Origin of the sequence: Micromonospora sp. NPDC050200, assembly GCF_040656135.1 — a bacterium.
Classification (GTDB): domain Bacteria; phylum Actinomycetota; class Actinomycetes; order Mycobacteriales; family Micromonosporaceae; genus Micromonospora.
The window spans coordinates 1-47,651 of record NZ_JBFALG010000050.1 but is presented as its reverse complement, the minus strand read 5'-3'; the positions used below and the strand labels follow the sequence as shown (position 1 = coordinate 47,651).

Below are 47,651 nucleotides of genomic sequence, written 5' to 3'. Positions count from 1 at the left end.
AGCCCCCACTCCACCGCCCACGCCCCCGGGGGCGCGCGGCCCCCCCACACAACCCCCCCCGCCGACCCGGCTCCGCCGGTCAGGAGCTGTCCTCGGGAAGGTGCAGCAGCGGGGCGCGACCCGGGGGTTGCTCGGGGGCCGGGCCCGGCGGGTCGGGGGTCGGCACCGGGAGGGTGACCGGCAGCGAACTGGTCACGTTGATCTTCTCGCCGTGGTGGCGCAGCTCCATCACCGCGTCCGGCCCGCCGTTGTGCAGCGAGTACGTGGCCTGGTGCGGCCGGACGTCCACCCGCAGCCGTACGGAGCGCCACTGCAACGAGAACTCCAGCCGGCTGAGTCGGCTGGACAGGCGCGGCGAGAACGAGAGCGTCCCGTCATGGTCGCGCATCCCGCCGAAGCCCGCGACCAGCGCGATCCACGCGCCCGCCAGCGAGGCCATGTGCACGCCGTCGCGGGTGTTCTCGTTGAGGTCGTGCAGGTCCATCAGGGCGGCCTCGCGCAGGTAGCGGTGGGCCAGCTCGGGATGCCCCACCTCGGCCGCCATCACGGCCTGGGTACAGGCCGACAGCGAGGAGTCCCGGACGGTACGCCGCTCGTAGTAGAGGAAGTTGCGCAACTTCTGCGCGGCGGTGAAGGCGTCGCCCCGCCAGTGCATGGCCAGCACCAGGTCGGCCTGCTTGACCACCTGCTTGCGGTACAGGTCGAAGTACGGGTAGTGCAGCAGCAGCGGGTACTTCTCCGGCGGGGTGTGCTCGAAGTCCCACTCCTGCAACCGGGTGAAGCCCTCCACCTGCTGGTGGACGTCGAGCTCCTCGTCGTACGGGACGTGCATGGCGTTCGCCGCGTCCCGCCACTCCGCCGCCTCCTCCTCGGTCACGCCGAGGTGGAGCGCCTCGTCCCGAAAGCGCATCGCGCAGTCCGCGGCGGTGAGCAGGTTCCGCTGCGCCATCAGGTTGGTGTAGATGTTGTCGTTCTTGACCGCGGTGTACTCGTCCGGCCCGGTCACCCCGTCGACGTGGAACTGGCCGTTGCGGTCGTGGTGGCCCAGCGAGCGCCAGAGCCGAGCCGTCTCCACCAGCAGCTCCAGGCCGATCTCCCGTTCGAGCTGGTCGTCGCCGGTGACCAGCAGGTAGCGACGCAGCGCGTCGGCCACGCCGGCGGCGATGTGGAAGGCGGCGGTGCCGGCCGGCCAGTACGCCGAGGACTCCGGGCCCTCGATGGTCCGCCAGGGGAACGCCGCGCCCTTGAGGTTCAACGTCCGGGCCCGCTCGTGCGCCTGTTCCAGCGTCGAGTGCCGCCAGTACAGGGCGTCCCGGACGGCGGACGGCTGGGTGTAGGTGAGCACCGGCAGCACGAACATCTCGGTGTCCCAGAACGCGTGCCCGTCGTACCCGGGACCGGTCAGGCCCTTGGCCGAGATCGGTCGCCGCTCGGCCCGGGCGCCGGCCTGGAGGACGTGGAACAGCCCGAACCGGACCGCCTGCTGCACCTCCGGGTCGCCCTCGACCCGCACGTCGGCGGCGTCCCAGAACTCGTCGAGGTACTGCCGCTGCTCCCGGCGCAGGCTCTCCCAGCCGTCCAGCCGGGCCGCGGCCAGCGCCGCCCCGACCTGGTCGCGCAGCGCCGGCAGCGACCGCCGGCTCGACCAGCCGTACGTGAGGTACTTGACCACCCGCAGCGTCTCGCCGGGCTTGAGCACGCAACCGACGGTGGTGCGGACCCAGTCCTCGTAGCCCTCGGAGTCGACGGTGGCCTTCGCCGGGGCGTGCACGTCGTGGCCCATCTCGGCGGCCACCCGCAGGCCGCTGACCTTGGTGCGGTGGATGAGCAGCCCGCCGTCTTCGGTGGTCAGCTCCTCCTCGGCCTGCAACGGGGACTCCAGCACGGCGGCCACCCGCGGGTCGCGGCTCTGCGCCGGCAGGGTCTCGTTGGCGACCAGCTCGGACTGGAGGATGAGCCGCACCGGCCCGTGCACTGCCTCCACCTCGTAGTGGATCGCGGCGACCGCGCGGTGCGTGAAAGAGACCAGGCGGGTGCTGCGGACCTTGACCTCGCGGCCGGCCGGGGAGCGCCAGTGCAGCTCCCGGTGCAGGGTCCCGGCCCGCAGGTCGAGGATCCGCTCGTGGGCCAGCAGCTCGCCGTACCGGACGTCGAGCGGCTCGTCGTCGACCAGCAGCCGGATCAGCTTGCCGTTGGTGACGTTGACGATCGTCTGGCCCGACTCGGGGAAGCCGAAGCCGGCCTCCGCGTACGGCAGCGGGCGCAGCTCGTAGAAGGAGTTGAGGTAGGTGCCGGGCAGGCCGTGCGGCTCCCCCTCGTCCAGGTTGCCGCGCAGACCCACGTGCCCGTTGGAGAGCGCGAAGACCGACTCGGACTGGGCCAGCACGTCCATGTCGAGCCGGGTCTCCCGGATGTGCCAGGGCTCCACCGGATAGGCGCGTTCGCGGATCACGCCGCCACCCCCTTCAGCAGGTCGGAGAGGTCGGTGACCACGATGTCGGCGCCGTGGTCGCGCAACGCGTCGGCCTGGCCGACCCGGTCGACACCGACCACGTACCCGAAGCCGCCGGCCCGGCCGGCGGCCACTCCGGGGAGGGCGTCCTCGAAGACGGCGGCGTCGGCCGGATCGACCCCGAGCAGCTTCGCGCCGGCCAGGAAGGTGTCCGGGTGCGGCTTGCCACGCAACCCCTCGGCCCGCGCCACCAGGCCGTCGACCCGCGCCTCGAGCAGCGGTTCCAGGCCGGCGGCGGCGACCACGTCGCGACAGTTGGCGCTCGCCGAGACCACCGCGCGGCGCAGCCCGGCCGCGACGGCGGCCCGCAGGTACGCCACCGAGCCCGGGTAGACGTCGACACCGTCCCGGTGGATCCGCTCGAGCAGGACGACGTTCTTGCGGTTGCCGACCCCGTTGACCGTGTCCGCCTCGGGCGGGTCGTCGTGGCTGCCCTCCGGCAGCACCACGCCCCGGGAGGCGAGGAAGGTTCGGACCCCGTCGGCCCGGGGCCTGCCGTCCACGTACCGGTTGTAGTCCGACCCCGGGTCGAACGGCCGGAACGGCTCACCGGTGGCCGTCGCCCGCCGCGCCAGGAACGCGTCGAAGGTCTCCTTCCAGGCGGCATTGTGCACCCTGGCGGTCTGCGTCAGCACACCGTCCAGATCGAAGAGACAGGCGGACACATGAGCAGGTAGGCCCAGCACGGTACGAATCTATCCAGCGCACCGCCCGGACAAACCCGTTTCGGCAGGTGTCGGGGCGTCAGCGATTGGGGCGCAGCGTCCAGACCACGGTCATCGTGCCGGTGACGGTGCCGTCCTCGGTGCCGATCTCGACCTCGACGGGGAACTCCGGCCGCTGCCCGGCGTCGAGCTCGGCTACCACCTCGGCCGGCGTACGACCGAGTCGGGCGGTGGCCAGCACCGGCCCCATCGCCAGCTTCCGGTACGCGATGTCGGCCCGGACGGCGAGCGGCACCGCACGGTCGAGCAGGTGGCCGAAGGCGGCCATCACCACCGTCCCGGACGCGGTCTCGCCGAGGGTGAACATGGCTCCGGCGTGCGGGCCGCCGACGTGGTTGTGGGTGGCCGGCGTGTCGGGCAGCCGGACGACCGCCCGGACCCCGCCCTCGGCCTCCGGAGCGACCTCGACGAACTCGAAGCCGAGGGTACGGGCGAACGGCACGGCCTGGAGCATTCCGGCCGCCACCTGGCGCGAGTCGATGGACATGCCCCGACGTTACTAGTAGGTAACTTGCCCGGCAAGACGCGGACCGGCAGCTCCGGGGCAGCGGCCGCCCCACACCGCCCCTGCCGGCCCGCCAGGTGGCCACCCATGACCACGTCACGTCACGCGGCGTTACCGCGCGGGTGCCGGACAGCCTGGGAAGCGTCATGCCTGGCAGGCATAAATATGCCTGTCAGGCATGACGCTCCTGACGACACCAGCCGGTTGCACCGGGGCCACCCGCCGCCGCCAGGGGTCAGAAGAGGTTGCCGATGGTGCGCAGGATCTCCGCGTAGAAGTTGCCCTCGATGCTGCGGAACAGCGCGAAGTTCTCGCCCGGGCTGCCGACGAACGGGCGCAGGGTCCAGGCGAGCTGGGTGCCGACGAAACCGAAGAGCAGGATCCAGACGTACAGCAGGGTCATGCTCGCCGGCCGCTGCTCCGGCTCGCTGCGTCGCATCGGCGGGGTGGCCCACGGCCGAGCCGCTCCGGGGTGGCCCGGCGGGACCATCCCGGGCGGGAAAGCTGCCGTCACGGTGCCGTTCGCGCTCGCGGGCGCGGCCACGGCCACCGGCTCCGCGACCGCCTGGGCGGGCACCGCACCGACCGGCACCGGCTGGGCGGGGACGGCCGGCGCCGGGACCGCAGCCGGCGCGGCGACGGCGGCGGGCGGGGCGACGACGGCGGGCGGGGCGGTGACCGTCGGGGCGAGCAGGCCGTGCGCGTTGAGCACCTGCATCCCACCGGTGAGGAAGCGCAACCCCACCACCGCCGACAGCGTCAGGATCGCCACGTTCAGCAGCTTGAAGAAGCCGTAGTCCGGCGCGGTGATCAGGAAGAAGAGGCTGATCGGGGCGAACGCCACCGCCAGCATCGAGGTGACCGTGATCGCCACCATCACCAGGGCCAGCGACTGGCGTACCGACAGGCGGGCCCCGAAGACCAGGTTGAACAGGTAGAGCGTGGGCAGGCAGATGGCCAGGGTGATGAGGAAGAGCAGCGGCAGCTTCACCGCCGAGGTCAACGCCATCAGCACGCCGTGGAACGCGCCGAGCACCGCGCCGTAGCAGGCCAGGGCGACGGCGGAGCTGGCCAGCATCCGCCCGGTCAGCGCGTTCAGGTCGTCGTCGGCGACGATCTGCTGCCAGACGCCCTGCCGGTCACGCAGGATCCGCTCGATGACGAGCGGGCTCGGACGGTCACCCGACATTGTGGGCCCCTCTCTGGAGAAAAGTGCTCAGTGGACGAAGTCCGCTGACCGTAGGGCATCGGCCGGCCGCGCCGCAGCCCTGACGCCGCGCGGTTCAGCGCCAGCCGACGTCGATCCGGTCGCCGCGCTCGTCGAAGAAGTGCAGGGCGTCCATCCGTACGGCCACCGACATCGGGTGGCCGGCGGAGATCGCCGGGTACGGGGCGAGGCGTACCGCCAGCTCGGCGGGGCGGCGGTGATGGCGCCCCGGGTCGTTGAGCACACTGGTCCGGTTGCCGCCACCGGTCGGTGCGGAGATCGGCTCGACCTCGCCGGCGCGACCGGTGAGCCGCTGCATGGCCTGCCCGAACCGGCGCATTCCGCGCTGCCCGCCCGGGGTCTCGTCCGGTGCGGCGCCCATCTCGTCCACCACGATCGCGGTGGCGCCGATGTCGAGAAAGGCCAGCGACTCGTGCCCGTGGTGCTCCAGGTAGCGGACCCGGCCCCGGAGCACGTCGCCGGGGGTGTCCGGGGCGACCGGGGTCAGTGCCTCGGCCCGCATCCCGACCACGATCCGCTCGCCGTGGTAGTGCGCCACCGCCCGGCTGCGGATGTCGTCCCAGGGCAGATAGAGCGCCTGTTCGCCGAGGGTGAGGGTGACATACCGGTCGAGGTGGACGTAGACCGAGGCCTCCAGCAGGTTCATCCGGGGGCTACCCAGGAACGCCGCGACGTACAGGGTGGCCGGCCGGCCGTACACCTGGGTCGGCGTGCCCACGTCCTGGAGCACGCCCTTGCGCATGATGGCGACCCGGTCAGCCATGGTCAGCGCCTCGGCCTGGTCGTGCGTGACGTAGATGGTGGTGACGCCCAGCTCGCGGGTCAGCCCGGAGATCTCCGCGCGCAGCTCGGCGCGCAGGCCGGTGTCCAGGTTGGAGAGCGGCTCGTCCATCAGGAAGAGCCCCGGCCTGCGCACGATCGCCCGCCCCATGGCCACCCGCTGCCGCTGGCCGCCGGAGAGCTGGCTCGGCTTACGGCCGAGGACGTCCGCGATGCCGAGCGCGCCGGCAACGTCCTGCACCCGCTCGCCACGCGGGGCCGGCTCCACACCGGCGAGTCGCAGCGGGAAGGCGATGTTGTCGCCGACGGTCATGTGCGGGTAGAGCGCGAAGTCCTGGAAGACCATGGCGATCTTCCGCTCGCGGGGCGGCAGGTCGTTGGCGACCTCGCCGTCGAGCATCACGGCACCGGCGGTCGGGTCCTCCAGGCCCGCGACCATCCGCAGCACGGTGGACTTGCCGCAGCCTGACGGCCCGAGCAACACCATGAACTCGCCGTCGTTGACGTCCAGATTGACGCTGTCGACCGCGAGCGTTCCGTCCTGGAACACCTTGGTGACATCCTTGAGCGCGACGGTGGTCACCGTCTCCTCCCCCAGCTCGGCCAAACCCCGCTTGACTGTGACGAGGATCATGCGATCAGAGCATCGGCTGAACGTGCCATGTTCGGGTCATGACGGTCCTATTACCGGCGGCCGGTTACCGGCGGCCGGGTCGGCGAGACCCTGCGTCACCCCGGGTCGCCGAGGAAGACCCGGCGGACCACCCGCTCCGCGGCGTGCCCGTCGTCCAGCGTGCAGAACCGGTCCCGGAACCGTTGCCGCGCCCGCTCCGCCTCCGCCCCGGTCACCGCGCCGGAGCGGAAGAGCTCCAGCAGGTCGGCGAAGGTGAGGGCGACCGCGCCGGGCGGTGCGGCGGTCACGTCGAAGTAGACACCCCGGGAGAGCGTGTACGCCTCGCGGTCCGGCGCGTACACGACGATCGGGCGATCCAGGACGGCGTAGTCGAACATCGCTGACGAGTAGTCGGTGACCAGCACGTCCGCCGCGAGGTAGAGGTCCTCGACGCAGCCGTGGTCGCTGACGTCGACCACCCGTCCACGGGTACGCCAGCGGGTCCGGCTGTCCCGGTCCTGGAAGTAGTGGCTGCGGATCAGCAGCCGGCCGGACGGCCCCAGCACGTCGAGCAGCCGCTCCGGGTGGAACGGCGGGCGGTAGTGGGGCAGGTGCTCGCGGTGCGTCGGCGCGTAGAGCACCACCCGCTCGCCCGGGCTGACGCCGAGCCGGTCGCGGACCTCGCGGACCTCCTCGGCGGTGGCGGCGACCAGCCGGTCGTTGCGCGGGTAGCCGACCTCCAGGGTGGTGTACGACGCCGGGTAGGCCCGGTCCCACATCTGGGTGGAGAAGCTGTTCGAGGTGACGCTGTAGTCCCAGCGGTCCACCCGGCACAGCAGCCCGGCGAAGTCCATCCCGGCCGCGCCGAGCGGATAACGCTGCTGGTCCAACCCCATCACCTTCACCGGCGTGCCGTGGTGGGTCTGCACGTGCACCGAGCCGGGTCGCTTGCGGACGAAGTCGGGGAAGTTGACGTTGTTGACCAGCCACCGCGCCCGGGCCAGCGCCCGGTAGTACCCGCGGGTGCCGGCGACGACGTACTCGGTGCCGGGTGGCAGGGTGTCCACCCGGTCCCGCCCGACGATCCACACCCCCCGGACCTGCGGGGCCAGCCGGCGGGCGGCGGCGTGGATCGCGGCCGGGTTGCAGGCGTACCCCCGGTACCAGTAGGCGGCGTAGACGGCCAGCGCCGGGTCGATCGGCCGGCGCAGCTCGGCCCGGTAGTACTCGCGCAGCACCACGTCCCGGCTCAGCCGCGCGGTACGCCGGGCCACCGGCAGCGCCCGCCGGGTGGTGCTGCGGGCCGTCGCCCGGGCCTGGTTCACGGCGCGCAACGCGCTGAACGTCCGCCACCGTCCCGCCGCGACCAGCCGGTGCTTGAGTCCCTCCAGCCCGTCCGGGACGGGATGACCCTCGGGCGGCCGGAAGCGGCGGTGGTCGGCGGTCATCTGGGCGAAGAACGCCGGGCGCAGCGCGGGGGCGATCCGCTCGCCGTTGCCGAGCACGGCCAGGTGGTGCCAGACCATCCGCTCGAAGACCGCCGGCCGCAGCTCGGCCACCGCCGGGCCCCAGCGGTCCATCAGCTGGAACACCCGGTGCCACTGCGCGAAGACCTCGAAGTGCCGGTCCCCCCGGGTACGGGTGATCGCCCCGGTCCGCCGTTGCCGGTAGTTGACGCACACCCGGTCGAGCACCCCGATCCGCTCGGCGGCCAGCAGCACCGGGTAGCTGAAGGAGACGTCCTCGTACCAGCCGGGGGCGAAGCGGAGCCCGAGCTCGACCAGGAACTCCCGGCGGACCAGCCGGTTCCAGGCGGTGTGCAGCAGGTGCAAGGTCTCCGGCCGGTCCCGCAACCGGAAGGTGGCCTCGCCGGGCGGCTCCGGGAACACCTCCGGCAAGGCGCTGGGGGTGCCGGTGTCGTCCCAGTGCACCCGGACGTGGTCCACCACCAGCACGTCCGGGCGGGTGGCCCGCAGCCGGTCGGCGACCTCGGGCAGGCAGTCCGGGGCGAGCCAGTCGTCGCCGTCGACGAACCAGACGTACTCCCCGACGGCCCGGTCCAGCCCGGCGTTGCGGGCCGGACCGAGCCCGACGTTGCGGGGCAGCCGGAGCGCCCGGACCCGGGGGTCGCGGGCGGCGTACTCGTCGAGGATGTCGCCGCCGGCGTCCGGCGAGGCGTCGTCGACGCCGATCACCTCGAAGTCGCCGAAGGGCTGGCCGAGGATCGAGTCCAGACACTCGCGCAGGTAGCCCTGCACCCGGAAGGCCGGTACGACGAAGCTGATCAGGGTCATCCCGGCCGCCCCTCCGTCAGCCCGGCGAACCCCCTCGAACCGGGACGGCCCTCACCCGCGCGGCGCGGGCCGGCAGGACGACCCAGGCCAGGACGACACTCGCCACGAATACCACAAGAAGGTACGTACCGAGTGTAGCCAGACCGATACCCGCAATTCCGGCGATCGCCGCCAGTGCCAGCAGCACCGACCGCCCCTCCCAGCCCAGCGTCCAGCGGTGCAGCGGCGGGGCCGCCTGCCGCTTCTCCAGCCGGGCGGTCAGGTCGTAGTGGTGCAGGGTGAGCACGAGGACGTAGCCGAAGACCAGCCAGGCCGGCACGCCGCCGACCACCCCGACGGCGATGGCGAACAGGTACTCCCCGGCCCGCAGCGCGGCCGGCACCAGCCAGTCCAGCGGCCCGTTGTGCGCCGCCCCGGCACCCAGCCCGCCGACCAGCAGCACCACCAGCGCCACCGGCACCCACCAGCGCAGCCCGCCGCCGCCCGCCAGCAGCGCCGCGACCAGCAGCGCCGCCGGGCCCAGCGCCGCCAGCACCGCCAGGGTCAGCGGGCCCATCGGGCGGACCACCGGCAGCCGCGCGGTCAGCGGGCCGTCGTCGCGGTGCAGCGTGGCGTCGACCGTGTCCAGCACCGGCACCCACATCCAGCGCGCCCGCAGCGTGCGCAGCGCCCCGGTGTACGCGAACGCCAGCGTCCCCCAGACCAGCACCGCGACCAGGCTGACCAGCGGGTTGAACAGCGCCACGGTCAGCGCGATCAGCGCCCACCGCTCGCCGATCGGGAAGACCACCGTCCGCTTCAGCCAGTACGACACCGACCCGGTGTCCGCCTGCACGCGGGTCGAGGCGGCGTTCAGCCGGTCGCCGATGCCGCCGCCGCCCGCGCCGACGGACGTCTTCGGCCGGCGGGCCGCCTCGTCGTGCAGCACGCCGTACCAGGTGTCGGTCATGTGCCGAACGGTCTGCAGCGTCATCGCGGCGATCGCCAGGGCCCAGCCGTACCGGAAGCCCGCGTGCGTCGCCCCGTAGCCGAGGCCGGCATACACCAGGTACTCCTTCGCCCGGTCGGCCATGGTGTCCAGCCAGCCGCCCCAGGCACTGAAGTGCCGGGTGTAACGGGCCAGCTGGCCGTCCACGCAGTCGAGCATGAAGCCGAGGTAGAGCAGGACCGCCCCGGTGACCAGCGCGGGCCGGCCCCCGACGCCGAACAGCACCGCCGCGGCGACCGCGAAGAGCACCGACAGCATGGTCACGCCGGTCGGGCCGAGCCCGACCCGGGCCGCGGCCTTCGTCACGTACGGCGACCAGGTGCTGACGAAGTAGGTGGTGAAGAAGTCGTCCCGCTCCTTGACCGAGAGCCGCAGCTCGGCCCGGTCCTCGTCCACCCCCGCCAGCGCCGCCTCGGCGGCGTGCAGCCCGGCGGCGTCGCCGACCCGGTGCGCCACGAGCAGGCGTACCCGGTGGGCGAAGGTCAGCGTGCCGAGCGCGGTGAGCGCGGCGAAGAGGCCGTCCACGGCGGGCCCGGCCACGGGCCGACCGGCGGCGGCCCGGGCGGCGGCCGCGAGGGCCGGCAGGTCCTCGACGCCGACCCGCAGCGCGCCGCCGAAGACGCCGGTGGCGTCCGCCGGCTCCGGACCGGCCTCGACCACCTGGCCGCGCTCCTCGCGCACGGCCGCCCGGCCGGGCACCGGCGGGTCGGTGAGCACCAGGGCCACCGTCGGTCCGACCGGGCTGGTCGCCAGGTGCCGCAGTACGGCGGTGTGCGCGACCAGGTCGGCCCCGCTGACGATCACGGGGCCGGTGGCGGCGCCCACCAGGGCGGCCAGCTCGTCCAGGTCGGCGGCGGCGCGGACCTCGTCCGCCCCGGCCCGGCGCCACTGGGCGGCCAGCCGGTCGGCGAGCGTCTCCCCGGTGCCGGTGGGCAGGCCCGCGGCCGGCGCACCGGCGGCGAGCACGATCGCGAGCGTCACCGCGGGACCGCGGCGTGGTACGCGTCGAGCGCCTCGGCGACCGTGCCGTCCACGGTCAGCCGCCCACCGTCGAGGTAGAGCCCCCGACCGCAGAACCGGGTCAGGTCCTTCTCGTTGTGTGACACCAGCACCAAGGTGCGCCCCTCCGCGAGCAGTCGGTCGATCGTCGAATAGCACTTCTTGCGGAACTCCGCGTCGCCCACCGCGGTGACCTCGTCCATCAGCAGGATCGGGTGCGGCAGGTGGGAGATGATCGCGAACCCGAGCCGGACCTTCATCCCGGACGAGTAGTGCCGGACCGAGGTGTCGATGGCGCGTTCCACCTGCTCGCCGGCGAAGGAGACGATGTCGTCGAAGTGCCGCTTCAGGTACGCCGACGACAGCCCGTGCAGGCCGCCGACGAGGTAGAGGTTCTCCCGGCCGGTGAGGTCGTTGGAGAAGCCGGCGGAGAGTTCCAGCAGCGGCGCGACGTCGCCCCGCACCCGGATCCGCCCCTCGTCGGGGATGAGCACCCCGGCGATCAGCCGCAGCAGGGTGCTCTTGCCGGTGCCGTTGCGCCCGATCACCCCGACCGTCTCGCCGGGCTGGACGGTGAAGGAGACGTCGCGCAGCGGCCAGAACTGCCCGGACGCGGCGGCCCGCCCGCCCCGGTGGATGAACAGCTCGCGCAGCCGCAACTGCCGCCGGCGGTTGCGGACGAACCGGATGCCGAGCCCTTCGGCCTCGATGATCGGCGCCACCTCACAGCTCCTTGAGCACGGCGGGTTCGAGCCGACGGAACGCCCACCAGCCGACGAGCAGCACCAGCAGGCTGCCGGCGACCGTGGTGGCCAGCAGCCGGGCGTCGGGGAACTCGTCCGGATACCAGATCGCGTGCTGGAGCTGGAAGATGCCGACCAGCGGGTTGAGCTCGTAGGCGACCTTCACCCAGCCCGGCATCCGGGACTCCCGGACCAGGCTCAGCGGATAGATGATCGGCGTGGCGTAGAAGAGCACCCGGATGATCAGCCGCATGAAGCGCTCGACGTCGCGCATCAGCACGTTGACCGCCGAGAGCAGCAGCGAGAGCCCGATCAGCAGGGTCGCCTGCACCAGCACGGCGAGCGGCAGGGCGAGCAGGGACCAGCCGGGGTGGATCTTCCCGTGCGCCGCGTACCCGGCGGCGACGGCGAAGAGGATGGGCAGGCCGGCGGCGTACTCGGCGAACCGGCCGGTGACCCGGCCGATCGGGAAGACCTGCCGGGGCACGTTCATCGTGGTGATCAGGCGGGACTGGCCGGTCAGCGCGTTGGTCGCCTCGCTCAGCGCGGAACTGGTCCACATCCAGGCGAAGATGCCGGTGATCAGGAAGAGCGGGTACGACTCGGCGGCCTGCCCGAGATGCCGGTTGGTGTCGCCGGAGTAGAGCACGCCGAAGACGAAGAAGTAGATCGCCCCCATGCCGAGCGGCTCGATCAGCGACCAGAAGTAGCCGAGCACGGACTGCTGGTACTTCACCGCGAGGTCCCGCTTGACCAGGATCCGCAGCGAGTTGCGGTGCGACCACAACGTCGCGACGCCAGCGGTCACCGTCGCCTCCCGCCTCCCCGGACGGACGACAGGTTAGCAGTCGGTGAACGAACGCCCCTCAGCACTCGATCACGTTGACGGCCAGGCCGCCGCGCGCCGTCTCCTTGTACTTGACCTTCATGTCGGCGCCCGTCTCCCGCATGGTCTTGATGACCTTGTCCAGCGAGACGGCGTGCACCCCGTCCCCACGCAGCGCCAACCGGGCGGCGGTGATCGCCTTGATGCTAGCCACCGCGTTCCGCTCGATGCACGGGATCTGCACCAGCCCCCCGACCGGGTCGCAGGTCAGCCCGAGGTTGTGCTCCATGCCGATCTCGGCGGCATTCTCCACCTGCGCCGGCGTGCCGCCGAGCGCCTCGGCCAGCCCGGCGGCGGCCATCGAGCAGGCCGACCCGACCTCGCCCTGGCAGCCGACCTCGGCGCCGGAGATCGAGGCGTTCTCCTTGAACAGCACCCCGATGGCGCCGGCGGCCAGCAGGAAGCGGACCACGCCGTCGGAGTCCGCGCCCGGCACGAACCGGGTGTAGTAGTGCAGCACCGCCGGGATGATGCCGGCCGCGCCGTTGGTGGGGGCGGTCACCACCCGGCCGCCGGCCGCGTTCTCCTCGTTGACCGCGAGGGCGAACAGCGTCACCCAGTCCATCGCGCGCAGCGGGTCGGTGGAGTCGACCTCCGCCGCCAGGCTCCGGTGCAACTCCGCCGCCCGGCGGCGGACCTTCAGCCCGCCCGGGAGGACACCGTCGCGCTCGCAGCCGCGCTCGACGCACTCCCGCATCACCCGCCAGATCTCCAGCAGGCCGGCCCGCACGTCGGCCTCGCTGCGCCAGGACAGCTCGTTGGCCAGCATCACCCCACTGATCGACAGCCCGGTCGCGGCGGTCACGTCGAGCAGTTCGGCCCCGGTGTAGAAGGGGTGCCGCACCCGGGTGGAGTCCGGCTTGATCCGGTCCGCCCCGGCGGCCGCCTCGTCCACCACGAACCCACCACCGACGGAGTAGTAGGTGCGGACCCGGACCTGGATGCCGGCCGAGTCGTAGGCCGCGAAGGTCATCCCGTTCGGGTGGTACGGCAGCGACCGGCGGCGGTGCAGCACCAGGTCACGGTCCGGGTCGAAGTCGATCTCCTGCGCGCCGAGCAGGCTCAGCCGCCGGTCGGCGCGGATCCCGGCGACCCGGGGGCCGACGGTGTCGGTGTCGACCGTCTCCGGCGCCTCACCCTCCAGCCCGAGCAGCACGGCCCGGTCGCTGCCGTGGCCGTGCCCGGTGGCGCCGAGCGACCCGAACAGCTCGGCCCGGACCCGGGTGACGTCGGCGAGCAGCCCGTCGGCCTTCAGCCCGGCGACGAACGTCCGGGCGGCCCGCATGGGGCCCACGGTGTGCGAGCTGGACGGCCCGATGCCGACGCTGAAGAGGTCGAAAACACTGATCATGGCTGCACTTTCCTCGCCGTCGTCCCCGGTGGTGCGGGGCCCGACCGGGGTCACGACCGTCGGGATCTCCGCCGGCCGTCGGGTACCGCCCGGGGTGTGGGCGGCGTCGACCGGCGAGCCTACCCGCCCATCTCACCCCCGTCCCGAGGGCGGCCGACGCCGAGCGGAACACCGCGCGAATTGCGGCATGTCGCCGTATCGGCCGGTCAGGAGGCCGCGACCTGCCGCAATCGGCGCGACGGGCCGAGGGCGTGGTGCGTCGGCCGAGGCCGACGCGGGTAACCACCTACGGGTACCCGCCCGCCGGATCCGTCCTCGGACGGAGGGCGCGGTGGCCACTCCTTCCTACCGTTGACGGCAGAGCGGCGGATCGCCGCAGAGTGGGAGTACGACGATGAGTCGCAAACTGGTCCGGCCCCGCGAGGGGCGCATGCTCGCCGGTGTGTGCGTCGGCCTGGCCCGCCGGTTCAACACCTCGGCGTTCCTGATCCGGCTGCTGTTCCTGCTGTCGCTGCTGCTGCCCGGCACCCAGGTGATCATCTACCTGGTCCTCTGGATCCTGATGCCCAACGAGGACCGCTCCCGCTACTGACCCCCACCCCGGCCGTCCAACCGCGCTCTTTCCGAGAAAGAGTTGCTATTCCGGGCCCGTAGGCCACTCTTTCCGTGAAAGTGCACGCTCAGGCGCCCGTCCGGTTGCCGGACGACACCGCGGACCCGCTGGGACATGACGGCGCCCGCTCCGGGAATCGGGGCGGGCGTCGTCGGGTCGGAGGTCAGGGGGCGGTGTAGGTGATGGTGACCTTCTCGTAGCCGAGGGAACGGAGCAGGCCCTCCAGCATCTTGCGGGTGTTCTCCTCGGCGCGCTGGGTCAGCCCGCTGTCCCGCGCCGCCGCGGTGATCCGCTCCTCGGCGAGCTGGTAGACCTGCTGCTGCCGGTTGGGGTCGCCCTTGACCAGCTCGTTGATCCGGTTGAGCAGGCCGCGCTCCTCGGCGAAGACGTAGCTCTTCTGCAGGTCGAGGTTGGTCCTGCCGAGTTGCGGCGCCGGCAGCTTGATCTCGACCGACTTGCCGTCGGCGGACTCGACCACCGCCCCCTCGGAGATCTTCGTGAAGTCGACGTACGCCTCCACGCTGCCCGCCCCGACGAAGAGGGTCCGCTGGTTGAGCAGGAACTCCGGCACGTTGTTGCGGTCGTTCTGCAGGTCGACCACCACCTGGAAGTTGCCCTCGGCGGCGACGTAGCGGCTGAGGTCCTGGATCGACTTCAGCAGCGGCGGCTGGCTGCGGTCGGTCTGCTCCTTGGCGAAGGGGTTGCGCAGGTCGGGGAAAATGCCCGTGGCCTGGGCACCGAGCAGCACCACCACCGCCAGCGCCGCCGCACCGAGCACCCGGAGCAGACCCCGGGCGGGCCCGCCGGCGGGCTCCGGCTCGCCCGGCCGCGGCGCGGAGGTGTCGCCCGACCGGGCCGGCAGCGTGTCGGCGGTCGGGTAGCCGGGGAACTCCCTGGTGGGCTCGTGGATGTCACCGTCGCGGGCCATGGCCCTCACCGTCCTCGTCAGACACGTCGTCTTCGATTGACGGTACGGGCCGGATGCGACACCCGCGCGTCGAGCGACCCGAACGGGTGAAGACCGCTCAGGCGAAGGCGGAGACGCCGGTCAGCTTCTGCCCGATGACCAGCTGATGGATCTCCGAGGTGCCCTCATAGGTCAGCACGCTCTCCAGGTTGTTGGCGTGCCGCATCACCGGGTACTCGCCGGAGACGCCGTTCGCGCCGAGGATCGTCCGGCACTGGCGGGCGATCGCCAGCGCCTCCCGCACGTTGTTCAGCTTGCCCACGCTGACCTGCTCCGGGCGTAGCTTCCCGGCGTCGGCGAGCCGGCCCAGGTGCAGCGCCAGCAGGTAGCCCTTGTTCCACTCGACGGCCATGTCGGCGAGCTTGGCCTGGGTGAGCTGGAAGCCGGCCAGCGGCCGGCCGAACTGGGTCCGGGTGGTCGCGTAGTCCACAGCCGTCGCCAGGCAGTCGCGGGCCGCGCCGAGCGCACCCCAGACGATGCCGTGCCGAGCCTCGGTCAGGCAGCTCAGCGGGGCTTTGAGCCCGATCGCCCCGGGCAGCTGGGCGTCCGCCGGCAGCCGGACGTCGTCGAGGGCGATCTCGCCGGTGAGTGAGGCACGGAGCGACATCTTCCGGCGAATTTCCTGCGTGCCCACCCCACGGGTGTCCATCGGCACAAGAAAACCTCGCACGCCCTCGTCGGTGCGCGCCCAGATCACCCCGACCTCGGCGATCGGCGCGTTGGTGATCCACATCTTGGCGCCGTTGAGCACCCAGTCGTCGCCGTCGCGGCGCGCCCGGGTGGTCATCGAGGCCGGGTCGGAGCCGTGGTCGGGCTCGGTCAGCCCGAAGCAGCCGATCGCCTCGCCGGCCGCCATCGACGGCAGCCAGCGCTGCTTCTGCTCCTCGCTGCCGTAGCGCCAGACGGCGTACATGGCGAGCGAGCCCTGCACCGAGACCAGCGAGCGGATGCCGGAGTCGCCGGCCTCCAGCTCCAGGCAGGCCAGCCCGTACGCGACCGCCGAGGCGCCGGCGCAGCCGTACCCGGTCAGGTGCATGCCGAGCAGGCCGAGCTTGCCGAACTCGCGGGCCAGCTCGCGGGCCGGCACGTGACCCTCCTCGTACCAGCCGGCGACGTGCGGGCGTACCCGGTCGTCGACGAGCTGGCGCACGACGGCCCGGATCTGCCGCTCCTCCTCGCCGAGCGAGGCGTCGATGTCCAGCAGGTCCAGAGGTGCGGTCATGGGGGCCACCTTAACGAGACTTCAGGCGGGCGTCATCCGTCCTGGCCGCCGAGCACCAGCACCCGGGCGTGGATCTGGTTGCGCTGCTGCAACGCCGCGCGCAGCGCTCGGTGCAGCCCGTCCTCCAGGTAGAGGCCGCCGTTCCACTGCACCACGTGCGGGAAGAGGTCGCCGTAGAAGGTCGAGTCCTCGGCGAGGAGCTTGTCCAGCGCCAACTCCCGCTTGGTGGTGATGAGCTGGTCCAACCGCAGCGGACGCGGCGGGATCTCCGCCCACTGCTTGAGCGTGAGGTTGTGCTCCGGGTAGGGACGCCCGTCCCGGACCGCTCTGAAGATCACGGCACGCTCCCCTCCCCTGGCCGGGCCGACCGACGGCGCGGAGCCGGGTCACGCCGTGGCGCCGCGCGGTGCGGCACCGATGACCGTGCCAGCCTAACCGCCTCCGCCACACCGCGTTTTACTCCCTCATGTCGGTTTCACTAGCGCCGTTACCCACCCGGGACGGCACGAACCTCGCTCAACTCCACCGGCCGCGCCGCACCACCTCGCCCACCGGACGCCGCCCCCGGCGCAGCGACGGTGACCGGTGGTCGGGTGCGGGGTAACCCACCGTCACCGCGCCGATCGGCTGGTACTCCTCCGGGACCCCGAACGCCTCCCGGTAGGCGTCCAGCCGCTGGGGCGGGATGCCGAAGAAGCAGGCGCCCAACCCCTCGTCCACGGCGGTCAGCAGCATGAGCAGTGCGGCGAAGCCGGTGTCGACGTACCAGTAGGGCACCGGCCAGCGCTCCGCCGCGCGGTCGGCCCAGCCCTTGTCCGGCTCGGCGTACCGCTCCAGGTAGGCGGAGCGGTTCGCGTGCGGCACGACGATCAGCGGTGCCCGGCGCATCCCGGCCAGCCAGCGCTCCCGGCCGCCGCCGCCCGGGGTGGCCGCCGTCCAGAACCGCTCCCGGTCCTCCGGGGCCTCCAGCACCAGGAAGCCCCAGCCCTGCGCGAACCCGGCCGACGGCGCCCGCACCGCGTGGTCGAGCAGCCGGTCCACCACGTCCGGCGGGACGGGACGGTCCGGGTCGTAGTTGCGCACCATCCGGCGTCGCCGGACGACCTCGCCGAACTCCATGCCCCCGCCGCTCAGACGCCGGGCCGGACGCCCCAGGCGCCCCGCCAGCTGGCGCCCGGCTCCAACGTGATCACGTCCTTGCCGGAGCGGAACGCGTCCGCCGGGCAGGTCATCGGCTCCACCGCCACCGAGCGCCGGTGCCGCTCGCCGGTCAGCGTGTCCCCGGTGAAGACCTGCCACCAGCCGAACTTTCGGTCCGCCCAGACGTGCAGCGCGGCGGAGCCGTCGGGGGCCGCCAGGGCCACCGTGGAGCCGCCGTCGGCGTCCCGGATCAGGTCGCCGAAGGCCACGTCGAGCACCGCGCCGCCGATCGGGCGGGGCTCGGTGAAGTCGTACTCGGTGCCGGCCACGGCGGTGGCCCCGACGGGCAGCAGCCGGCTGTCCAGCAACACCCGGATCCGGCCCGGGACGCGCAGCGACACCTCGTCCACCGGCACGCCGGGCAGCCGCAGGTAGGGGTGCATCGAGAAGCCGAACGGGGCGGCCTCCGCGCCGAGGTTCGTCGCCTCGTGCGCGACCCGCAGGCCGTCCGCGCCGACGCTGAACCGGGTACGCAGCCGCAGCGCCCACGGGTAGCCCGGGGTGGGCGGCAGGTCGTAGCCGACCGTGACGGCGTCGGCGGACTGCTCGACCAGGTGCCACGACACCCAGTTGACCAGGCCGTGCATCGCGTTGTTCCGGGCCGGTTCGGTCAGCGCGAGCTGCAACGCGTGCTCACCGAAGGCGTACTGCCCGTCGCGGATCCGGTTCGGCCAGGGCGCCAGCACCTGCCCGGCCGAACCGGGACACATCTCGTCCACCCCGTACCCGTCGACGTAGTCCACGCCGTCGTGCCGGTACGACCGCAGCCCACCGCCCACCTCGACGACGACCGCCTCGTGGCCGTCGGCGGCAATGGTCCACTGTGTCCCGGACGGCGGGCGGGTCGTGGCCTTCTCCATGTCAGGGGACCTTAGTCGCCCGCCGCCGCCCCCGCCGGTCCCTCCGGGCCGCTTCCCGCCCAGCGGTCACCGGGCCCGGGCGGCCCACCCGCCCTCGCGGACCAACCGCCCGCCGACCACGCGGGCGGCCGGCGCGGCGGACGGCTCAGTCGCGGTCCGCGGCCGGCGCGGCCCGGTAGCGCAGCAGCGCCGGGAAGACCACCACCAGCGCGACGGCGAGCACGGCGGAGATCAGACCCCCGCCCACCCAGGCCACTCCGGTGCCGAACCCGGCCGCCACCGCGCCGGCTCGCAGGTCGCCCAGGCGCGGCCCACCGGCGATGACCACCGTGTTGACACCCTGCAGCCGGCCGCGCATCCGGTCCGGCGCGTAGACCAGCAGCATCGACTGCCGCAGCACCGCGCTGACCAGGTCGGACGCCCCGGCCAGGGCGAGCAGCAGCACCACCAGCCAGAGCTGGTGGGCCAGCCCGGCCAGCGCCACCGAGACACCCCAGCCGACCACCGCGAGCACCAGCACCAGGCCCTGCCGGCGGAGCCGGCCGATCCAGCCGGAGGTGAGCCCACCCAGCATCGCGCCGAGCGAGATCGCGCCGTACAGCCAGCCGACCGCCGCGCCGCCGCCGAACCGTTCCTGGGCCACCTCGGGGAAGAGCGCCCGGGGCATGGCCAGGATCATCGCGATCAGGTCGATGGCGAACGAGAGCATCAGCACCGGCGTGGTGGCCAGGTAGCGCAGCCCGTCGACGATGCTGGCCAGGCCGGCCTTGCGGGGCGTGCCGTCGCCGTCCGGGTCCGGCTCCGGCGGCAGCGCCGGCATCCGCAGGGTCGCCCAGACGGCGGCGGTGAACAGGACCGTGTCGAGGCTGTACGCGATCGGCAGCGCGACGTCGGCCCGCCAGGTCGCGAAGATCAGCCCGGCCAGCAGCGGCCCGACGACCGAGGCGGCGGTGTACGTGGTGAAGTTCAGTGTGCTGGCCGCCGGCACCAGCTCGGCCGGGACGAGCCGGGGGAGGCTCGCGGTGCGGGCCGCCCCGCTGACCGCGAAGCCGACCGACTGGAGCGCCACCAGGGCCAGCAGCAGCACCGGGCTGCCCACCCGGAGCACCGCCTGGAGCAGCAGCGCCAGCATCGACACCCAGAGCAGCGCCTGGCTGGCGAGCAGTACGCCCCGCCGGTCCCGGGCGTCGGCGACCGCCCCGCCCCAGAGCCCGAAGACCAGCAGCGGCAGGAACGCGGCCACCCCGAGCAGGCCGACCCAGAACGAGTCCCGGGTCAGCGCGTACATCTCCACCGGTACGGCCACCGCCGTGAACTGGAAGCCGAGCATGGCGATGCCGCCGCCGAGCCAGATCCGCCGGAACTCCGGCACCGCCAGCGGACGCAGGTCGATCGCCCAGCGCCGCGCCCCGCCCGGCCGGGTCTGCTTGGTCGTGGTCACGGGGCCAGCCGCTCCACGATCCAGTCGCCGCCGTCGGCGCGGCGGAACCGCAGCCGGTCGTGCAGCCGGCTCGCCCGCCCCTGCCAGAACTCCACCGACTCCGGCCGGACCCGGAACCCGCCCCAGTGCGGCGGCGCCGGGATCTGCGCCACGTCGGCGAAGCGGGCGACCACCGCCTGGTACGCCTCGTCCAGCGCCGCCCGGTCGGGGATGACCCGGGACTGGGCGCTGGCCCAGGCCCCGAGCTGCGACCCGCGCGGCCGGCTGGCGAAGTACGCCCCGGTCTCCGCCCGGCCGACCCGCTCCACCGGGCCGGCGACCACCACCTGCCGCTGCATCGGGAACCAGGGGAAGACCAGGCTGGCGTACGGGTTGGCGGTCGCCTCACCGCCCTTGCGGGAGGTGTAGTTGGTGTAGAAGACGAAGCCCTCCGGGTCGTAGCCCTTGAGCAGCACGGTGCGGCCGCTGGGGCGGCCGGCTGCGTCGGCGGTGCCGACGACCATCGCGTTCGGCTCGGGCAGCCCGGCGGCGATCGCGTCGGCGAACCAGCCGTCGAACTGGGTGTACCAGTCCGCGGCCAGATCGGCCTCGGAAAGGCCCAGGTCGGCGGGGTACTCGTTACGCATGGCCGCCGGAGGCGGTGTGTCGCCCGTCACGTTCCTTCTCTCTCTCGTGGCAGCGCCCGCGTCCCCCGACGCTGGCCAGCCCCCACCGCACAGTCTCACCGAGGACGTGACGGTCTCCATCGGCGGGGATGTCGTGTGCGGCACAGTGGCACTGGGTCGCGCAGTCGGTTACCCAGCAGGCAAGATGTCACGAACACATCCCTGAGGGTCGCCTAAGGTCTGGGCCGGACTGAGCCCGCTCGGGCGCACCGAGCCAGAAGCCAGGAGACGACATGTCTGACTTCAAACCGGGCCTGGAGGGCGTCGTAGCCTTCGAGACCGAGATCGCCGAACCGGACCGCGAGGGTGGCGCGCTGCGCTACCGCGGTGTCGACATCGAGGATCTGATCGGTCAGGTCTCCTTCGGCAACGTCTGGGCGCTGCTGGTCGACGGGCGGTTCGGCCCGGGTCTGCCGCCGGCCGAGCCGTTCCCGGTGCCGGTGCACTCCGGCGACATCCGCGTCGACGTGCAGTCCGCGGTCGCCATGCTGGCCCCGTACTGGGGGCTCGAGCAGCTGCTGGACATCTCCGACGAGCAGGCCCGCGAGGATCTGGCCCGGGTCTCGGTCACCGCGCTCTCCTTCGTCGCCCAGTCGGCCCGCGGCCTCGGCCTGCCCGCCGTGCCGCAGAAGGAGATCGACAAGGCGGAGACGATCGTCGAGCGCTTCATGAAGCGCTGGCGCGGCGAGCCCGACCCGCGACACGTCAAGGCCGTCGACGCGTACTTCATCTCGGCCGCCGAGCACGGCCTGAACGCCTCCACCTTCACCGCCCGGATCGTCGCCTCGACCGGCGCCGACGCCGCGGCGTGCATCTCCTCCGGCATCGGCGCGCTCTCCGGCCCGCTGCACGGCGGCGCCCCGAGCCGGGTGCTCAGCATGCTGGAGGCCGTCGAGCGCAGCGGCGACGCCGAGGGTTACGTCAAGGGCGTCCTCGACCGGGGCGAGCGGCTGATGGGCTTCGGCCACCGCGTCTACCGGGCCGAGGACCCGCGTGCCCGCGTGCTGCGCCGTACCGCCAAGGAGCTGGGGGCGCCGCGCTTCGAGATCGCCGAGGCGCTGGAGAAGGCCGCGCTGGCCGAGCTCCAGGCCCGCCGCCCGGACCGGGTGCTCGCCACCAACGTCGAGTTCTGGTCGGCCGTGGTGCTGGACTTCGCCGAGGTGCCCGCGCACATGTTCACCTCGATGTTCACCTGCGCCCGGATGGGCGGCTGGAGCGCGCACATCCTGGAGCAGAAGAAGCTCCAGCGGCTGGTCCGGCCGTCCGCCCGCTACATGGGGCCGGCCACCCGCAAGCCCCAGGAGGTCGAGGGCTGGGACGCCATCCCGCACGGCGTCTGACCCGCGTACCCGTCGAAGGGCCCCGTCCGCGCGGACGGGGCCCTTCCCGTCCCCGCACCGGGCCTCCACGGCGGCCGGGTTGTGGTGCATCCCTCAGCGCGCGGCGTGGGACCAGCCGCCGGACGACCCGGGCGGAGTGCGAGGATGAAGACTCGGCAGTGCCGCCGGACCGGGCTCGGATCCCGGCTTCCGCGCGCCCGCGCGCGGCCGCCGTCGATCCGCGCCCGCTGCAGGGCCCGTCCTCGCCCACGCGGAAGGATCGAGACAACCGTGGCTGACGCACCGACCATCCGGATTCCCGACGACATCAGGCCCGCCGACGGGCGCTTCGGCTGCGGGCCGTCCAAGGTCCGTCCAGCGGCGGTCTCCGCACTTGCCGACGTCGCCACCAGCTACCTGGGCACCTCGCACCGGCAGAAGACCGTCCGGGACCAGGTGGCCCGGCTGCGCCGGGGCATCGCCGAGTTCTTCTCGCTCCCCGAGGGTTACGAGGTGATCATCGGCAACGGTGGCACCACCGCCTTCTGGGAGGTCGCCACCTTCGGCCTGGTCCGCGACCGCGCCCAGTTCGCCAGCTTCGGGGAGTTCGGCGCGAAGTTCGCCAAGTCGGTGAAGGACGCTCCGTTCCTCGGCGAGCCGACGATCCGCAAGTCCGAGCCGGGCAGCGCGCCGGCCCTGGTCGCCGAGGCGGGCGTGGACGTCTACGCCACCCCGCACAACGAGACGTCCACCGGCGTGGCCGTGCCGATCAGCCGGGTGCAGGGCGCCGACGAGGGCTCGCTGCTGCTGGTCGACGCGACCTCCGGCGCCGGCGGCCTGGAGGTCAACGTCGGCGAGACCGACGTCTACTACTTCGCCCCGCAGAAGTGCTTCGGCTCCGACGGCGGCCTCTGGCTGGCCCTGATGTCGCCGGCCGCGCTGGCGCGGGCCACCGAGATCAAGGAGTCGGGTCGCTACATCCCGGCCTTCCTCGACCTGGTCACCGCGATCGACAACTCGCGGCTGGAGCAGACGTACAACACGCCGGCGCTGGCCACCATCTTCCTGGCCGCCGAGCAGACCGACTGGATGAACGGGCAGGGCGGCCTGGCCTGGGCGGCCAAGCGCACCGCCGAGAGCGCGGGCATCGTGTACGGCTGGGCCGAGCGCTCCGATGTGGCCACGCCGTTCGTCGCCGACCCGGCGCTGCGCTCCAACGTGGTCGCCACGATCGACTTCGCCGACGGGGTGGACGCCTCGGCGATCGCCAAGGCGCTGCGCGCCAACGGCATCGTGGACACCGAGCCGTACCGGAAGCTGGGCCGCAACCAGCTCCGCGTCGCGCTCTTCCCGGCGGTCGAGCCGGCCGACGTGGAGGCGCTGACCGCGTCCATCGACTACGTGGTGGAACGGCTCCGGTAGACGGTGACGGTGGGTGGCCGGCGGGGCCTCGTCGACCACCCACCGTGATCATCGCCGCAGCTCAGTCGCGACATGCCGGGTGTCGCATCCCCCACCTTCGGGTAGATGAGCGTACGGTGGTCCGAGACGCCCGGGTGGCCGGCTCGTGGCGTGACGGCCAGCGAAGCGGGACGGAGGCAACGCCATGCGCCCAGTACGCTTCGTCGCCCTCTCCGAGGACGGCCAGGCTCTGGTGCTCGCCGACGAGGTCGGGCGCCTGCTCGCCCTCCCCATCGACGAACGGATCGCCACGGCGCTGCACGCCGAGCCCGGCGCGGCGCCCCTCTCGGTGGTGCCGACCACCGCCGACCCGACGCCGTCGCTCTCCCCGCGGGACATCCAGGCCCGGATCCGCTCCGGCGAGTCCGCCGAGGACGTCGCCCGCATCGCGGGCGTCCCGGTCGACCGGGTCCTGCGGTACGCCGGCCCGGTGCTCCAGGAGCGGGCGATGCTCGCCCAGCACGCCCGCCGCACCCGGCTCAAGGGCGCGGAGAAGCCGACCCCGCTCGCCGAGGTGGTCAACGGCCGCCTCGCCCAGCACGGGATCGACACCGAGAAGATCTCCTGGGACGCGTACCGGCGCGACGACGGCACCTGGCGGATCATCGCCACCTGGCCGTCCGGCAAGGCCACCGCGCAGGCGGTCTGGGACCTCGACAAGCTCCGGCAGAACGTCACCCCGCACGACGACATGGCGCAGTACCTGTGCGCCGAGCGCCCCACGCCGATCCTCGGCCAGGAGCCGGCGCCGGAGCGGGGCGGGCACGCGCTGCCCGGCCCGTCGCGTGGCGAGCCGAGCCGGGGCGGGCACGGCCTGCCGACGGCCGGCGAGCACAGCCGTCCGGGCCGGGATCCGATCCGGGCCGGGCGGGACGCCCTGCTCGCCTCCCTCGACCGGCCGCTCGGCGGCACCTCCGGCCGTGGGCTCGACCCGCGGTCCCCGGCCGCGCTGGCCGGCGCCGAGGCGCCCCGGCAGCGGGCCGTCGGCGGGGGCGCGGCGGCGCTGCTCGGCGGCGGTCAGGGTTCGGCGTTCGACGACGACTCGGACACGCCGAAGGAGGTCCCTGCCGTACCGTCGCTGGCGGTGCTCCGGCCCCGCCGGACGGGTGCCGCGGCCGCCGGCGGTGAGTCCACCGACGCCAGCGGCAAGCCGCGCAAGCGGCTGCCGAGCTGGGACGACGTCCTCTTCGGCAGCGGCCCGGCGGCCCGCGAGTCCTCCTGACCCATCGGACACCCAGGCATCGCGCGACGGCTCCAGGTCGCAGCGCGGCGTCAGACCGGCCTTCATTCGGTCCGGAGCGCCGCCAAGCGGCGCGGAGGCCGAATTATGGCCGTCAGCCGAACTGGAGTTGTCGTAGGGCGCTCCACGTGCGCGCGTGCCAGGGTGGACCCATGGAGTACACGAATCTGGGACGCACCGGCCTGTCGGTGAGCCGGCTCTGCCTCGGCACCATGAACTTCGGGCCGCAGACCACCGAGCCGGACAGCTTCGCCATCATGGACCGGGCGCTGGAACACGGCATCAACTTCTTCGACACCGCCAATGTGTACGGCTGGAAGCTCGGCGAGGGCGTCACCGAGCAGATCGTCGGCCGCTGGTTCGCGCAGGGCGGCGGGCGGCGTGACAAGGTCGTCCTCGCCACCAAGGTCTACGGCAAGATGGGCGAGTGGCCCAACGAGCAGGGCCTGAGCGCCCGGCACATCATCCGGGCCTGCGAGGACTCGCTGCGCCGGCTTCAGACCGACGTGATCGACCTGTACCAGATGCACCACGTCTCCCGGAGCACGCCGTGGGAGGAGATCTGGCAGGCGATGGAGACCCTGGTCGCCCAGGGCAAGGTGATCTACGTCGGTTCGTCCAACTTCGCCGGCTGGCACATCGCCCAGGCGCAGGCGGCGGCGGGCCGGCGCAACTTCCTCGGTCTGGTCGCCGAGCAGTCCATCTACAACCTGCTCACCCGGCACGTCGAGTTGGAGGTGATCCCCGCCGCGCAGCACTACGGCCTGGGCGTCATCCCCTGGTCGCCGCTGCACGGCGGCCTGCTCAGCGGCGTCATCCGGAAGATGGCCGAGGGCGGCGCCGCGCGGGGTGCCAGCGGACGCTCCGCCGACGCGCTGGCCGAGCACCGGCCGACCGTCGAGGCGTACGAGAAGCTCTGCGCGGACCTGGGCCACGACCCGGCCGACGTGGCGCTCGGCTGGCTGCTCTCCCGGCCCGGGGTGACCGCCCCGATCATCGGCCCGCGCACCGTCGACCAACTCGACCGGAGCCTGGGCACGTTGAGCGTCGACATCGACGAGGCGACGGCCAAGCGACTCGACGAGCTCTTCCCGCCGATCGGCAGCGGCGGTTCCGGCCCGGAGGCCTGGGCCTGGTGACCCGCCCCGCGCCCGCGCCCGCGCCCGCGCCCGCGCCCGCGCCCGCGCCCGCGCCCGCGCCGATCTTGCACTTTGGGCCCTTGCTTCGCGGCTCTTGTTCCTTTTGCCCGGGCATGAAGTGCAAGATCGCGGGCGTGGGGCGTGGCGCACGGAAGCGCGGGGCAGGGAGACGCGAGGCTCGGGGCGTGGAGGTCAGAGCGGCCAGGCAGCGAGCCGGTCGTACGTCGGCCGGGGCCCCTGGTGGCTGCGGACCAGCACCATCTCCGCCGCCGGCCACTCCGGCCCCCGGTAATCGCCGAGCGCGGCCCGGTCGGCCTCCACGTCGGCCCGGTCGACCCGGTCGCCGGGGCGGGCGATGGTCAGGTGTGGGCGGAACGGCCGCTCGTCGTGCGGGAGGCGGTTGCGGCGCAGCCCCATCCGGATCAGCCGGCCCAACACGTGCAGCGCCTCGACGTCGCCGAGCAGGTCCACCCAGAGCACGGTGAAGCGGCCCCGGCCGAACCGCCCGCCCCCGCCGAGCCGGAGCCGGGGCACGGCGTCCCGCCCCGCGCGGGACGTCTCGGCGGCGAGGCCGAGTGTGCTCTCCACGTCGACCAGGCGGTCCGCCTCGACCTCGCCGAGGAAGGCGAGCGTGACGTGCAGGTTCGCCGGGTCGGCGAAGCGTACGTTGACGCCGGCGGCGGAGGCGGCGCCGACCCGCAGCCCGGCGAGCTGGTCGGTCAGGTCGGCGACCGCGGCCGGCGGCGGGTAGACCGCGACGAAGAGTCTCACGCCCGCCGGTGGCCGGGTCGTCGGCCGGCCACGGCGGCCGGCAGCGCCAGCCCCGCCCGGGCCAGCAGCCCCTCGACCCGCACCCGCTCGATCTCCCGGTCCACGCCCGTCAGCTCGGTCAGGTGTTCGGTGATCCCCAGCGACCGGCAGGCGGCCCGGAGTCGGTCGTCGTACCCGTCGATCACCGAGGCGTGCCAGACCACCGAGCGGCCGCGGGCGGCGAGCCGGTGCCCGCCGAGGCGGCGCAGGTCGGCGGCGATGAGTTCGAGGGGTTGCCGGTCGGCCCGGTCGAGCTGGCTCAGGTCGATGTCGCGGGTCAGGGCGTCCACCTCGATCGCCCGGTCCAGCTGGGCGATGGTGCGGCGTTCGCGGCGGCCGTCCCGCCACTCGGCCCAGCCGCAGGCGACCCGGTCGAAGATCTCGTCCAGGCAGAAGAGCAGGGCGAACGCCGCCGGCAGGCATGCCACGGCGAGGAACGCCAGTACCAGCGTCAGTGCGCCACCGCCTGCCACGTACCGACGCTAAGGCCCACGCCGACCGCCCGCCACCGGATTGCCGGATCCGGACGCGAAACCCGGCCCGCCTTCCCGGATGGCCGGGGGCGGGCCGGGAACGCGGCGGTCAGCAGTCGGGCGACGAGACCACGTAGAAGCGGGGCATCGGCAGCACCCGGAAACGCAGCCGGGCGCCGGCCCGGCGCAGCTGCCAGGTGAGCGCGAGCAGGGCGGTGGCCAGCGAGATGAGGCCGCCGATCCAGATGCTCGCCCCGGCGCCGTAGGTCTCGGCGACCCAGCCGATCAGCGGCGCGCCGACCGGGTTGGTGCCGAGGAAGACCAGCACCCAGAGCGCCATGACCCGGCCCCGGAAGGCGGCGTCGACGCCGAGCTGGACCCGCTGGTTGGCGGCCTGGGCGAAGAAGACCATGAAGAAGCCGGTGGGCAGCAGCAGGCCCACCACCAGCCAGTACGCCGGCGCGAGCCCGACCAGGGTGCCGAACACGGCACAGCCGACCGCCGCGCCGAGCACCACCCAGACCGAGGGGCGGCTGCGGCGCCCGGTGCCGGCCAGCGCCCCGGCCAGGGCCCCGACCGCCAGCGCGGTGCTGAACAGGCCGAACGAGGCGGCGCCGGTCTGGAAAACGGTCTTGGCCAGCGCGGCGAGGGTGAGCTGGAAGTTGAACAGGGTCATGCCGATGACCGACATCACCGCCATCGGCAGCAGCAGGTCGGGGCGGCGGAAGACGTAGCGCAGCCCGTCGACCACCTTGGCCGAGTCCCGCTCACCGACCGGTGGCAGGTCCTTGCGGTGCAGTTCGGCCGGGCGCATCTGCACCACGGTGGCCAGCGGGGCGATCGAGCTGACCGCGGTGAAGAGGAACACCGGGCCGACGTCGAAGGCGGCGATGGCCAGGCCGGCGACGGCCGGCCCGACGATCCGCGCCGAGTTGAACACCGCCGCGTTGAGCGAGAGCGCGTTGGGCAGCAGCGACATGCCGACCAGCTCGGAGACGAACGCCTGCCGGACCGGGGTTTCGACGGCGTTGGCGACGCCGAGCAGGGCGGCGAAGGCGAAGACGTGCCAGAGCTGGACCAGGTCGGTGAGGACCAGCACGCTCATCCCGAGTGCGAGCACCGTCCAGAAGGCGTTGGCGACGAAGAGCAGCAGCCGCTTGTCGTACCGGTCGGCGAGCCGGCCGGAGAGCAGGGTGAGCGCCAGCACCGGGGTGAACTGGAGCGCGGTGACCACGCCGAGCGCGGTGGCGGAGTCGTCGGAGAGCTCGAGGACGAGCCAGTCCTGGGCGATGAACATCATCCAGACGCCGATCAGCTTGATCAGCTGCCCGGATGCGAATAGCCGGTAGTTGCGGACCTGTAGGGACTGGAACATCGTGCTCAGCTTCGCCTGCACTCTTGGTGCGCCTCCTCGGGTGGTACGCGTCATCCACAACGGACGGCGCGGACCCGGCGGTACGGGCGCGGTCAGGCTCTGGCGAGCTGCTGGAGGATCTCGGCGGCGCGCCGCAGCGTGTCGCGTTCGTCCTCCGTGAGCGCGGCGAGCCGGCTGGCCAGCCACTCGTTGCGGGCCCGCTCGAACTGGTCGAGCACGGCCCGGCCCCCCTCGGTTGCCGCCAGGATGACCTGGCGACCGTCGGTCGGGTGGGGGGTGCGCTGCACGAGGCCGCGCTCCTCCAACTTCGCGACGATCTTCGTCATCGTCGGTGGCTGCACCCGCTCGACGTCGGCCAGTTCCCGGGGCGTCAGCGCGCCCGCCAGCTTGAGGCTGGTGAGCGCGGAGAGCTGGGTGACCGTCAGGTCGCCGACCGGGCGGGCCTGCCGGACCCGCCGGTTGAGTCGGGTGATCGCATCACGCAGCTGAGGGGCCAGCTGCGCCGGTGGCACGCGTTTCGCCGTCACCGTCCGCTCCGTCACAGTAGTTAGCCTAACTAATGAGCCTGGCTAACGACGTGCGATATGACCAGGCTCACGAGAGGTTTGCGATGCTCCGGGCCGAGTGTCCGGTTCGGGCCCCGGCCCGGAGCGGCGGTGGAGCTACATCGCCGCGGCCTCGATCGGCCCGCGCAGGAAGTAGACCACGAACAGCGCGGCCACCCCGTAGAGCAGCGGGTGGATCTCCCGCGGCTTCCCCTTGGCCAGCTTTATCAGCACGAAGGTGATGATGCCGGCGCCGATGCCGTTGGAGATCGAGTAGGTGAACGGCATCAGGGTGATGGTGAGGAACGCCGGGATGGCGATCTCGTAGTCGGTCCAGTCGATGGTCCGCACCGCGCTCATCATCAGGAAGCCCACCACCACCAGCGCCGTCGAGGCCGCCTCGAACGGCACCACCACCGACAACGGCGCCAGGAACATCGCCAGCAGGAACAGGACGCCGGTGACCAGGTTGGCCACGCCGGTCCGGGCGCCCTCCGCCACACCGGCGGCGCTCTCGATGTACGACGTGTTGCTGGAGACGCTCGCCGCGCCACCCGCCGCCGCGGCGATCGAGTCGACCAACAGGATCTCCTTCGCCCGCGGCGGGGTGCCCCGCTCGTCGAGCATGCTCCCCTCCTGGCCGATCGCGACCATGGTGCCCATGGTGTCGAAGAAGTCGGTGATCAGCAGGGTGAAGACGAACATCAGCGGCACCAGCCAGCCGGCGCGGCTCCACGAGTTGAGCACGTTGAAGTTGCCGAGCAGCGACAGGTCGGGAATGTCGACGATCTGCTTGGGCAACTCCGGCACGTTCAGCGACCAACCCGTGGGGTTGGGCTTGCCGTTGACGAAGGACGGGCCGACGTGGGCGACCGCCTCCACAATGATCGCCAGCACGGTCGAGGCCAGGATGCCGATCAGGATCGCGCCGCGCACCCGGCGTACCACCAGCACCAGGGTCAGCAGCACGCCGACCACGAAGACCAGCATCGGCCAGCTGACCAGCTTGCCGTTGATGCCCAGGTTCACCGGCACGGTGCTGTTGGCGGCGTCCGGTACGCGCCGGACGAAGCCGGCGTCGACCAGGCCGATGATGGTGAGGAAGAGACCGATGCCGACGCCGATCGCCGTCTTCATCTGGGTGGGGACCGAGCGGAAGACCGCGGTGCGCAGGCCGGTGAGGACCAGCACGGCGATGATCACACCCTCGATCACCACCAGACCCATCGCGTCCGCCCAGGTCATTTCCGGGGCGATCTCGTACGCGACCAGCGCGTTCACGCCCAGACCGGCGGCCAGCGCCATCGGGAAGCGCCCGACGACGCCCATCAGCATCGTCATCAGGCCGGCGACCAGGGCGGTCGCGGCGGCCAGTGCGGGGATCGAGAGCTTCTTGCCGTCGCCGTCGACGGCGCCGCCCAGGATCAGCGGGTTCAACACCACGATGTACGCCATCGTGAAGAAAGTCGCCAGGCCACCCCGTACCTCGCGGCTCAGCGTCGAACCACGGGCGGAGATCTCGAAGAACCGGTCGAAACCGGTGCGGGGGCGGGCGGGATCGGGTGGAGTGCCGTTGTCCGGCGGCGCAATGGCCATCAGGTCCTCGCAGGTGATCTTCCGTTGTCGCGCGCATCGTCGCAGATCAAGGACCAGGCAGGAAAGTTGATCGCGTACGCTTTGCCGGTGCCACAGGAGCAAGCGCCGCGGCCCGAGCCGCTCGACCCGCCGATGGTCCCGTTCGCGGTCGCCGGGCTGATCGCCTGGGCGGTCGTCGGCCTCGTCCTGCTGGTCTTCTTCCGGGGCTGGCTCACCGAGCACGGGCACCAGAACTGGCTCTGGACCTGCCTGGCCGGTTTCCTGTGGGGCTTTCCCGGCCTGGCCGTGATGATGCGCCACGACGCCAATCGGCGTCGCCGTCGCGAGTCGGCCCCGCGGGGCTGACCGTCAGGAGTGGCCGTACGGCTCCGCCGGCTCGGCCGACTCCACCGACCCCGGCGCCCGGCTGACCGACATGGCCTCCACCGCGCTGTCGTCGTAGACCGTGGGCATCTCGTCGACCGGGGACTCCGCCGCCTCGACCACCGCCTCGGAGTGCGCGCCGCAGCCGTGGTCGACGCTGACCACCCGGCCGTCGTCCGGTGCGTAGAAGTTGCCGCAGGCACCGAAGGACTGCCGCAGCGCGCCGGCCAGCGGCAGGTAGAAGCCGCAGGTGCCGCAGCGGGCGGCGGCGGGCGCCGCCACCGAGATCGGCGCGGACGGGCCGTGGTCGCCGTCGTACCAGCGTTGGGCGGCCTCGGTACGCCCCTCCCGGGACAGCACCCGGGGTCGACCGAGGCCGAGCTCCCAGGAGACCTCCTCGACCGCCGGGTCGTCGGAGAGCAGGTAGCCGGGGGTGAGCCGCTCGTCGTCCGGCGGGGTGGGCAGCAGGTCGCCGGGGCCGAGGTCGCCCGGCTTGAGCCGCTCCTGCCAGGGCAGCCAGCCCGGGGCGAGCAGCGCGTCCGAGCCGGGCAGCAGCACCGTCTCGCAGACCGTGACGTGCCTGCTGCGCGGCACCCGGGTCACGGTGACCGCCCACCGCCAGCCGCGGTAGCCGGCGAGCAGGCACTCGAAATAGTGCGTGACGACCCGGTCGCCCTCGGCGACGGCGCGCAGGTGGTCGCCGACGTCGGAGGGCTCCACCTCGGTGATGGCGTCGCGGGCCACGTCGACGGCGACGGCGCAGACCTGGTCGAGGCGGGCGGCGCGGGTGGAGGCGGGCCTGGTCACCCGCTCATTGTTCCCCATGCGCGTCGCCGCCTGACAGGGACTCCCCGATGACGTCTTCTCCAGGTGGCCCGACGGGAGTGGATCAGATGGGCGAGGATGGTGCACATGCCGCTGTTCTCCCGCTCCGGGCGGTCCGTACTCGGACGGACCGTCGGCACGGGCATCCGCGCCGCCCGTCTGCTGTTGCGCGGTTCGGTCAGCGGCGGGCGCTGGATGACCCGGCGGGCGGGGTCGGCGCGGGCCAGGGGGGCCGGCGGCGAGGCCGGCATGGTCCGCCTGTTCGACCTGCACGCGGTCTCCTGCGCCGGCGACACGCTGATCGCCATCGGCCTGGCCGGGACGATCTTCTTCGACGTCCCGCTGGGTGAGGCGCGCAGCAAGGTCGCGCTCTACCTGCTGGTCACGATGGTGCCGTTCGCCATGCTCGCGCCGGTGGTCGGCCCGCTGCTCGACCACTTCCGGCACGGCCGCCGGTACGCCCTGGCCACCACCATGCTCGGCCGCGCGTTCCTGGCCTGGCTGATCTCGGACTACATCGGCAGCCTCGGGCTCTACCCGGCGGCGTTCGGCGTGCTCGCGCTCTCCCGGGCGTACGGGGTGGCCCGCTCGGCGGCCGTGCCCCGGTTGCTGCCGGAGGGGCTCGGCCTCTCCCAGGTCGGCGCCCGCGCCAGCGTCTACGGCACGGTGGCCGGCGCGCTGGTGGCGCCGATCGGGCTGGCCGCGTTCTGGTTCGGGCCGCAATGGCCGCTACGGGTCGCCTCGGTGATCTTCCTGGTCGGCATGGTGATCGCGCTGCGGCTGCCACCGAAGGCGGACTCCGAGCCGCCGGAGCGAGTGCCCCAGCCGCTGCGCGCACTGCGCCGAGAGGGGGACCGGCCCCTCGGCCGGGGCCGCCCGGCCGGCCGCCTGGTGATCGCCACCCTGATCGGCGCGGCGGCGCCGCGCGCGCTCTACGGCTTCCTGCTGCTCTTCCTCGCGTTCGCGCTGAAGAAGGGCGACCTGAACACCGACTTCTTCGGTCGGGAGCTCAACGACCAGGCAGCGCTGGGGCTGGTCGGCGGGGCACTGGCGGTGGGTGGTTTCCTGGCCACCGCGCTGGGCACCCGGCTGCGCATCCACCGGCCCGCCGCGATCCAGTCGAGCAGCATGGTCATCGTGGCCGGGGTGGGCGTCCTGGCCACGGTGAAGTTCTCCCTGCCGATGGTGGCGGTGCTCTGCCTGGTCGCCGCCCTCTCCAGCGGGATCGCCAAGCTGGCCGTGGACGCCTCGATCCAGGAGCGGATCCCGGAGCGGCTGCGGGCCAGCTCCTTCGCCCACTCTGAGACGGCACTGATGCTCGCCTTCGTGGCCGGCGGCGGTCTCGGCCTGGTCCCCTTCGAGGGGCGGGTCGGCATCGCGGTCGCCGCCGGGGTCGGCGTGCTCGCCGCCGCCCGGGGCATCGTCGTCGCCGGCCGCCTGCGCGGCGAACGGCTGATCGGCCGCCCGCTCACCGACGAGGAACTGGCCGAGCGGGACCGCGCGGCGGACGAGGAGGCGGCCGCCCGCAGCAGGCGGGGCCCGGACGCACCGGACGGCGGGCGCGGCCCGGCCGGCGAGCGGCACGGCGCCGGTGCGCACGGTCCCGACCAGGCGGAGGACGCCGCCACGCAGGCCGCCGCCGAGGCCGCACCCACCTCGCCGGCACCGACCTGGCACCGCTCCCCCGACGGCGACGGCGACGGCGACGATTCCGGGCTGGTACCGCCCGGGTACCACATCTACCGGCCGTCCTCCGCCGCATCGCGTCCCGGCGGGGCGGACGAACAGCGGCGGGGGTCGCCGGGGCCGGTGTCGTGACGGGCCTGCTGGTGCTGACCGCCGTGCCGGCCGAGGCGGAGGCGATCCGGGCCGGCCTCACCGATCAGACGGTGACCGTACGGCCGGTCGGGGTGGGGCCGGCGGTGGCCGGCGCCGCCGCCGCACGGCTGCTGACGCTGGCCGAGGCGGCGGGTCGCCCGTACCGGGCGGTGGTGAGTGCCGGGATCGGCGGCGGCTTCGCCGGCCGGGTGGCGGTCGGCGGGACGGTGCTCGGCACCCGGAGCGTGGCGGCCGACCTGGGCGCGGAGTCGCCCACGGGGTTCATCCCGATCGACGAGCTGGGCATGCCGCCGGAGCTGCTGGGTGCCGGCCCAGCCGTCGACGCCGACCCGAAGCTGCTGGCCGGCCTGTACGCGGCGCTCCCGCAGGCGGTCGTCGGCGCGGTGCTGACCGTCAGCACGGTGACCGGCACGGCCGCGAGCACCCTCGCCCTCGCCGATCGCCACCCGGACGCCGTGGCCGAGGCGATGGAGGGGTACGGCGTGGCGGTGGCCGCCGCGCACGCCGGTCTCCCCTTCGCCGAGCTGCGCACCATCTCCAACCCGATCGGCCCCCGCGACCGGGGGTCGTGGCGGATGAGGGAGGCGTTCACCGCCCTGACGGCGGCCGCCCGGGTGCTGCACTGACCGGCCGCGCGAGACGCATCGCCAAGGGCCGGTGCGGTTCGACGCGGAAACCGCACGCCGCCAGGAAGTTGGCGCCAGAGCCGTTGGCGATTCCGCTCACGCTGCCGATATCCACCTCGGCCATCAGCCGGAGCAGCGCGTCCATCAGCCCACGCCCGATGCCGAGCCGCCGGTGTTCGACGGCGACGAGCACCCCGTCGAGCACCATCTCGCGCGGCCACACCGACTCGTCCCCGCCGTACGCAAGGTGCGGCGTGCGCTCATGGGCCCGCAACTCGCCGACCAACTCCCCGTCGGGCAGCTCGGCGACGAACCGCCAGGACGTCGCGGGGCGCCCGTCTTCGGTGACCCGGCGTACAGCGAACTCCTGTCGTACCCGTTCCGCCCTGCGTCGCCGGTCCCGGTAGCCCCGGTCCCGCTCGTAGGTCGCCGCCGGCAGCGGCAGTGGCCAGCGTTCGGGCGGCAGGTTGTACCAGTCCGCCCACCAGGCACCGGGCCAGTCCTTCGGCTCGTGGACCGGCCACGCGTCCAGATGCGCCGGGTAGCGCCGCCCGGCCGCGTCGCGCAGCTCGTCATGCGGAACGCACGCCAGCCCACACGTCGCCGCGCCGTCGCCACCCTCCGCGGCTACGCCGTGCCCACCGACCTCGACCGCGCCGTCGCCCTCGATCGCGCTGCCGCCACCGCCGTCGACCGCGCTGCCGCCACCGACCTTGACCGCGCTGTCGCCACCGTCCGAGGCCGCGCGGCCGCCACCGCCCTGGGCCGGGACGTGGCCCCTGTCCGCGATCGGAATACCACCGGCCCCGGGGGCCCCACCGGCGGCAGGCACGGAAACCGTAATCCGACCTCCCACCGCACTGACGAGGGCCTCGATCGTCCGGAACCGCGGGCCGGTCGCGCGTCCCGACTCGATCCGCGCGATGGTGGCCTGCGGCACCCCTGACTTGGCCGCCAGCTCCCGTTGACTGAGATCGGCGCGGCGGCGCAACGCGCGGACCGTGCGGCCCAGGTCGACCGGAAAGAGTGCTTCCGTCACACACCCATGCTGCCCCCGCCCGCTTCGCTCTTTCAACAGCTGCCGCCAGCCTGTGGACAACGCTGTGGAAAACCTCCCCGCCTGGGGACAGCGGTATGGGTGACGGATGCTTTGGAGCTGATGTCGTAGACGATTCACGCTTGGGCCCGGACGCGCGGGCGGAGCCGGGGCGGGGCGGCCAGGACGGGCGAGGTGCTGCCGACAGGCAGGCCGGACGGTCGATGGGCCGGGACACGCGGGCGGAGCCGGGACATGGGCCGGGACACGAGGCCGCGCCGACAGGCAGGCCGGACGGACGGTCCGGTGGGTTGGGACACGCGGAGCCGGGCCGACAGGCACGCCGGACGGACGGTGAGCCGAACCGTCGGTGGGTTGGACGGTCGTTAGCCGGACCGTCGGTGAGCCGAAGGCGGCGAACACCGGGCGGGGAACGGCCGGCCATCCGACCTGAGTCGTTTACGTCATCAGGTCCAAAGCGAATCGTGGAGGCATTGCCACCCCCGGCCCCGGGCCGTGGTGACGGATCAGGATGCGAGCGGCGGACGACCGTGACCGGAGACGCCGGGCAGCTTAAGAGGCTCCCGGCGAAGGCCACCAGCGGCAGGCGGCGGGACAGGCCGGCGGGCGAGATGGCGAGTGGGGGGCGAGCGAGCGGGGCGGCGCGGGGCGGGCGAGCGGACGGGGCGGGCGAGCGGGGCGAGGCGGGCGAGCGGGCGAGTGGGGGCGAGTGGGCGGGCAGGCGGGGTCACAGTGGGGTGGGCGGGGTGGGGAGGGGGCGCGGGAGCGGGGCTACCGTGGGGTCGTGGCGCTCACCCTGGCGATCTCGCCCTGCCCCAACGACACGTTCGTCTTCCACGCCCTGGTGCACGGCCGGGTTCCCGGCGCGCCGCCGGTCGAGGTGACCTACGCGGACGTGGACGTCACCAACACGGCCGCCGAGCGGGGCGCGTTCGACCTGGTGAAGGTGAGCTACGCGGCGCTGCCCTGGCTGCTGGACGACTACCACCTGCTGCCCTGCGGCGGGGCGCTCGGCCGGGGCTGCGGCCCACTGGTGCTCACCCGTAGCGCTGCCGGTGACGGGGCGGGCGCGGCCGGGAGCGGGGCCGGGCGGCCGGACCGGGCCGACCTGAGCGGCGCCACGGTGGCGGTGCCCGGCGACCGGACCACGGCGTACCTGCTCTTCCGGCTCTGGTCGGCCGAGCGGCCGCCGGCGCGGATCGAGGTGGTGCCGTTCCACGAGATCATGCCGGCGGTGGCCGCCGGGAAGTACGACGCGGGGCTGGTCATCCACGAGGCCCGGTTCACCTACCACCGGCACGGGCTGACCGCGCTGGTGGACCTCGGCGAGTGGTGGGAGGGCGACACCGGCCTGCCGATCCCGCTCGGCGCGATCCTGGCCCGCAAGGGCGCCGTCGACCCGGCGGAGGCGGCCGGCTGGATCCGGGAATCCGTCCGCCAGGCCTGGGCCGACCCGGCCGCCAGCCGGGAGTACGTGCTCTCCCACGCCCAGGAGATGGAGCCCGACGTGGTGGACCGGCACATCGACCTCTACGTCAACGAGTTCACCGCGGACCTGGGGGACGCGGGATTCGCCGCCGTGGAGGCGCTGCTGGGCCGGGCCACCGACGCCGGGCTGATCCCTCAGACCTCCAGCTCGCGCGCCACCGCGTGGACCAGCTGAGCGATCTTCTGCGCGGTCTTCTTGTCGGGGAACCGGCCCCGGCGCAGGTCCGGCTGGACCTTCGCCTCCAGCACCTTGATCATGTCTTCGACCAGGCCGTGCAACTCCTCGGCCGGGCGCCGGCGCAGCTCCGCCATCGACGGCGGGGCGTCCAGCAGCTTGACCCCCATCGCCTGGGCGCCCCGGCGGCTGTCCACCACACTGAAATCGACGCGCTGCCCACCCTTGAGGTCGGTGACACCCGCGGGTAGCGCGCCCTTGGGCAGGAACACGTCGCCACCCTCGTCACTGGTGACGAACCCGTATCCCTTGGCCGCGTCATACCACTTCACTCGACCCGTCGGCACCTGAGAACCCCTGCTTCGCTTGAGACGTCTACTGCTCCAAGGCTAGCCCGATGATCCGGTCCAGCGCCGCCGGGAATCCGGTGAGATCATCCAACACCTGGTCCGCCCCGGCGGCCCGCAGCTCGTCGGCGCTGCACGGGCCGGTGGCCACCCCGACCCCCGGCACCCCGGCGGCGCCCGCCGCCACCATGTCCGCCACGTGGTCGCCCACGTAGAGGGTCGCGCCGTGCGCGCGCAGCGCGGTCGCCTTCTCTTCGGCGAAGAGGTCCCCGGCCAGCTCGTCGACCGCCAGCCCGAGGTGCTCCAGGTGCAGCCGGGCCAGCCGGCCGATCTTCGAGGTCACCACCATCACCCGGCCGCCGCGCGCGTGCACCGCCTCGACCGCCTCCCGCGCGCCGGGCAACGGAACCGTCGGGGTGATCGCGTACGCCGGGTACAGCTCGCGGAAGATCGTCACCGCCTCCTCCACCCGCTCGGGCGGGAACCAGTGCCCGATCTCGGTGCGCAACGGCGGACCCAGCCGGGAGACCGCGAGGTCGGCGTCGACGGGCATGCCGGTTTGCGCGGTCAACGCCCGGAAGCAGGCCGCGATGCCGGGGCGGGAGTCGACCAGGGTCATGTCGAGGTCAAAACCGACCATCAGTGGGAGCACCCCGAGAACGTACCCGCCCAACCCGGATCGAGCCGGACGTCCGAGGGGCGGGACGGCCCCGCTCCGGGCTAGCGTGGAACGACGATGACCACCTCACTCGCCGACCACCTGCGCGCCCTGCCCGACGAGTCGCTGGCCGCCCTGCTCCAGCTGCGGCCCGACCTCGTGGTGCCGGTGCCCGCCGACGTCTCCGCCCTCGCCATCCGGGCCGAGTCGCGGGTCTCCGTGGCCCGCGCGCTGGACGGGCTGGACCAGTTCACCCTCCAGATCCTGGACGCCGCCCGGCTCACCCGGCACCCCGAGGAGGGCACCACCTCCACCGAGGACGTCCTCGCGATGGCCACCGCCGGGCCGCATCCGCCCGCCCCGACCACCGTCCGGGGCGCGGTGGACCGGCTACGCGCGCTCTTCCTGCTGTACGGCCCGGAGCACGCCCTGCGCGTCGCCGGCAGCGTCGACGAGGTCTCCGCGTACCCGGCGGGCCTGGGGCGACCGGCGGCGGAGCTGGACCCGCGGACGGCGGCGCTCTGCGCGGACCCGGCGAAGCTGCGGCGGACGCTGCTCGCCGCTCCCCCGTCGGCCCGGGCGATCCTGGACCGGCTCGCCGCCGGGCCGCCGGTGGGCAGCGTGCCGCCGGGGGCCCTCCAGGCGCCCCCGGTCGGCGCCGAGGACGACCTGCCGCCGGACGCCACCAACGGCGGCGCGCCCACCGGTTCGCCGGTCCGCTGGCTGGTCGACGCCCGGCTGCTCGTGCCGGTCTCCGCCGGCACCGTGGAGCTGCCCCGCGAGGTGGGGCTCGTGCTGCGCCGGGACAGCGGCCCGCTCGGCCCGCTGCGAACCAGCCCGCCGTCGGTGACCGCTTCACCGCGCGAGCCGAAGGCCGCCGACTCCGCCGGGGCCGGGCAGACCATGGAGCTGGTACGCCACACCGAGGCGCTGCTGGAGAGCCTGGCCGCCGAGCCGGCCCCGGTGCTGCGCTCGGGCGGTGTCGGGGTACGCGACCTGCGCCGGCTGGCCCGCACCGTCGGGCTGGACGAGTCCACCACCGCGCTGGTCTTCGAGGTGGCGTACGCGGCCGGGCTGGTCGGGGAGCTGGACCTGCCCGGTGCCACCACCACCCGGTACGGCGCCGACCAGCAGGTGCTGCCCACCGGCGGGTACGAGGTGTGGCGGGCGATGTCGCTGGCCCACCGCTGGGAGCAGCTCGCCCGGGCCTGGCTGACCATGAGCCGGCAGGTCGGGCTGGTCGGCCAGCGCGACGACCGGGACCGGCCGATCAGCGTGCTCTCCGCCGAGGCGGAACGGGCCGGCGCACCGGCCGCCCGGCGGGCGGTGCTTGGGGTGCTGGCCGACCTGGAGCCGGCCACCGCACCCACCCCGGAGGAGGTGCTGGAGCTGCTGGACTGGCGGGCCCCGCGGCGCAGCCGGGGCCGGGAGACCGCGCACCGGGAGGTGCTGGCCGAGGCGGCCCAGCTCGGCGTCACCGGGCTCGGCGCGCTCACCTCGTACGGGCGGCTGCTGCTCACCGACGTCACCGAGGCGGACGAGCGCGGCGGCGGCGACCCGCTGGGCCTGCGCTCGGACGCCGAGAGCGGCGATCCGTCGAGCGCGGTGCGGGCGCTGGACGCGCTGCTGCCCGCCCCGGTCGACCACTTCCTGGTGCAGGCCGACCTGAGCGTCGTGGTGCCCGGCCCGCCCGACCCGGCGCTCGCCGCCGAGCTGGACGTGGTGGCCGAGCACGAGTCGGCCGGCGGGGCCAGCGTGCACCGGGTCACCACGGCGAGCGTGCGGCGCGCCCTGGACGCCGGCTACACCGCCGACGACCTGCACGCCCTGTTCCTCCGCCGGTCGCGTACCCCGGTTCCGCAGGGGCTGACGTACCTGGTGGACGACGTGGCGCGCAAGCACGGCGGGCTGCGCCTCGGCTCCGCCGGCGGGTACGTGCGCAGCGACGACGAGGCGCTGCTCGCCGAGGTGCTGGCCGACCGGCGGCTGGAGCCGATGGCGTTCCGCCGGCTGGCACCGACGGTGCTGGTCACCCCGTACCAGGTGGGGCGGATGTTGACCGCGCTGCGCGACGCCGGGTACGCGCCGGTGCCGGAGGACGGCAGCGGCGCGACGGTGTTGTCCCGGCCGAAGACCCGGCGGGCCCCCGCCCGGGCATCGGTGACCACCCGGGCGCTGGACCCGCTGGCCGCTCCGAAGCTGGCGATGCCCCGCCTGCTCGGGGTGGTGGAGCAGATCCGGCGGGGTGACGCGGCGGCGCGGGCGGCCCGGCGGGCCCCGGCGGTGATGCGCGGCGGCGCGGCCCGGGCGGCGACCGGCCCGATGCCGGTGCACGGCCACAGCGACGCCCTGGCGGTGCTGCAACAGGCGGTGCGGGACAAGTCGCTGGTCTGGGTCGGTTACGTCGACGCGCACGGGGCGACGGTGTCCCGGCTGGTCCGGCCGGTCTCGATCGGCGCCGGTTATCTGCGCGCCGAGGACGACCGGACGGAGATGCTGCACACCTTCGCGCTGCACCGGATCACCGCGGCGGTGCTCGAGGACTGACGGTCAGCGCCGGCTGGCTCAGGTGCCGGGGCGACGGCCGACGAGCACCACCCGCGAGCCGACCGAGCCGAGTTCCCACCAGCGGACCGCGTCGGCGTGCAGCAGGTTGACGCAGCCGTGCGAGCCGATCGAGGAGTTGTGCAGGTAGGTGGTGGTCTCATGGAAGCCGATTCCGCCGTTGAAGCGCTGCCAGTAGGGCAGCCAGACGTCGTACGGGTTCGACCACTCCTTCAGGTTGCGGAAATTGATCTTGTAGGTGCCCGCGGGGGTGGCGTAGCCGGCCATGCCGGTGCGGGTGACCGTCGGCCCGGCGACCACCTTGCCGCTGCGCATCACCCAGGTGGTCTGCCGGGTCAGGTCAACGCAGAAGGTGGTGCCCGTGCCGGCCGTGCAGCGGCTGGTGTCCGTGTTGGCCAGCCGCTTCGCCACGTCGTACGTGAGGGGGCCGGCCCGGCCGACGGCCGGGCGGATGTCGTACCGCTGCTGGAACTTCTTGATCGCGGCGCAGTCGGCGCTCGACTGCCGGCCGTCGACGGTGACCGTGCCGAACCCGCCCAGGCGGGCGAGGTATCCCTCCACCTCTCGCTGGTATTCCCCCTGCTCGCAGCGGGTCTTGGTCTGCGGCGTCGGGTTGACGAGCCGACGGCCGCTCTCCGCCTTCGGCGGGGTCGTGTCGCGCAACGCCGCCGACACGGCCTTCGGCTTCGGGGCCGAGGTGGTCGGCAGGGTCCGCTGGTCGGGCAGGGAGACGCCGCTCGCCCCCGTTACCTGTTCCGCCTTGCCGACCGGGGCGAGCCCTCCTCCAGTGCCACCCGGATCGGCCTGCGGATCGAGCGCGCACCCACCGGCGCCGACCAGCGTGACCACCGCCAGGGCGACCACCCGGAATTTGAGACCTGTGTGCTTCATGAGCCCTCCCGAGTCTGCCGTCCCCTTGGTAGACGCGTGGAATACCGGAAACGTTGCGTCGTTTGGGCATTTTCCTGGGACCACCCGACCTCGTGCAACACTGGATGGTCGGCCTGCGGCGGGTCCCGCCGGAATCGGTGGCCGACGATCCCTCCCGAGGAGAGGCGCTGGCGTGAGCGGTGGACCACTGATCGTGCAGTCGGACAAGACCCTGCTGCTGGAGATCGACCACCCCGACGCGCAGGCCTGCCGGATGGCGATCGCCCCGTTCGCCGAGCTGGAGCGCTCACCGGAGCACGTGCACACCTACCGGCTGACGCCGCTGGGGCTGTGGAACGCCCGGGCGGCCGGCCACGACGCCGAGGGCGTGGTGGACTCCCTGATCAAGTATTCCCGCTACCCGGTGCCGCACGGGCTGCTGGTGGACGTGGCCGAGACGATGGACCGGTACGGCCGCCTCCAGCTCGCCAACGACCCCGCGTACGGCCTGGTGCTGCGGGCGCTGGACCGGCTGGTGCTGATCGAGGTCGCGAAGAGCAAGAAGCTCGCCGGCATGCTCGGCAACCGGATCGACGACGACACCATCCAGGTGCACCCCTCCGAGCGGGGGCGGCTCAAGCAGGCGCTGCTGAAGCTCGGCTGGCCGGCGGAGGACCTGGCCGGGTACGTCGACGGCGAGGCGCACCCGATCGAGCTGGCCGAGGCCGGTAAGGACGGCCGCAAGCCGTGGACGCTGCGGTCGTACCAGCGGGAGGCGGTGGAGGCGTTCTGGGCCGGCGGGTCGGGCGTGGTGGTGCTCCCCTGCGGCGCGGGCAAGACGCTGGTCGGCGCGGCGGCGATGGCCGAGGCGAAGGCCACCACGCTGATCCTGGTCACCAACACGGTCGCCGGCCGGCAGTGGAAACGGGAGCTGATCGCCCGCACCTCGCTGACCGAGGACGAGATCGGGGAGTACTCCGGCGAGCGCAAGGAGATCCGCCCGGTCACCATCGCGACGTACCAGGTGCTCACCTCGCGGCGCGGCGGCGCCTTCACCCACCTGGACCTGTTCGGTGCCCGCGACTGGGGCCTGGTCGTCTACGACGAGGTCCACCTGCTGCCCGCGCCGATCTTCCGGTTCACCGCGGACCTCCAGGCCCGCCGCCGGCTGGGGCTGACGGCGACGCTGGTCCGCGAGGACGGCCGGGAGGGCGACGTGTTCAGCCTGATCGGCCCCAAGCGGTACGACGCGCCGTGGAAGGACATCGAGTCGCAGGGCTGGATCGCCCCGGCGGAGTGCACCGAGGTACGGGTGACGCTGACCGACGCCGAGCGGATGTCCTACGCGACGGCGGAGTCCGAGGAGCGGTACCGGATGGCGGCGACCGCCCGGACGAAGCTGCCCGTGGTTCGCGCGCTGGTGGACCGGCACCCGAACGACCAGGTACTGGTCATCGGCGGGTACATCGACCAGCTGCACCAGCTCGGGGAATACCTCGACGCGCCCATCATTCAAGGCTCGACCACCAACAAGGAACGGGAACGGCTCTTCGACGCGTTCCGCTCGGGCGAGGTACGCACCCTGGTCATCTCCAAGGTCGGCAACTTCTCCATCGACCTGCCGGAGGCGGCGGTGGCGATCCAGGTCTCCGGCACCTTCGGGTCGCGGCAGGAGGAGGCGCAGCGCCTCGGCCGGGTGCTGCGACCGAAGGCCGACGGCCGGCAGGCGCACTTCTACACCGTGGTCTCCCGGGACACCATCGACACCGAGTACGCGGCGCACCGGCAGCGGTTCCTCGCCGAACAGGGGTACGCGTACACCATCGTGGACGCCGACGACGTCCTGGGGCCGTCGCTGCCGTCGGTCGACTGACGCGCGGCCCGAGGCAGGTGTCTTTCTCACGCGCTTTCGAGCTGATGTCGTAAACGAATCAGCCGACCGCGCGTCCGCTCCCGACTCAACGGCTCAGGTGGGTCTCCCGCTCCATGTGCGACAGCTTCTCCGGATTTCGCACCGCGTAGAGGCCGGTGATGAGGCCGTCGTCGATGCGCACGGCCAACACGGTGTCGAGCTCTCCGTTGAGCCGGACAATCAGCGCCGGGTAGCCATTGACCTGCGCCGGCCGCAGCGACGAGATGTCGGCGACCCTGCCCCAGCCGGCGGCCAGCAGGCGGGCGACCTTGTCGGCCCCCACTATGGGCCGCGGGACGGCCTGCTTGACTCCACCACCGTCGCCGAGAAGGACGACATCTGGCGCGAGGATGTCGAGCAGGCTCTGCAGGTCGCCGGTGTCGACCGCCCGTTGGAACGCATCGAGCGCGTACCGGGTCTCGGCCGCTGACACGACCCGGCGCGGCCGGCGCGCCGCGACGTGTGCCCGTGCCCGGTGTGCGATCTGACGGACGGCGGCCGGGCTCTTGTCGACGGCTTCGGCGATCTCGTCGTACCCGATGTCGAACACCTCGCGCAGCACGAACACCGCCCGTTCGGTCGGCGCGAGCGTCTCCAGCACCAGCAGCATCGCCATCGAGACGCTGTCGGCCAACGCGACGTCCTCGGCCACGTCGGGCGCGGTGAGCAGCGGCTCGGGCAGCCAGGGGCCGACGTAGGACTCCTTGCGGCGGCCGAGCGTACGCAGCCGGGTGAGTGCCTGGCGGGTGGTGATCCGGACCAGGTAGGCACGCTGATCCCGCACCGTGCCGAGATCGACGCCCGCCCACCGCAACCAGGTCTCCTGCAGGACGTCCTCCGCGTCGGCGGCCGAGCCGAGCATCTCGTACGCGACGGTGAACAGCAGGTTGCGGTGGGCGAGGAACGCCTCGGTGGCCGGGTCCGGACGGTCGTCACGGCCGGCGCCCCTACCACGGTCGTCGGCTGCGGTCTGCGGCGTGCCCACCATGGGTGACTCCTGTTCGCTCTCGACTGCGTCACCCACCAGATGCCGGACCCGGCCGTTCTGTGACACCTCCGGCTGTGGCAGTCGTCACCCGGCCGCGCCGTCACAGGGCGCTGCTCGCCGGCATCTCGTGTTCGTCCAACCGAACACCACGAGTGAAGGACGGAACCATGGACGCCCGATTCAACATGTTCGACAACGAGATCGCCATGAAGTTCTTCAAGCGGTTCGCCAACGCCGGCATGGTGATCCAGCAGTCGCCGCTGCCGAAGTCCACGCAGGAGCTGGTGTCGCTGCGCGCCAGCCAGATCAACGGCTGCGGTTGGTGCATCGACATGCACACCAAGGAGGCCGCCGCCGGGGGTGAAAGCGCGGTGCGGCTCAACCTGGTCGCCGCCTGGCGCGAGTCCACCGTCTTCACCGAGGCCGAGCAGGCCGCGCTGGCGCTCGCCGAAGAGGGCACCCGGCTCGCCGACGCCTGTGAGGGCGTCTCCGACGACACCTGGGCCCAGGTACGCAAGCACTACGACGACGACCAGATCGCCGCGCTGGTCTCCCTGGTCGCCCTGATCAACGCAGCCAACCGGCTCGCCGTGATCGTGCACCAGAAGGGCGGCTCCTACCAGCCCGGCATGTTCGCCGCCGCGTTCGACTGACGCGCAGACGAATCCGGCCCGGCCCAGGATCATCCGATCCTGGGCCGGGCGCTCACCTTGGTGACCTTCAAGAAACCCTTTTCACCGCGGACCTCCAGGGCCGCTGCCGGGCTCGGCCTGGCGGCGCCGTTGGTACGCGTTCTACCTGATCGGCCCCAAGCGGTACGACGCGCCGTGGAAGGACATCGAGTCGCAGGGCTGGATCGCCCCGGCCGAGTACACCGAGGTACGGGTCACGCTGATCGACGCCGAACGGATGACGTACGCGACGGCGGAGGCCGACCGGCAGCGCTTCCTCGCCGAGCAGGGGTACGCCTACACCATCGTCGACGCCGACGACGTCCTCGGCCCGAAGCTCCCGAGCGTGGACTGACCCCGCGTTGCTCGACTCCGCTCCGGGATGTTGCGGTGTCCGGATCGCCCATCGCCGGTTCTGCTCAGCAGGTCCGCCCAGATGCGGCGCTGTCCGGATCAGGAAAGCCGGCGGGAGTGGGCGGAGAGCAACGACCGCAGCGGTGCCAGGATCGCCGCATCGAGCCCCCGCTTCGGCAGTACGAGCACTCCCGCGCCGCGCCGCTCTGATGCAAGCAGGACAAAAGACCGATCCGTCTCGACGTGCAGCGGGTACTGAGCCCAAGTTGTCGTCGATTGTCCGGCGGCGCTGCTGAGACGTACCCCGGTGTCGGTAACCGTGGCCTGCATGGGCTGGGACAGCGCAGGATTGCCGCGCATGATCTGCCGAACGTGAAGCCGATAGATCATGCGGGAGCCGCCGAAGAGCCGACGCAGCAGCAGGTTGAACCCGACGCCGACGAGCACCGCCACGATGAACACGACGCCAATTGCCACAGCGGCGGCCCCCGTCAGATTCTGAGACAGCACAGAGGAAACGAAGACGACACCGAGCATGCCGGTCCCTAGTAGGGTGCTCAGCCACCGCAGATACCAGGGACGCGGGATGCTGCGGTTATGGGCGGCGAAGCCGTCTAGCAGGTCGTCCGACGTAAGGGTGTAGTGCAGCTGCACGGGGTGGGCCGCGACGTTCTCCGAGGGCATGACCGAGAAGCCTAATCACCGCCGTGCATCCCTGTGAGTTGATTACCGGTGACGGCAGCGCTTCCACGCCGACGACGCCGTCGGCCCCAAGCTCCCGAGCGTGGACTGACCCCGCTCTGATCGACTCCGCCCCCGGGATGTTGCGGTGTCCGGATCACCCGACCACCCCCGTTTCCACGGAGACGGTCGCTGTGGGTGCCTCCGGGCGGCCGCGTCGGGACCGGCTGACCCGCATGCTCGCTACAGACCTGATGTCGTACACGAGTCAGCCGTCAGCGCTTCCTCGACTCGGCAACGAACACTCCGCGCCCGGGCGGCTGAGGCCCCCGATCCGGGCGAGGTGAAGACCGCCTCCGAGCGCCCCGGCAGCTATCTGGACGGTACGGTCCACGGCGACGATGCCGCACCAGTCCAGATCCCGGAGTACTGGATCGTTCGCTGCGAGAAGCTGCGGCTCACGGGTCGACCTACTTCCGGCACCTGGACCCGCCCCGCCGGTACAGATGGCAATCCGACGACCGCCGTCCGCTGGGTTGCTGTCAGCGTTGCTGTCGACAGCGTTCCCGCCGGCGCCTCCGCCGGACCTGACCCCCGTCGGGGGGATGCGGTCTCAAGCGGTCACCCGCTGTCAACTGGTGGCGACCCGCGTCAACGAGCAGGTACCGAGCGTCGCCGGTTCATGTTCGGAGTCAACCTGCACCGACGCTCGCGCTGCTTTCTTGCTGCCTCGCCGCCTGACGCCTCGCCTACAGGGCGCGGCAAAGGCCGAGCGTCCCACCGCGTCTGGCCATCGCCGTCGTGACCGTCTCTGGCGGCAGCCGGCTAGCATCCGTCGATGTCGGAACTACTCAGGCTCATAAGCATGACGGCAGGGAGACAGGCGAGGTGGCGACGTGGTGGGAGCTGGCAATCCCTGCCGTGGCAGGCCTGGCGGCTGGCCTGGGTGGCGCAGCAATCGCTGGCCGCTCTAGCTACCGGACAGCTACTGAGGTCTCGCGCCAGGAAGCCGAGGAGCGCCGTCAACGCCAGTTCGTCGAGCAGCGCCGGGCGGCCTACGTAGGATTTCTTGCCGCTCTCAAGGAGTGGCAGCCGCTCCGGGACAGGGACTGGTCACTCAGGGCGGCCGCAGACGAACCGACGCTTACGGCGGAACAACGTGAGACCGCCATGAGCCGCTGGGAGCGGAGCCGGGAGCTCACGGAGCCCTACTTCCGAAGACTTGTTGAAGCAGAGCAGGAGATTCAACTGCTCGCACCGCGGCCGATACGCGACATCACAACCTTGCTCTTCGTTGAATCAGGCCGACGAGGCGCCACAGGCAGGCTGATGGAGGAGTTCATGCAGGCTGCTCGCCTCGACCTCGGAACGGATCCAGATCCCGTGGCGGCGGGATCGCCACTGCTTGAAAACCCCGACGTCTGGCGGCCGGGCATTCCGAGCGTTGCACAACGAGAGGCGTGATCTGCCGTCATCCCGCCGTCGACCATCCTCGGGCCGGAGCCGGCTAGGGCAGGCCGGCAACGGGTCTAGCGCGAGACGTCTCGATTACAAGCTCTGTGCACCGCGTCCGCACACGTCCGGGAACCCCTGGGTGTCAGGGTTGGGTGAGACCAGCGGTTCAGAGCAAGTAGCCCTCCCGGGGCGAGGATGGATTCTCCTTCGATGACGATTTCCAGGAC

41 protein-coding genes and 2 pseudogenes are annotated in these 47,651 nt (G+C 72.8%); 14 read left to right on the top strand and 29 right to left on the bottom strand.

The annotated features are described in order from the left end of the window. Positions 1–79: 79 nt before the first annotated feature. From AB0I41_RS26635 to AB0I41_RS26590, 10 genes are all read right to left on the bottom strand, one after another. Entirely contained in the window at positions 80–2,452 is a 2,373-nt protein-coding gene (locus tag AB0I41_RS26635) for a glycoside hydrolase family 65 protein (RefSeq protein ID WP_357112898.1), read from the bottom strand. Next, complete coding sequence (locus tag AB0I41_RS26630; RefSeq protein WP_357112896.1) at positions 2,449–3,198, bottom strand: beta-phosphoglucomutase family hydrolase; 750 nt, start codon at positions 3,196–3,198, stop codon at positions 2,449–2,451. The genes AB0I41_RS26635 and AB0I41_RS26630 overlap by 4 nt, the downstream gene beginning before the upstream one ends. Positions 3,199–3,256: 58 nt before the next feature. Continuing rightward, a complete protein-coding gene (locus tag AB0I41_RS26625) occupies positions 3,257–3,724 on the bottom strand; it encodes a DUF4442 domain-containing protein (RefSeq protein ID WP_238451264.1) in 468 nt (155 codons plus the stop codon). A gap of 253 nt (positions 3,725–3,977) precedes the next feature. Further along, a complete protein-coding gene (locus AB0I41_RS26620) occupies positions 3,978–4,931 on the bottom strand; it encodes a hypothetical protein (protein WP_357112893.1) in 954 nt (317 codons plus the stop codon). A 94-nt stretch (positions 4,932–5,025) separates the two neighbouring features. Then, complete coding sequence (locus tag AB0I41_RS26615) at positions 5,026–6,384, bottom strand: ABC transporter ATP-binding protein (RefSeq protein WP_357112890.1); 1,359 nt, start codon at positions 6,382–6,384, stop codon at positions 5,026–5,028. 95 nt (positions 6,385–6,479) lie between these two features. Beyond that, a complete protein-coding gene (locus AB0I41_RS26610; RefSeq protein WP_357112888.1) occupies positions 6,480–8,657 on the bottom strand; it encodes a bifunctional glycosyltransferase family 2 protein/CDP-glycerol:glycerophosphate glycerophosphotransferase in 2,178 nt (725 codons plus the stop codon). 16 nt (positions 8,658–8,673) lie between these two features. Continuing rightward, a complete protein-coding gene (locus tag AB0I41_RS26605; protein WP_357112904.1) occupies positions 8,674–10,581 on the bottom strand; it encodes a DUF5941 domain-containing protein in 1,908 nt (635 codons plus the stop codon). Between the two features lie 41 nt (positions 10,582–10,622). After that, positions 10,623–11,366, bottom strand: a complete 744-nt coding sequence (locus AB0I41_RS26600; protein WP_357112885.1) for an ABC transporter ATP-binding protein — start codon at positions 11,364–11,366, stop codon at positions 10,623–10,625. Between the two features lies 1 nt (position 11,367). Continuing rightward, positions 11,368–12,195 carry an ABC transporter permease gene (locus AB0I41_RS26595; RefSeq protein ID WP_357112883.1) on the bottom strand — a complete coding sequence of 276 codons (828 nt, stop codon included), beginning with the start codon at positions 12,193–12,195 and terminating at the stop codon, positions 11,368–11,370. A gap of 58 nt (positions 12,196–12,253) precedes the next feature. Beyond that, positions 12,254–13,624, bottom strand: a complete 1,371-nt coding sequence (locus tag AB0I41_RS26590; protein WP_357112880.1) for an L-serine ammonia-lyase — start codon at positions 13,622–13,624, stop codon at positions 12,254–12,256. Positions 13,625–14,018: 394 nt separating this feature from the next. Between AB0I41_RS26590 and AB0I41_RS26585 the strand changes: the two genes are divergently transcribed. Next, on the top strand, positions 14,019–14,216 hold the full coding sequence (locus AB0I41_RS26585; protein WP_357112877.1) for a PspC domain-containing protein: 198 nt from the start codon (positions 14,019–14,021) through the stop codon (positions 14,214–14,216). A gap of 184 nt (positions 14,217–14,400) precedes the next feature. On the opposite strand, the gene AB0I41_RS26580 is transcribed toward AB0I41_RS26585, so the two are convergent. The 7 genes from AB0I41_RS26580 to pdxH form a co-directional block, all read right to left on the bottom strand. Beyond that, a complete protein-coding gene (locus AB0I41_RS26580) occupies positions 14,401–15,165 on the bottom strand; it encodes a DUF4230 domain-containing protein (RefSeq protein WP_357112874.1) in 765 nt (254 codons plus the stop codon). A 97-nt stretch (positions 15,166–15,262) separates the two neighbouring features. Then, positions 15,263–16,426, bottom strand: coding sequence for an acyl-CoA dehydrogenase family protein (locus AB0I41_RS26575; protein WP_357112872.1), 1,164 nt, complete (start codon positions 16,424–16,426; stop codon positions 15,263–15,265). A 32-nt stretch (positions 16,427–16,458) separates the two neighbouring features. Further along, on the bottom strand, positions 16,459–16,764 hold the full coding sequence (locus AB0I41_RS26570) for a type II toxin-antitoxin system VapB family antitoxin (RefSeq protein WP_357112869.1): 306 nt from the start codon (positions 16,762–16,764) through the stop codon (positions 16,459–16,461). Between the two features lie 178 nt (positions 16,765–16,942). Beyond that, entirely contained in the window at positions 16,943–17,545 is a 603-nt protein-coding gene (locus AB0I41_RS26565; RefSeq protein WP_357112866.1) for a nitroreductase family protein, read from the bottom strand. Between the two features lie 11 nt (positions 17,546–17,556). Next, entirely contained in the window at positions 17,557–18,486 is a 930-nt protein-coding gene (locus AB0I41_RS26560) for an aldose 1-epimerase family protein (protein ID WP_357112863.1), read from the bottom strand. A 145-nt stretch (positions 18,487–18,631) separates the two neighbouring features. Continuing rightward, positions 18,632–19,927, bottom strand: coding sequence for an MFS transporter (locus AB0I41_RS26555; protein ID WP_357112860.1), 1,296 nt, complete (start codon positions 19,925–19,927; stop codon positions 18,632–18,634). Beyond that, a complete protein-coding gene (pdxH, locus tag AB0I41_RS26550; RefSeq protein ID WP_357112857.1) occupies positions 19,924–20,553 on the bottom strand; it encodes a pyridoxamine 5'-phosphate oxidase in 630 nt (209 codons plus the stop codon). Before pdxH ends, AB0I41_RS26555 begins: the two co-directional genes overlap by 4 nt. Before the next feature lie 272 nt (positions 20,554–20,825). Between pdxH and AB0I41_RS26545 the strand changes: the two genes are divergently transcribed. The 4 genes from AB0I41_RS26545 (at position 20,826) to AB0I41_RS26530 (ending at position 25,751) form a co-directional block, all read left to right on the top strand. After that, positions 20,826–21,932, top strand: a complete 1,107-nt coding sequence (locus AB0I41_RS26545) for a citrate synthase 2 (RefSeq protein WP_357112855.1) — start codon at positions 20,826–20,828, stop codon at positions 21,930–21,932. Positions 21,933–22,202: 270 nt separating this feature from the next. Continuing rightward, on the top strand, positions 22,203–23,333 hold the full coding sequence (gene serC, locus AB0I41_RS26540; protein ID WP_357112853.1) for a phosphoserine transaminase: 1,131 nt from the start codon (positions 22,203–22,205) through the stop codon (positions 23,331–23,333). A 184-nt stretch (positions 23,334–23,517) separates the two neighbouring features. Continuing rightward, positions 23,518–24,594, top strand: a complete 1,077-nt coding sequence (gene sepH / locus AB0I41_RS26535; RefSeq protein WP_357112851.1) for a septation protein SepH — start codon at positions 23,518–23,520, stop codon at positions 24,592–24,594. Between the two features lie 170 nt (positions 24,595–24,764). Continuing rightward, on the top strand, positions 24,765–25,751 hold the full coding sequence (locus AB0I41_RS26530; RefSeq protein ID WP_357112849.1) for an aldo/keto reductase: 987 nt from the start codon (positions 24,765–24,767) through the stop codon (positions 25,749–25,751). Positions 25,752–25,943: 192 nt separating this feature from the next. Here AB0I41_RS26530 and thpR read toward each other — a convergent pair whose 3' ends face one another. The 5 genes from thpR to AB0I41_RS26505 form a co-directional block, all read right to left on the bottom strand. Beyond that, positions 25,944–26,522 carry an RNA 2',3'-cyclic phosphodiesterase gene (gene thpR, locus AB0I41_RS26525; protein ID WP_357112847.1) on the bottom strand — a complete coding sequence of 193 codons (579 nt, stop codon included), beginning with the start codon at positions 26,520–26,522 and terminating at the stop codon, positions 25,944–25,946. Further along, on the bottom strand, positions 26,519–27,034 hold the full coding sequence (locus AB0I41_RS26520) for a hypothetical protein (RefSeq protein ID WP_357112845.1): 516 nt from the start codon (positions 27,032–27,034) through the stop codon (positions 26,519–26,521). Before AB0I41_RS26520 ends, thpR begins: the two co-directional genes overlap by 4 nt. Before the next feature lie 109 nt (positions 27,035–27,143). Then, positions 27,144–28,430 (bottom strand): MFS transporter, encoded by a 1,287-nt coding sequence (locus AB0I41_RS26515; RefSeq protein ID WP_357112843.1) that lies wholly within the window; start codon positions 28,428–28,430, stop codon positions 27,144–27,146. 71 nt (positions 28,431–28,501) lie between these two features. Beyond that, a complete protein-coding gene (locus AB0I41_RS26510; protein WP_357112841.1) occupies positions 28,502–28,951 on the bottom strand; it encodes a MarR family transcriptional regulator in 450 nt (149 codons plus the stop codon). A 120-nt stretch (positions 28,952–29,071) separates the two neighbouring features. After that, the gene (locus AB0I41_RS26505; protein WP_357112838.1) at positions 29,072–30,550 is read right to left on the bottom strand and encodes an NCS2 family permease; all 1,479 of its coding nucleotides are present in this window, start codon (positions 30,548–30,550) and stop codon (positions 29,072–29,074) included. Between the two features lie 87 nt (positions 30,551–30,637). Here AB0I41_RS26505 and AB0I41_RS26500 point away from each other — a divergent pair, with 87 nt between their 5' ends. After that, on the top strand, positions 30,638–30,895 hold the full coding sequence (locus tag AB0I41_RS26500; RefSeq protein ID WP_357112836.1) for a DUF2530 domain-containing protein: 258 nt from the start codon (positions 30,638–30,640) through the stop codon (positions 30,893–30,895). A gap of 3 nt (positions 30,896–30,898) precedes the next feature. On the opposite strand, the gene AB0I41_RS26495 is transcribed toward AB0I41_RS26500, so the two are convergent. Beyond that, the gene (locus tag AB0I41_RS26495) at positions 30,899–31,738 is read right to left on the bottom strand and encodes a DUF3027 domain-containing protein (RefSeq protein WP_357112834.1); all 840 of its coding nucleotides are present in this window, start codon (positions 31,736–31,738) and stop codon (positions 30,899–30,901) included. Between the two features lie 87 nt (positions 31,739–31,825). Here AB0I41_RS26495 and AB0I41_RS26490 point away from each other — a divergent pair. Both AB0I41_RS26490 and AB0I41_RS26485 read left to right on the top strand, forming a co-directional pair. Further along, positions 31,826–33,235 (top strand): annotated as a pseudogene (locus tag AB0I41_RS26490) (MFS transporter); the annotation flags it as partial. 317 nt (positions 33,236–33,552) lie between these two features. Next, the gene (locus AB0I41_RS26485) at positions 33,553–34,203 is read left to right on the top strand and encodes a futalosine hydrolase (protein WP_357112831.1); all 651 of its coding nucleotides are present in this window, start codon (positions 33,553–33,555) and stop codon (positions 34,201–34,203) included. Here AB0I41_RS26485 and AB0I41_RS26480 read toward each other — a convergent pair. Next, positions 34,166–35,242, bottom strand: coding sequence for a GNAT family N-acetyltransferase (locus AB0I41_RS26480; RefSeq protein ID WP_357112828.1), 1,077 nt, complete (start codon positions 35,240–35,242; stop codon positions 34,166–34,168). The genes AB0I41_RS26485 and AB0I41_RS26480 overlap by 38 nt on opposite strands. An 802-nt stretch (positions 35,243–36,044) precedes the next feature. Here AB0I41_RS26480 and AB0I41_RS26475 point away from each other — a divergent pair. After that, a complete protein-coding gene (locus AB0I41_RS26475; protein ID WP_357112825.1) occupies positions 36,045–36,923 on the top strand; it encodes a 1,4-dihydroxy-6-naphthoate synthase in 879 nt (292 codons plus the stop codon). On the opposite strand, the gene AB0I41_RS26470 is transcribed toward AB0I41_RS26475, so the two are convergent. Then, a complete protein-coding gene (locus AB0I41_RS26470) occupies positions 36,884–37,270 on the bottom strand; it encodes a cold shock domain-containing protein (protein ID WP_088643517.1) in 387 nt (128 codons plus the stop codon). The two genes, AB0I41_RS26475 and AB0I41_RS26470, sit on opposite strands and share 40 nt — an antisense overlap. Before the next feature lie 28 nt (positions 37,271–37,298). Further along, positions 37,299–37,922, bottom strand: a complete 624-nt coding sequence (locus AB0I41_RS26465; protein ID WP_357112821.1) for an HAD hydrolase-like protein — start codon at positions 37,920–37,922, stop codon at positions 37,299–37,301. A gap of 84 nt (positions 37,923–38,006) precedes the next feature. On the opposite strand from AB0I41_RS26465, the gene AB0I41_RS26460 reads away from it, so the two are divergent. Further along, positions 38,007–40,475, top strand: coding sequence for a helicase-associated domain-containing protein (locus AB0I41_RS26460; RefSeq protein ID WP_357112818.1), 2,469 nt, complete (start codon positions 38,007–38,009; stop codon positions 40,473–40,475). Positions 40,476–40,493: 18 nt separating this feature from the next. Here the strand turns inward: AB0I41_RS26460 and AB0I41_RS26455 are convergent, their stop codons facing one another. Then, positions 40,494–41,384: a L,D-transpeptidase family protein gene (locus tag AB0I41_RS26455; protein WP_357112815.1), complete on the bottom strand. Its 891-nt coding sequence runs from the start codon at positions 41,382–41,384 to the stop codon at positions 40,494–40,496. Between the two features lie 172 nt (positions 41,385–41,556). Here AB0I41_RS26455 and AB0I41_RS26450 point away from each other — a divergent pair, with 172 nt between their 5' ends. Continuing rightward, positions 41,557–43,236 carry a DNA repair helicase XPB gene (locus AB0I41_RS26450; protein WP_357112812.1) on the top strand — a complete coding sequence of 560 codons (1,680 nt, stop codon included), beginning with the start codon at positions 41,557–41,559 and terminating at the stop codon, positions 43,234–43,236. An 85-nt stretch (positions 43,237–43,321) separates the two neighbouring features. Here the strand turns inward: AB0I41_RS26450 and AB0I41_RS26445 are convergent, their stop codons facing one another. Next, positions 43,322–44,137: an RNA polymerase sigma-70 factor gene (locus tag AB0I41_RS26445; protein ID WP_357112901.1), complete on the bottom strand. Its 816-nt coding sequence runs from the start codon at positions 44,135–44,137 to the stop codon at positions 43,322–43,324. Between the two features lie 293 nt (positions 44,138–44,430). Here AB0I41_RS26445 and AB0I41_RS26440 point away from each other — a divergent pair, with 293 nt between their 5' ends. Together AB0I41_RS26440 and AB0I41_RS26435 are read left to right on the top strand one after the other, a co-directional pair. Further along, positions 44,431–44,916: a carboxymuconolactone decarboxylase family protein gene (locus tag AB0I41_RS26440; RefSeq protein ID WP_357112809.1), complete on the top strand. Its 486-nt coding sequence runs from the start codon at positions 44,431–44,433 to the stop codon at positions 44,914–44,916. 139 nt (positions 44,917–45,055) lie between these two features. Continuing rightward, positions 45,056–45,289 (top strand): annotated as a pseudogene (locus tag AB0I41_RS26435) (hypothetical protein); the annotation flags it as partial. 98 nt (positions 45,290–45,387) lie between these two features. Here the strand turns inward: AB0I41_RS26435 and AB0I41_RS26430 are convergent. Further along, positions 45,388–45,972: a YcxB family protein gene (locus AB0I41_RS26430; RefSeq protein ID WP_357112806.1), complete on the bottom strand. Its 585-nt coding sequence runs from the start codon at positions 45,970–45,972 to the stop codon at positions 45,388–45,390. Positions 45,973–46,857: 885 nt separating this feature from the next. Here AB0I41_RS26430 and AB0I41_RS26425 point away from each other — a divergent pair. Beyond that, positions 46,858–47,433 carry a hypothetical protein gene (locus tag AB0I41_RS26425; RefSeq protein WP_357112803.1) on the top strand — a complete coding sequence of 192 codons (576 nt, stop codon included), beginning with the start codon at positions 46,858–46,860 and terminating at the stop codon, positions 47,431–47,433. The last annotated feature ends 218 nt before the right edge of the window (positions 47,434–47,651 follow it).

What these genes read in the sequence shown, in the direction of transcription:
- sepH (WP_357112851.1), top strand. Translation starts at nt 23,518, where the DNA reads ATGCGCCCAGTACGCTTCGTCGCCCTCTCCGAGGACGGCCAGGCTCTG.
- AB0I41_RS26430 (WP_357112806.1), bottom strand. Translation starts at nt 45,972, where the DNA reads ATGCCCTCGGAGAACGTCGCGGCCCACCCCGTGCAGCTGCACTACACC.
- AB0I41_RS26590 (WP_357112880.1), bottom strand. Translation starts at nt 13,624, where the DNA reads ATGATCAGTGTTTTCGACCTCTTCAGCGTCGGCATCGGGCCGTCCAGC.
- AB0I41_RS26610 (WP_357112888.1), bottom strand. Translation starts at nt 8,657, where the DNA reads ATGACCCTGATCAGCTTCGTCGTACCGGCCTTCCGGGTGCAGGGCTAC.
- AB0I41_RS26495 (WP_357112834.1), bottom strand. Translation starts at nt 31,738, where the DNA reads ATGGGGAACAATGAGCGGGTGACCAGGCCCGCCTCCACCCGCGCCGCC.
- AB0I41_RS26615 (WP_357112890.1), bottom strand. Translation starts at nt 6,384, where the DNA reads ATGATCCTCGTCACAGTCAAGCGGGGTTTGGCCGAGCTGGGGGAGGAG.
- AB0I41_RS26560 (WP_357112863.1), bottom strand. Translation starts at nt 18,486, where the DNA reads ATGGAGAAGGCCACGACCCGCCCGCCGTCCGGGACACAGTGGACCATT.
- AB0I41_RS26575 (WP_357112872.1), bottom strand. Translation starts at nt 16,426, where the DNA reads ATGACCGCACCTCTGGACCTGCTGGACATCGACGCCTCGCTCGGCGAG.
- AB0I41_RS26530 (WP_357112849.1), top strand. Translation starts at nt 24,765, where the DNA reads ATGGAGTACACGAATCTGGGACGCACCGGCCTGTCGGTGAGCCGGCTC.
- AB0I41_RS26620 (WP_357112893.1), bottom strand. Translation starts at nt 4,931, where the DNA reads ATGTCGGGTGACCGTCCGAGCCCGCTCGTCATCGAGCGGATCCTGCGT.
- AB0I41_RS26625 (WP_238451264.1), bottom strand. Translation starts at nt 3,724, where the DNA reads ATGTCCATCGACTCGCGCCAGGTGGCGGCCGGAATGCTCCAGGCCGTG.
- AB0I41_RS26565 (WP_357112866.1), bottom strand. Translation starts at nt 17,545, where the DNA reads ATGGAGTTCGGCGAGGTCGTCCGGCGACGCCGGATGGTGCGCAACTAC.
- AB0I41_RS26545 (WP_357112855.1), top strand. Translation starts at nt 20,826, where the DNA reads ATGTCTGACTTCAAACCGGGCCTGGAGGGCGTCGTAGCCTTCGAGACC.
- pdxH (WP_357112857.1), bottom strand. Translation starts at nt 20,553, where the DNA reads ATGCGTAACGAGTACCCCGCCGACCTGGGCCTTTCCGAGGCCGATCTG.
- AB0I41_RS26440 (WP_357112809.1), top strand. Translation starts at nt 44,431, where the DNA reads ATGGACGCCCGATTCAACATGTTCGACAACGAGATCGCCATGAAGTTC.
- AB0I41_RS26460 (WP_357112818.1), top strand. Translation starts at nt 38,007, where the DNA reads ATGACCACCTCACTCGCCGACCACCTGCGCGCCCTGCCCGACGAGTCG.
- AB0I41_RS26455 (WP_357112815.1), bottom strand. Translation starts at nt 41,384, where the DNA reads ATGAAGCACACAGGTCTCAAATTCCGGGTGGTCGCCCTGGCGGTGGTC.
- AB0I41_RS26585 (WP_357112877.1), top strand. Translation starts at nt 14,019, where the DNA reads ATGAGTCGCAAACTGGTCCGGCCCCGCGAGGGGCGCATGCTCGCCGGT.
- AB0I41_RS26505 (WP_357112838.1), bottom strand. Translation starts at nt 30,550, where the DNA reads ATGGCCATTGCGCCGCCGGACAACGGCACTCCACCCGATCCCGCCCGC.
- AB0I41_RS26580 (WP_357112874.1), bottom strand. Translation starts at nt 15,165, where the DNA reads ATGGCCCGCGACGGTGACATCCACGAGCCCACCAGGGAGTTCCCCGGC.
- AB0I41_RS26445 (WP_357112901.1), bottom strand. Translation starts at nt 44,137, where the DNA reads ATGCTCGGCTCGGCCGCCGACGCGGAGGACGTCCTGCAGGAGACCTGG.